General features: G+C 65.5%; 55 protein-coding genes (2 of these 55 running past the window's edge). 14 read left to right on the top strand and 41 right to left on the bottom strand.

What is annotated here, in order from left to right:
* The 12 genes from AC1RUR_RS06600 to hydA (AC1RUR_RS06545) form a co-directional block, all read right to left on the bottom strand.
* Nucleotides 1–279 carry the 5' portion of an ABC transporter ATP-binding protein gene (locus tag AC1RUR_RS06600; RefSeq protein ID WP_492842282.1) on the bottom strand. The gene continues 711 nt to the left of window position 1, outside the view, so the window shows 279 of its 990 coding nt (coding positions 1–279); it begins with the start codon at nucleotides 277–279; its stop codon lies beyond the left edge, outside the window.
* A 19-nt stretch (nucleotides 280–298) separates the two neighbouring features.
* Nucleotides 299–1,222: an ABC transporter permease gene (locus tag AC1RUR_RS06595; RefSeq protein WP_492842281.1), complete on the bottom strand. Its 924-nt coding sequence runs from the start codon at nucleotides 1,220–1,222 to the stop codon at nucleotides 299–301.
* Nucleotides 1,219–2,160, bottom strand: a complete 942-nt coding sequence (locus AC1RUR_RS06590; protein WP_492842280.1) for an ABC transporter permease — start codon at nucleotides 2,158–2,160, stop codon at nucleotides 1,219–1,221. The genes AC1RUR_RS06595 and AC1RUR_RS06590 overlap by 4 nt, the downstream gene beginning before the upstream one ends.
* 17 nt (nucleotides 2,161–2,177) lie before the next feature.
* Nucleotides 2,178–3,782 carry an ABC transporter substrate-binding protein gene (locus tag AC1RUR_RS06585; RefSeq protein WP_492842279.1) on the bottom strand — a complete coding sequence of 535 codons (1,605 nt, stop codon included), beginning with the start codon at nucleotides 3,780–3,782 and terminating at the stop codon, nucleotides 2,178–2,180.
* 142 nt (nucleotides 3,783–3,924) lie between these two features.
* Complete coding sequence (gene nikE / locus AC1RUR_RS06580; protein ID WP_492842278.1) at nucleotides 3,925–5,595, bottom strand: nickel ABC transporter ATP-binding protein NikE; 1,671 nt, start codon at nucleotides 5,593–5,595, stop codon at nucleotides 3,925–3,927.
* Nucleotides 5,592–6,440: an ABC transporter permease gene (locus AC1RUR_RS06575; RefSeq protein ID WP_492842277.1), complete on the bottom strand. Its 849-nt coding sequence runs from the start codon at nucleotides 6,438–6,440 to the stop codon at nucleotides 5,592–5,594. The genes nikE and AC1RUR_RS06575 overlap by 4 nt, the downstream gene beginning before the upstream one ends.
* Nucleotides 6,437–7,471 (bottom strand): ABC transporter permease, encoded by a 1,035-nt coding sequence (locus AC1RUR_RS06570; RefSeq protein WP_492842276.1) that lies wholly within the window; start codon nucleotides 7,469–7,471, stop codon nucleotides 6,437–6,439. The genes AC1RUR_RS06575 and AC1RUR_RS06570 overlap by 4 nt, the downstream gene beginning before the upstream one ends.
* A 28-nt stretch (nucleotides 7,472–7,499) precedes the next feature.
* Nucleotides 7,500–9,119 carry an ABC transporter substrate-binding protein gene (locus tag AC1RUR_RS06565; protein ID WP_492842275.1) on the bottom strand — a complete coding sequence of 540 codons (1,620 nt, stop codon included), beginning with the start codon at nucleotides 9,117–9,119 and terminating at the stop codon, nucleotides 7,500–7,502.
* A 119-nt stretch (nucleotides 9,120–9,238) separates the two neighbouring features.
* A complete protein-coding gene (locus tag AC1RUR_RS06560; RefSeq protein ID WP_492842274.1) occupies nucleotides 9,239–10,675 on the bottom strand; it encodes an NAD(P)-binding domain-containing protein in 1,437 nt (478 codons plus the stop codon).
* Nucleotides 10,672–11,421 (bottom strand): SDR family oxidoreductase, encoded by a 750-nt coding sequence (locus AC1RUR_RS06555; protein ID WP_492842273.1) that lies wholly within the window; start codon nucleotides 11,419–11,421, stop codon nucleotides 10,672–10,674. Before AC1RUR_RS06555 ends, AC1RUR_RS06560 begins: the two co-directional genes overlap by 4 nt.
* 1 nt (nucleotide 11,422) lies before the next feature.
* Nucleotides 11,423–12,397: an NAD-dependent epimerase/dehydratase family protein gene (locus AC1RUR_RS06550; RefSeq protein WP_492842272.1), complete on the bottom strand. Its 975-nt coding sequence runs from the start codon at nucleotides 12,395–12,397 to the stop codon at nucleotides 11,423–11,425.
* 16 nt (nucleotides 12,398–12,413) lie between these two features.
* Nucleotides 12,414–13,883, bottom strand: coding sequence for a dihydropyrimidinase (hydA, locus tag AC1RUR_RS06545; protein WP_492842271.1), 1,470 nt, complete (start codon nucleotides 13,881–13,883; stop codon nucleotides 12,414–12,416).
* A 56-nt stretch (nucleotides 13,884–13,939) separates the two neighbouring features.
* Here hydA (AC1RUR_RS06545) and AC1RUR_RS06540 point away from each other — a divergent pair, with 56 nt between their 5' ends.
* Complete coding sequence (locus tag AC1RUR_RS06540; protein WP_492842270.1) at nucleotides 13,940–14,602, top strand: aspartate/glutamate racemase family protein; 663 nt, start codon at nucleotides 13,940–13,942, stop codon at nucleotides 14,600–14,602.
* Here AC1RUR_RS06540 and AC1RUR_RS06535 read toward each other — a convergent pair.
* From AC1RUR_RS06535 to AC1RUR_RS06475, 13 genes are all read right to left on the bottom strand, one after another.
* Complete coding sequence (locus AC1RUR_RS06535; protein ID WP_492842269.1) at nucleotides 14,599–15,267, bottom strand: flavin reductase family protein; 669 nt, start codon at nucleotides 15,265–15,267, stop codon at nucleotides 14,599–14,601. The genes AC1RUR_RS06540 and AC1RUR_RS06535 overlap by 4 nt on opposite strands.
* A gap of 5 nt (nucleotides 15,268–15,272) precedes the next feature.
* On the bottom strand, nucleotides 15,273–16,205 hold the full coding sequence (locus tag AC1RUR_RS06530; RefSeq protein ID WP_492842268.1) for an N-carbamoyl-D-amino-acid hydrolase: 933 nt from the start codon (nucleotides 16,203–16,205) through the stop codon (nucleotides 15,273–15,275).
* 106 nt (nucleotides 16,206–16,311) lie between these two features.
* A complete protein-coding gene (locus AC1RUR_RS06525) occupies nucleotides 16,312–17,994 on the bottom strand; it encodes a long-chain-fatty-acid--CoA ligase (protein ID WP_492842267.1) in 1,683 nt (560 codons plus the stop codon).
* A complete protein-coding gene (locus AC1RUR_RS06520) occupies nucleotides 17,991–19,286 on the bottom strand; it encodes an aminotransferase class III-fold pyridoxal phosphate-dependent enzyme (RefSeq protein ID WP_492842266.1) in 1,296 nt (431 codons plus the stop codon). Before AC1RUR_RS06520 ends, AC1RUR_RS06525 begins: the two co-directional genes overlap by 4 nt.
* A gap of 11 nt (nucleotides 19,287–19,297) precedes the next feature.
* Entirely contained in the window at nucleotides 19,298–20,878 is a 1,581-nt protein-coding gene (locus AC1RUR_RS06515) for a hydantoinase B/oxoprolinase family protein (RefSeq protein ID WP_492842265.1), read from the bottom strand.
* Nucleotides 20,875–22,884: a hydantoinase/oxoprolinase family protein gene (locus AC1RUR_RS06510; protein ID WP_492842264.1), complete on the bottom strand. Its 2,010-nt coding sequence runs from the start codon at nucleotides 22,882–22,884 to the stop codon at nucleotides 20,875–20,877. Before AC1RUR_RS06510 ends, AC1RUR_RS06515 begins: the two co-directional genes overlap by 4 nt.
* A gap of 424 nt (nucleotides 22,885–23,308) precedes the next feature.
* Entirely contained in the window at nucleotides 23,309–24,919 is a 1,611-nt protein-coding gene (gene pdxR / locus AC1RUR_RS06505) for a MocR-like pyridoxine biosynthesis transcription factor PdxR (RefSeq protein ID WP_492842263.1), read from the bottom strand.
* Nucleotides 24,906–25,436, bottom strand: coding sequence for a flavin reductase (locus tag AC1RUR_RS06500; protein ID WP_492842262.1), 531 nt, complete (start codon nucleotides 25,434–25,436; stop codon nucleotides 24,906–24,908). Before AC1RUR_RS06500 ends, pdxR begins: the two co-directional genes overlap by 14 nt.
* 8 nt (nucleotides 25,437–25,444) lie before the next feature.
* Nucleotides 25,445–26,698, bottom strand: coding sequence for a Zn-dependent hydrolase (locus tag AC1RUR_RS06495; RefSeq protein WP_492842261.1), 1,254 nt, complete (start codon nucleotides 26,696–26,698; stop codon nucleotides 25,445–25,447).
* A gap of 4 nt (nucleotides 26,699–26,702) precedes the next feature.
* The gene (locus AC1RUR_RS06490; protein ID WP_492842260.1) at nucleotides 26,703–27,584 is read right to left on the bottom strand and encodes an alpha/beta fold hydrolase; all 882 of its coding nucleotides are present in this window, start codon (nucleotides 27,582–27,584) and stop codon (nucleotides 26,703–26,705) included.
* A gap of 11 nt (nucleotides 27,585–27,595) precedes the next feature.
* On the bottom strand, nucleotides 27,596–28,741 hold the full coding sequence (locus AC1RUR_RS06485; RefSeq protein WP_492842259.1) for a pyridoxal phosphate-dependent aminotransferase: 1,146 nt from the start codon (nucleotides 28,739–28,741) through the stop codon (nucleotides 27,596–27,598).
* Nucleotides 28,742–28,748: 7 nt separating this feature from the next.
* The gene (locus AC1RUR_RS06480; protein ID WP_492842258.1) at nucleotides 28,749–29,528 is read right to left on the bottom strand and encodes an SDR family oxidoreductase; all 780 of its coding nucleotides are present in this window, start codon (nucleotides 29,526–29,528) and stop codon (nucleotides 28,749–28,751) included.
* Nucleotides 29,529–29,594: 66 nt separating this feature from the next.
* The gene (locus AC1RUR_RS06475) at nucleotides 29,595–30,518 is read right to left on the bottom strand and encodes a GntR family transcriptional regulator (RefSeq protein ID WP_492842257.1); all 924 of its coding nucleotides are present in this window, start codon (nucleotides 30,516–30,518) and stop codon (nucleotides 29,595–29,597) included.
* A 17-nt stretch (nucleotides 30,519–30,535) separates the two neighbouring features.
* Between AC1RUR_RS06475 and AC1RUR_RS06470 the strand changes: the two genes are divergently transcribed.
* From AC1RUR_RS06470 to AC1RUR_RS06445, 6 genes are read left to right on the top strand one after another with little or no spacing between them, the layout of a single operon-like run.
* Nucleotides 30,536–31,399, top strand: a complete 864-nt coding sequence (locus tag AC1RUR_RS06470) for an ABC transporter ATP-binding protein (RefSeq protein WP_492842256.1) — start codon at nucleotides 30,536–30,538, stop codon at nucleotides 31,397–31,399.
* On the top strand, nucleotides 31,396–32,187 hold the full coding sequence (locus AC1RUR_RS06465) for a class II aldolase/adducin family protein (protein ID WP_210337778.1): 792 nt from the start codon (nucleotides 31,396–31,398) through the stop codon (nucleotides 32,185–32,187). The genes AC1RUR_RS06470 and AC1RUR_RS06465 overlap by 4 nt, the downstream gene beginning before the upstream one ends.
* Before the next feature lie 23 nt (nucleotides 32,188–32,210).
* Nucleotides 32,211–33,227, top strand: a complete 1,017-nt coding sequence (locus tag AC1RUR_RS06460; RefSeq protein WP_492842255.1) for an ABC transporter substrate-binding protein — start codon at nucleotides 32,211–32,213, stop codon at nucleotides 33,225–33,227.
* Entirely contained in the window at nucleotides 33,224–34,039 is an 816-nt protein-coding gene (locus AC1RUR_RS06455) for an ABC transporter permease (protein WP_492842254.1), read from the top strand. Before AC1RUR_RS06460 ends, AC1RUR_RS06455 begins: the two co-directional genes overlap by 4 nt.
* Nucleotides 34,036–34,794, top strand: coding sequence for an ABC transporter permease (locus AC1RUR_RS06450; RefSeq protein WP_492842253.1), 759 nt, complete (start codon nucleotides 34,036–34,038; stop codon nucleotides 34,792–34,794). The genes AC1RUR_RS06455 and AC1RUR_RS06450 overlap by 4 nt, the downstream gene beginning before the upstream one ends.
* A 16-nt stretch (nucleotides 34,795–34,810) precedes the next feature.
* Nucleotides 34,811–36,115 (top strand): LLM class flavin-dependent oxidoreductase, encoded by a 1,305-nt coding sequence (locus tag AC1RUR_RS06445; protein ID WP_492842252.1) that lies wholly within the window; start codon nucleotides 34,811–34,813, stop codon nucleotides 36,113–36,115.
* Nucleotides 36,116–36,325: 210 nt separating this feature from the next.
* Here the strand turns inward: AC1RUR_RS06445 and AC1RUR_RS06440 are convergent, their stop codons facing one another.
* The 11 genes from AC1RUR_RS06440 to dapA all read right to left on the bottom strand — a co-directional run bounded on the left by AC1RUR_RS06440 (nucleotide 36,326) and on the right by dapA (nucleotide 45,168).
* Complete coding sequence (locus AC1RUR_RS06440) at nucleotides 36,326–37,264, bottom strand: dihydrodipicolinate synthase family protein (RefSeq protein ID WP_492842251.1); 939 nt, start codon at nucleotides 37,262–37,264, stop codon at nucleotides 36,326–36,328.
* Between the two features lie 6 nt (nucleotides 37,265–37,270).
* Entirely contained in the window at nucleotides 37,271–38,071 is an 801-nt protein-coding gene (locus tag AC1RUR_RS06435; protein WP_492842250.1) for an amino acid ABC transporter ATP-binding protein, read from the bottom strand.
* Entirely contained in the window at nucleotides 38,068–38,799 is a 732-nt protein-coding gene (locus tag AC1RUR_RS06430; RefSeq protein WP_492842249.1) for an amino acid ABC transporter permease, read from the bottom strand. Before AC1RUR_RS06430 ends, AC1RUR_RS06435 begins: the two co-directional genes overlap by 4 nt.
* Before the next feature lie 17 nt (nucleotides 38,800–38,816).
* Nucleotides 38,817–39,653, bottom strand: coding sequence for an ABC transporter substrate-binding protein (locus AC1RUR_RS06425; RefSeq protein WP_492842248.1), 837 nt, complete (start codon nucleotides 39,651–39,653; stop codon nucleotides 38,817–38,819).
* 124 nt (nucleotides 39,654–39,777) lie between these two features.
* On the bottom strand, nucleotides 39,778–40,080 hold the full coding sequence (locus tag AC1RUR_RS06420) for a hypothetical protein (protein WP_492842247.1): 303 nt from the start codon (nucleotides 40,078–40,080) through the stop codon (nucleotides 39,778–39,780).
* An 11-nt stretch (nucleotides 40,081–40,091) separates the two neighbouring features.
* The gene (locus tag AC1RUR_RS06415; RefSeq protein WP_492842246.1) at nucleotides 40,092–41,033 is read right to left on the bottom strand and encodes a dihydrodipicolinate synthase family protein; all 942 of its coding nucleotides are present in this window, start codon (nucleotides 41,031–41,033) and stop codon (nucleotides 40,092–40,094) included.
* An 8-nt stretch (nucleotides 41,034–41,041) separates the two neighbouring features.
* Nucleotides 41,042–41,473 carry a MaoC family dehydratase gene (locus AC1RUR_RS06410; protein WP_011086090.1) on the bottom strand — a complete coding sequence of 144 codons (432 nt, stop codon included), beginning with the start codon at nucleotides 41,471–41,473 and terminating at the stop codon, nucleotides 41,042–41,044.
* Nucleotides 41,474–41,476: 3 nt separating this feature from the next.
* Nucleotides 41,477–41,884, bottom strand: a complete 408-nt coding sequence (locus tag AC1RUR_RS06405) for a MaoC/PaaZ C-terminal domain-containing protein (protein ID WP_492842245.1) — start codon at nucleotides 41,882–41,884, stop codon at nucleotides 41,477–41,479.
* A gap of 10 nt (nucleotides 41,885–41,894) precedes the next feature.
* Nucleotides 41,895–43,058 (bottom strand): acyl-CoA dehydrogenase family protein, encoded by a 1,164-nt coding sequence (locus tag AC1RUR_RS06400; RefSeq protein WP_492842244.1) that lies wholly within the window; start codon nucleotides 43,056–43,058, stop codon nucleotides 41,895–41,897.
* On the bottom strand, nucleotides 43,055–44,245 hold the full coding sequence (locus AC1RUR_RS06395) for a CaiB/BaiF CoA transferase family protein (RefSeq protein ID WP_492842243.1): 1,191 nt from the start codon (nucleotides 44,243–44,245) through the stop codon (nucleotides 43,055–43,057). The genes AC1RUR_RS06400 and AC1RUR_RS06395 overlap by 4 nt, the downstream gene beginning before the upstream one ends.
* Nucleotides 44,246–44,259: 14 nt before the next feature.
* Complete coding sequence (dapA, locus tag AC1RUR_RS06390; RefSeq protein WP_492842402.1) at nucleotides 44,260–45,168, bottom strand: 4-hydroxy-tetrahydrodipicolinate synthase; 909 nt, start codon at nucleotides 45,166–45,168, stop codon at nucleotides 44,260–44,262.
* Between the two features lie 183 nt (nucleotides 45,169–45,351).
* Between dapA and AC1RUR_RS06385 the strand changes: the two genes are divergently transcribed.
* The 6 genes from AC1RUR_RS06385 to AC1RUR_RS06360 all read left to right on the top strand — a co-directional run bounded on the left by AC1RUR_RS06385 (nucleotide 45,352) and on the right by AC1RUR_RS06360 (nucleotide 51,010).
* Nucleotides 45,352–46,473, top strand: coding sequence for a LacI family DNA-binding transcriptional regulator (locus tag AC1RUR_RS06385; RefSeq protein WP_492842242.1), 1,122 nt, complete (start codon nucleotides 45,352–45,354; stop codon nucleotides 46,471–46,473).
* 3 nt (nucleotides 46,474–46,476) lie between these two features.
* Nucleotides 46,477–46,845: a tautomerase family protein gene (locus AC1RUR_RS06380; protein WP_492842241.1), complete on the top strand. Its 369-nt coding sequence runs from the start codon at nucleotides 46,477–46,479 to the stop codon at nucleotides 46,843–46,845.
* 15 nt (nucleotides 46,846–46,860) lie between these two features.
* Nucleotides 46,861–48,003, top strand: coding sequence for an acyl-CoA dehydrogenase family protein (locus tag AC1RUR_RS06375; protein ID WP_492842240.1), 1,143 nt, complete (start codon nucleotides 46,861–46,863; stop codon nucleotides 48,001–48,003).
* A 16-nt stretch (nucleotides 48,004–48,019) separates the two neighbouring features.
* Nucleotides 48,020–49,603 carry an acyl CoA:acetate/3-ketoacid CoA transferase gene (locus tag AC1RUR_RS06370; RefSeq protein WP_492842239.1) on the top strand — a complete coding sequence of 528 codons (1,584 nt, stop codon included), beginning with the start codon at nucleotides 48,020–48,022 and terminating at the stop codon, nucleotides 49,601–49,603.
* 10 nt (nucleotides 49,604–49,613) lie between these two features.
* Nucleotides 49,614–50,102 (top strand): MaoC family dehydratase, encoded by a 489-nt coding sequence (locus AC1RUR_RS06365; protein WP_492842238.1) that lies wholly within the window; start codon nucleotides 49,614–49,616, stop codon nucleotides 50,100–50,102.
* 71 nt (nucleotides 50,103–50,173) lie between these two features.
* A complete protein-coding gene (locus AC1RUR_RS06360) occupies nucleotides 50,174–51,010 on the top strand; it encodes an ABC transporter substrate-binding protein (protein ID WP_492842237.1) in 837 nt (278 codons plus the stop codon).
* 241 nt (nucleotides 51,011–51,251) lie between these two features.
* Here the strand turns inward: AC1RUR_RS06360 and hydA (AC1RUR_RS06355) are convergent, their stop codons facing one another.
* The 5 genes from hydA (AC1RUR_RS06355) to AC1RUR_RS06335 are packed head-to-tail and all read right to left on the bottom strand — an operon-like array spanning nucleotide 51,252 to nucleotide 56,029.
* Complete coding sequence (gene hydA, locus AC1RUR_RS06355; RefSeq protein ID WP_492842236.1) at nucleotides 51,252–52,661, bottom strand: dihydropyrimidinase; 1,410 nt, start codon at nucleotides 52,659–52,661, stop codon at nucleotides 51,252–51,254.
* A gap of 11 nt (nucleotides 52,662–52,672) precedes the next feature.
* Complete coding sequence (locus AC1RUR_RS06350) at nucleotides 52,673–53,404, bottom strand: maleate cis-trans isomerase family protein (RefSeq protein ID WP_492842235.1); 732 nt, start codon at nucleotides 53,402–53,404, stop codon at nucleotides 52,673–52,675.
* A 9-nt stretch (nucleotides 53,405–53,413) separates the two neighbouring features.
* A complete protein-coding gene (locus tag AC1RUR_RS06345; RefSeq protein WP_492842234.1) occupies nucleotides 53,414–54,190 on the bottom strand; it encodes an ABC transporter ATP-binding protein in 777 nt (258 codons plus the stop codon).
* On the bottom strand, nucleotides 54,190–55,041 hold the full coding sequence (locus AC1RUR_RS06340) for an ABC transporter permease (protein WP_492842233.1): 852 nt from the start codon (nucleotides 55,039–55,041) through the stop codon (nucleotides 54,190–54,192). The genes AC1RUR_RS06345 and AC1RUR_RS06340 overlap by 1 nt, the downstream gene beginning before the upstream one ends.
* A complete protein-coding gene (locus tag AC1RUR_RS06335; protein ID WP_492842232.1) occupies nucleotides 55,025–56,029 on the bottom strand; it encodes an ABC transporter substrate-binding protein in 1,005 nt (334 codons plus the stop codon). The genes AC1RUR_RS06340 and AC1RUR_RS06335 overlap by 17 nt, the downstream gene beginning before the upstream one ends.
* Nucleotides 56,030–56,226: 197 nt before the next feature.
* Here AC1RUR_RS06335 and AC1RUR_RS06330 point away from each other — a divergent pair, with 197 nt between their 5' ends.
* Nucleotides 56,227–56,423, top strand: partial view of a GntR family transcriptional regulator gene (locus tag AC1RUR_RS06330; protein WP_492842231.1) — the start only. 511 nt of this gene lie beyond the right edge of the window; the window shows 197 of its 708 coding nt (coding positions 1–197); it begins with the start codon at nucleotides 56,227–56,229; its stop codon lies off the right edge, out of view.

Here is a 56,423-nt window from a genome sequence, read left to right as displayed (position 1 = left end):
CATGGAGATGTCGTTGCCGCGGATGGCGCGCATCTCGCGGTCGGACAGCTTGAGGAGGTCCCGTCCCGCAAAGCGGATGGCGCCGGCGATCCTGCCGGGCGGCTCGGGGATCAGCCGCATCAGCGACATCGAGGTCACCGACTTGCCGCAGCCGGACTCGCCGACGATCGCGAGCGTCTCGCCCTCGTTGACATGGAAGGACACGCCGTCGACCGCGCGGTTGATGCCGCTGGGCGTCCGGAAGTGGGTCTGAAGATTCTCGACTTCGAGCAGCGCCATCGTGATCAGCCCCTTGACATCAGAGGCTCTTGGCCATGCGCGGATCGAGCGCATCGCGAAGGCCGTCGCCGAGCAGATTCACGGCAAGCACGGTGACGGACAGGAACGCCGCCGGAAAGAACACGATATAGGGCTTGACCTGCCACAGCGCGCGGCCCTCGGCCATGATGTTGCCCCAGGACGGAATGGTGGGCGGCGTACCCGCACCGATGAAGGACAGGATCGCCTCCGTGATCATGGCGCTGGCGCAGATATAGGTCGCCTGGACCAGCATCGGCGCGAGCGTGTTGGGCAGGATGTGTCGGATGATGATCATCGGCGTGCGCGTCCCGCAGGCGACCGCCGCGTCCACATAGGGCTGCTCACGCAGCGACAGCACCACACTGCGGACGAGACGGGAAACGCGCGGGATCTCGGCGATGGTGATGGCCAGGATGACGTTGCCGACGCTGCCGCGCGTCAAGGCCATCAGCGCGATCGCCAGCAGGATCGGCGGGATCGACATCAAGCCGTCCATGAAGCGCATCAGGATGCCGTCGGCCCAGCGGATGAAGCCGGAGACGATGCCGATGGCAAGGCCCACGGCGGACGCAAACAACGCAACCGACAGGCCGACCGTGAGCGACACCCGCGCGCCGAAGAGCACGCGCGAATAGATGTCGCGGCCGAGCACGTCGGTGCCGAACCAGTAGGCCGCCGACGGCGCCCGCGTGCGCTTGGCCGGCGCGAGCGCGGTCGGATCGACCGTTCCGAGATAAGGTGCGAAGATCGCGATCAGCACCAGCATCAGCAGCAGCGCGCCGCCGATGGCGACCGTCGGATGGCCGCGCAGGAAACCGATGAAGCCGCGCCGGATCTTGACCGGCCGAAGGATCTCCGGCAGTTGCGGCGCGAGGACGAAGCCGGCCGGGAGCGATTGCGGGTTGACGGTGGTGTCGGTCAATAGCGGATCCTCGGGTCAACGAGCGTATAGATGACGTCGATCATCAGATTGACGAGGACGTAGACGAAGCTGAACAGCAGCACGATGCCCTGGATGACCGGATAGTCGCGGCGCAGGATCGCGTCGATCGTGAGCCGGCCGAGGCCGGGAATCGCGAACACGCTTTCCGTGACGACGGCACCGCCGATCAGGAGCGCGATGCCGATCCCGATCACGGTGACGATCGGCACCGCCGCATTCTTCAGCGCGTGAACGAACAGGATGCCGCCCTGCCCGAGGCCCTTGGCCCGCGCGGTGCGGATATAGTCCTGCTGCAGCACTTCGAGCATGGTGGCGCGGGTGATGCGCGCGATCAGCGCGATGTAGACGCAGCCGAGCGCGACCGCCGGCAGGATCAGGTTCTCCAGCCAGGGCCAAAAGCCCTGGGCAAGCGGCGTGTAGCCCTGCACCGGGAGCCATTCCAGCTCGAGCGCGAAGATGTAGGCAAGCATGTAGCCGACCACGAAGACGGGCAGCGAGAAGCCGAACACGGCAAAGCCCATGATGACGCGGTCGATCAGGCTGCCGGCCTTCCACGCCGCCACCACGCCGAGCGGCACCGCGATCACGATCGTGAGCAGCAGCGTGACGATCATCAGCGACAGCGTCGGTCCGAGACGCTGCCCGATCATCGTCGAGACCGGCAGATTGGTGAAGATCGAGGTACCGAGATCGCCGTGCAGGATGCGCCAGACCCAGCTTCCGAACTGGACCAGGAAGGGCCGGTCGAGACCGAGGCTCTGGCGGATGCGCTCCACATCCTCCGGGCTCGCCTGATCGCCCGCGATCACCACGGCCGGGTCGCCCGGCGCGATGTAAAGCAGGCTGAACACGAACAGCGCGACGATTGCCATCACCGGCAAGGTCGCGACGATGCGACGGAGGATGTAGGAGAGCATCTGGCTTCAGTGCACGATCATGCTGACTTCGATACGCCCCAGAAGAACGGCAACGGCCCCTTGGTGATGCCGGAGACGTTCTTGCGCCACGCCGTGTAGCTCAGGAAGAAGCCGGTCGGCGCATAGACGACGTCATCCATCGCCGCCTTGTTGAGGCGGTTGATGGTGGCCTTTTCCTCGTCGAGATTCTTGGCCTCGAACCAGGATGTGACCTCCTTTTCGGTGCCGGCGCTGGTGGGCCAGCCGAACCAGGCCTTGTCGCCATTGGCGCGAATGGCGGTGTACGGCGCCGGGTTGATGCAGTCCGAGCCCGCATGCCAGGTGTGGAACATGTTCCACCCGCCCTGTCCCGGCGGCGTCTTCTGCGCACGGCGGGAGCCGACCGTGCCCCAGTCGGTCGCGACGAAATCGACGTTCATGCCGAGCCTCTTCAGGAGGTCCGCGGTCACGTCGCCCATCGCCTTGGTGATCGGCTGGTCCTGCGCCACCAGGCACGTCACCGGCTGGCCGGAATAGCCGCTCTCGGCAAGCAGCTTCTTGGCCGCGTCGAGATCGCGCTTGCCCTTCAGGATCTCACCGCCCACTTCCGTGTAGAGCGGCGTATCCGGCGTGAAGAAGCCCGGCAGCGGTTTCCAGAGCGCGGTGTCGTCGCCGACGATCGCGCGCATGTAGTCTTCCTGGCTCATCGCCATCAACACCGCACGCCGCGCCCGCACGTCGTTGAAGGGCGGATACAGGAAATTCATGCGGAACGAGCCAATATTGCCGAGGGGATCGCCAATATCGACACTGATGTTCTTGTTCTTCTTCAGAACCGGCACGAGGTCCGCGATCGGATTCTCCCACCAGTCGATCTCGCCATTCTGCAGCGCCGCAGCCGCGGTCGCCGGATCCGGCATCACCACCCACTCGATGCGGTCGACCAGCATTTGCTTGCCGCCGGCAAGCCACGAGGCCTTTTCCTGACGCGGCACGTAGTCGGCGAACTTCTCGAACACCGCTTTGGCGCCGGGCACCCATTCGCCCTTGGCGAACTTCATCGGCCCGGAGCCGACATACTCGGCGATCTGCTTGAACGGATCGGTCTGCGCGATGCGCTCCGGCATGATGAAGGCGCACGGCGAGTTGTTCTTGGCGAGCGCATAGAGCAGCTTCGGGAAGGGCTGCTTGAGCACCAACTTGAAGGTGCGGTCATCGACGGCGGTGAGCTCCTGCTGGATCGCCTTGATCATGAGCCCCATCGGATCGCGCGCCGACCAGCGCGCAAGGCTCGCGACGACGTCCTTGCTCCGCACCGGCTCGCCGTCATGGAATTTGAGCCCTGATCGGAGCTTGAACGTCCAGGTCGTACCGTCGTCGGTGACTTCCTCGGATTCGACCATCTGACGTTGCGGCTGGAGCGAGGAATCGACGCCGTAAAGCGTGTCCCAGACCATCGCCGCGGCGTTGCGCACGACATATTGCGTGCCCCAGATCGGGTCGAAATTGGCGAGATTGGCCTGCGGTACGAAGCGCAGCGTACGCGCCGCCGCGCCCTGCGCGATCGCCGGGGCCGAGAGGCCGCCCGTCAATGCCAGACCGCCCGCGCCAGCCAGTCCCTTCAATACGCTCCTGCGATCCATGAAGTCCTCCCAGTAATGCCGTGATGCCGGCCAATCATTGGCCAAGAGCAGGTGAAACCGAAGCCCATTGGCGTGCAAATGGTATGCCAGTAACCAGGCCTTCGCCAGCGGGATCTCGACGCCATTTTGACCGATCCAGGCCTCAAAGCGCGGCTGCCAGCACAGGCCCGGTCTCGATATGCGGGATCGCCTCGACCAGCTTGCGCGTGTAGTCGGTTTTCGGATTATCGAACAGCGCGCGGCTTTCGCCCTGCTCCACGATGCCGCCATTGCGCAGCACGATGGTGCGGTTGCAGAGCATGCGCACCACGTTGAGATCGTGGCTGACGAACAGCAGCGCGATGTCGTTCTCGCGGCGCAGGCGGTCGAGCAGTTGCAGCACCACCGCCTGCACGGAAACGTCGAGCGCGGCGGTCGGCTCGTCCAGCACCAGAAGCCGCGGCCGGCAGGCGATGGCGCGGGCAATGCCGACGCGGGCCTTCTGGCCGCCCGAAAGCTGGTGCGGAAACCGCGGCAAGAGATCGAGCGGCAGTCCCACGCGCTCGGCACATTCCTCGACCCGCGCGCGCAGCGCATCGCCCGCACGCATGCCGTCGAGCCGCATCAGGGGATGGGCGATGCAGTCGAAGGCGGTGAAGCGCGGGTTGAGGCTCTCGTTCGGGTCCTGGAAGACCATCTGGATGTCTTTGCGCAGCGGCGAGCGGTGAAAATCGCGCGACGCGACGTGACCGATCGACTGCCCGTCGAACACGATGTCGCCTTCGCTGGGATCGATCAGGCGGCAGATCATCCGCGACGTCGTGCTCTTGCCCGATCCGGACTCGCCGACGAGGCCGACGCTCTCGCCGCCGGCCATCGTCATCGAGAAGTCAGCGACAGCCGCGGCGCCCTGGTCGAAGCGTTTTGCAAGTTTGCGCACCTCCAGAAGGGGCGGCGTACCATGCGCGGGCTCCAGCCTTGGCTTGCTGACCATCGCCGCGTTGCGCTCCCGCTCCTCCTCCGTCACGAGATCCTCGATCCGGGAGGTCGCGGTCGGCGATGCCGCAACCAGGCGCTTCGTATAGGCGTACTGCGGCGCGCTGAAGAGAGTCTTGGGGCTCGCCTCCTCGACGATGCGGCCGCGCTCCATCACCGCGATGCGGCGGCAATAGCGTGCCGCGAGCCCGAGATCGTGCGTGATCAGGATCGTCGCCATGCCGCGCGCGGCGGCGATATCCGCGAGCAGATCCATCACCACCTTCTGCGTGGTGACGTCGAGGCCGGTCGTCGGCTCGTCCGCGATCAGGAGCGCGGGATTGCAGGAGATCGCGATCGCGATCATGACGCGCTGGCACATGCCGCCGGAGAGCTCGTGCGGATAGGCATTCATCCGCGCCTCGGGGTCGCGGATCTGGACGGCGCGCAGCAGCTCCAGCGCCTCGGCGCGCGCGGCGTCCTTCGATATCTTCTTGTGCGTGCGGATCGCGTCCGCGATCTGGAGGCCGATCGCCCGGATCGGATTGAGCGCCGCCCGCGGGTTCTGGAAGATCATGGACATCGCGGCACCCTGCAGCTGACGGAGGTCGTCGCCCCGGAGCTTCGTCACGTCCTGCCCGCGAAACAGGATCCTGCCGCCGGTGACGCGGCCGGCCGTATCGAGCAGCCTTGTCGTCGCAAAGCCCGTAACCGATTTGCCCGAGCCGCTCTCGCCGACGAGGCCGAGCATCTCGCCGGCTTGCACCGTGAGCGTCACGCCGCGCACGGCTTCGACCATGCCGCGCCGCGTCGAGAACGAGACGTGGAGGTCGTCGATCCTGAGGAGCGTCTCGTTCATGTGCGCATGCGGGGATCGAGAATGTCCCGCATCCCGTCACCGAGCAGGTTGAAGCACAGCACGGCCATCATCAGCGCGAGGCCCGGAAAGGCCACCAGCCACCACCGCCCCGTCGAGATGAAGCGTGCGCCCTCCGCGACCATGATGCCCCATTCCGGCGTCGGCGGCTTGACGCCGAGGCCGATGAAGGACAGGCCGGCGGCATTGAGAATGGCCCAGCCGAGGTTGAGCGAGATCTGCACCGCCATCGCCGGCAGGATGTTCGGCAGCAGGAAGCGCAGCACCACCGAAAAGTGGCTCTCGCCGCAGGCGCGCGCGGCCTCGACCCAGCCGACATTGCGCCGGACGTTGACCTCGGCCCGCGCGAAACGGATGTAGAAGGGAAGATTGATGATCGCGGTCGCGATCACGATGTTCTCGATCCGGTTGCCGAGCGCTGCGACCATCGCCATCGCCAGCACGAACAGCGGAAAGGCCATCATGACGTCGACGAAGCGGCCGACGCCGCGGTCGAGCCTGCCGCCGGCATAACCGCAGAACGAGCCGACGACGGCGCCGATCACGAAGGAGATGCCGACCGCGGACACCGCAATCGCAAGATCGAGCCGCGCGGCGATGATGAGGCGGCTGAACACGTCGCGTCCGAGCTGGTCCGTGCCGGCGAGATGGGCTGCGCTCGGCGGCTGCAGCGCCTCCGAGACATTGGAGACCACGGGATCGTAGGGCACGATCCAGGGGCCGAAGATCGCAACCAGGACGAACAACAGAACGCCAGTCGCGGCGACCGCGGTGAGCGGATTGCCGCGCAAAATCCAGACCGAATGCCGAAGGGTTGCGCTGGTCATCCGATCGACACCCTGGGATCGGCGATGCCGTAGCAGATATCGACCACGAGATTGACCAGCACGAACAGGCTGGCCATCAGCAGCACGAAGCCCTGCACCGGCGCATAGTCGGAGGACAGCAGCGCATCGAGCGCATAGGAGGCAACGCCCGGCCACGAGAACACCTTCTCCACCAGCACATTGGCGCCGAGCATGGTCGAGAACACGATGCCGGCGATGGTGATGACGGGCAGGATCGCGTTGCGCAGCGCGTAGGTCACGACGACCTTGCGCCAGGACAATCCGACCGAGCGCGCGGTGCGCACGAAATCACTGCCGAGCGAGACCAGCATCGAGGCGCGCGTGATCCGCGCCAGCGGCGCGATCACGAACAGCGCCATGCTCACCGCCGGCAGGATCAATTGCTTGCAGGCCGCCCACCAGCCGTCAAAGTCTCCGGCCAGCAGGAAATCGATCGACAGGAAGCCGGTGCGCTGCGGCGGCAGCGAGGTGAAGACGTCGATCCGCCCGGTTGGATCAGGCGCAAGCCCGAGCAGATAGTAGAACACGTAGATCAGCAGCAGGCCGGAGACGAAGGTCGGCACGCAGACGCCGAGCGCGCAGAACAGCCGCACGCCGTGATCGACGATCGATCCCGGCCGCAGCGCCGCCATCACGCCGAGCGGCACGGCGGCGATCAGCGCGATCAGGAGCGCCGTGAAGGTGAGCTCGAGCGAGGCCGGCAGCCGCTCGCGCAGATCCTTCAGCACCGGCTGCCCCGTCATCATGGAGCGGCCGAGATTGCCGTGGCCGATGTCGGAGAGATAGAACACGAGTTGCTCCGGCACCGATTTGTTGAGCCCCATCTGCTTGCGGATCTGCTCGATCTCTTCCTTGCCGGCATTGGGCCCCGAGGCGAAGAACACCGCGGGGTCCCCGGGCAGGACGCGCATCAGGAGAAAGGTGAAGACCAGCACACCGAACAGCGCCGGCAGCGACGACAACAGCCGCCTGCCCGCCCGCACCAATGTTGCGCCAAGACCGGTCGTCACCTTTCAAGACTCCTTTCGTTTGACGCTATCACTTGCGGCTGACGTCGCGATAGTCGACCTGACGGTGGAACTCGTAGGTGTAGCCTTCGATCGACGAGGCCATGACGGCGTCCTGGTTCGGCTGCCACAGCATGACCTGCGGCATCAGATCGAAATGCATCGCATTGAGCTTGCGGCCGGCTTCCTCGTACTTGGCCTTATCCGGCTCGAAGCGGGCTTCCTGCGCGATCGCGGCAAGATCCGGATTGTTGATCGAGCTGTAGTTCCAGCGCTGATTGCCGGTGTAGAAGTTGCGGTAGAAATAGTCGGTCGAAGGCAGCCAGGCGACGATGCCTTCGGTGTAGAACGGCAGCTTCTTCTCGTTGATCTGCGTCGACATCTGCGCGTCCGGCAGCTTCTGGATGTCAACCTTGATCCCGATCTTGCCGAGCGATTCCTTGACCAGCGCCGCCATCGGCTCCGCGGTCGAGGATTGCCCGACGTTGAAGCTGAAGGTGGTCGAGAAGCCCTCCGGTAGGCCGGCGGCCTTGAGATATTCGCGAGCCTTGTCCAGATCGAGCTTCACCGGCTGCTGGAACGGATAGGTGCCGTTCGCCGGCTTGCCGTCCGCCCAGGTCGCCCCGAACAGCGGCGAGCCGCGGCCGAACAGAGCGGCCTTGAACATGTCGTCATAGGGCAGCGCGTAAGCGATGGCGCGGCGGACATTGACGTTGTCGAAGGGCGGCATCTGGTTGTTCATCGAGACGAAGGTGATCGCATTGTATTGCGGCGTCGAGATCACCTTGAGCTTGCCCTTGGCCTCCAGCGACTGCACGTCGCTGGCCTGGAGATCGACGACGATATCGGCATCGCCGCGCTCGACGAGATTGGCGCGCGTTGCCGGCTCCGGCACCGACTGAATGATCACGCGCTTGAAGAAGGCAGGCTTGTTGGCCGAGCCGCGGTTCCAGGCCTCGTCGCGCTTGAGCGTCACCTGCTCGCCCGGCTTGAAGGTCTCGACCACATAGGCGCCGCTACCGGCGGTGTGCTCCTTCAGCCACGCGGTCGCCCAGGGATCGTCCGCGGTCGCGTGCTCCTTGGCCACTTTCGAGTTGATGATCATGGGATAGACGGTCGCCAAGTTCGGCAGCGCGAGCTTGTCGGGCTTCGGCAGCGTCACCTCGATCGTCAGCGGATCGATCACCTTGAACTGGTCAGCCGAGGTGAGCGAGCCCGTCAGCAGCTGCGCCTTTCCGAGGATCGGCGCGGTGACGCAGCGATCGAGCGACCACTTCACGTCCTCGGCGGTGACAGGCGAGCCGTCCTGGAATTTTGCGTCCTTGCGCAGGCGGAAGGTGAGCTTCAGACCGTCGGGGCTGACGTCATAGGATTCGGCGAGCTCGCCGGTGATCTTGTCGAGATCGAACACCCATTTGCCGTTGAGCTGCTTGCGGCCGAACGCCACCAGCCGGTCATACGTGCTCATGCTCAGCGCGAAGGACTCGCGCGTCGAGCCGGGGATGTTGGGATCGAGCGTGTTGACGGATGCGCCCGTCACATAGCGCAGTGTTTCCGTCCTGGTTTGGGCCTGCGAAGGCGCGTTCGCGATGAGCAGAAGCGCGACGGTGGCCAGGACGCAGGACGCCGGCCTGAAAGACACAAAACGCATTCGTTTTTCCCTGAATTTCGAAAGAGAACGCCAGCAAGGCAGGTTAAGAAAGAAGCAAGTTGCGCGCCAGTCTCATGGGGCGTTTTTGGGGACGCTTGGCCGCGGCGGCGCATGGATGATCATCGAAAATCCCCCGTTTTTCGCGCCGGCCGCGTGACCACGGCCTGCGGCACGTCATAGGCGCTGAGCGAAGCCCAGTGCCGCGCGATATCGGCGCGAAACAGGCTGCGCGTCAGGCCGTGGACCAGCTTCGGCACGGCGGTCGTCATCGCGTTGATCGACGATCCCGACGGACCAAAACTCATGGTGGAGGCAATGGCGAACAGATGGACGTCCGAGATCCAGGGCGTCTTGCCTGCCACGCGCTCGGTGAAGGCGTAATCGTCGGCGAGATAGGGGAAGCGGCCGAGCCGTTCGTTGCGCTCGCCCTCCGGCGGCTGATAGCGGTCGGCCCAGGTCGCGATATTGCCGGCGAATCCGGCGAGCTCGCCGCGCCCGGCAAAGTTCATATCGATTCCGGTGCCGCAGATGACGAAATCCGCCGCAATGGTGCCCCCGGGCGTCTGCAATTCGATGCCGTTGCCGGTCTCACGCGCGGCCTCAAGCGGCGCGCCCTCGTGCAATGTGAAATTGGCATGACGGGCGCAGCGGTCATAGGTCGGTTGCGGAAATCCCTCGCGCATTTCGAGGATCTTGCGCATGAAGCGCCAGCGCCAGGCATCGTCGAGATCGCTGAGATGACGCAGGAAGCCGCGAAAGGTCAGCCAGCGATAGGGCTGGACCACCTGGATCTGCGCGCGGCGGCACAGCAGATGCACCTCGGCGGCACCCGCCTCGAGCGCGGTCGCCGCATTGTCGAAGGCGGAGGCGCCGGCGCCGATCACGGCGACGCGCCTGCCGCGCAGGCCTTCGAAGTCGATGTTTTCGGCGACGGTCGCGACAGAGCCGGCGGGCAGATCGCGGAGCGGCTCCGGAATCATCCAGTCGCCCATCCCCTCCTGCCCCGTGGCCAGCACGATCTTGCGGGCGTAGAGCGTCTCGACGCCGCCGGCACTCTTCACGCGGGCCGCGAGCAGCCCGCCGGGCGCCTGCGCAATCTCCAGCAGCTCACAGCCATTGCACACCGGCAAACCGACCGTGCGACGCAGCCAGAGCAGATACTCGGCCCAATGGCCTCGCGGGATCAGGTCGAGCTTTTGCCAGCTCTCCCTGCCGAAGCGGGCTTCGTGCCAGGACTGGTAGGTCAGGCTGGGAATGTCGAGGTCGGGACCGGTGTAGTCCTTCGGGCTGCGCAGCGTCGGCATCCGGGCATAGGTGAGCCACGGGCCCTCCTTGCCCTCCTCGGCCTTGTCGAGCAACAGGATGTTGCTGACGCGGGAGCGCATCAAACCAAAACCGATGGCGATGCCGGACTGGCCGGCACCGACGACGAGAACATCGAGCGCCGGCTTGCTATCAGGCCCGATCTTCGGTTCGAGCCACACTGCACCGGGATGCGCGATCATGGCGAGATCGGCGCGAATATCGGCTTCGAGCTCTGTCAGCGCGTCACTCATGCCGCGAGCCAGCCTCCGTCAACCACCATGACGGTGCCAGTCGTGAACGAGGACGCATCGCTGGCAAGATGCAGCGCGGTCTGCGCGATCTCCTCGGCCTCTCCGAACCGCTTCATGGCATGGCGGTTGCGGGAGGCTTCACGCACCTCGTCCGAATTGGAATGGCGGGCAAAGCTGCGGCGAAGCATCGGCGTGTCGATCGCGCCCGGCGCAATCGCGTTGACGCGGATGCCGTCGGTCGCGAAATCCACCGCCATGGTCCGCGTCAGGCTGACGATCGCGCCCTTGGCGGCGATATAGGCGCTGTTGCCCTTGCCGCCGGCCATCGCAAGCTGCGAGGCCAGCGTGATGATCGAGCCGCTGTTCTGTCGTTGCATCTGCGGCACGGCCGCTCGCGCCCATAGCCAGGTGCCGCCGACATTGGCGCGGAACACGGCGTCCCAGTCTTCCACGCTCGTCGTCAGCACCGTGCCGCCGCAGGAAAAGCCGGCGGCGGTCATGAGGATATCGAGGCGGCCATGTCGTGCCACGACGTCGCCGACGACGCTCTCTGCGAAAGCGGCGTCACCGACGTCGCCGACATGTGTCGTTGCTTCGCCAACGAGGCTCAGCGTTTCCTCAAGGCCCGCAGCATCGCGATCGACCAGAGCAAGGCGCGCGCCCTCCTCCGCGAACAGCTTTGCGCTGGCGCGGCCGATGCCGGAGGCTGCTCCCGTGATGATGGCCGTGCGCCCCTGCAGCCGCATGTCAGATCCAATCCTTGTGCCGGGTCAGCCAGGCGCTCATCGCGGCCGCGGACTCGGCGCAGCCGAACCCCGCGCGCCAGCCGAACTCTTCCGCCATTCGCGTCACCGACAGCGGCGCGCGATAGGGTCCGTGCAGTTTGATGACGGTCTTCTCGCCGGGCACCGCGAGCCGGCATTGCAGGCCGGGATTTAGGGCCGCAAAGGCCTCGCCCCATTGCAGCGCCGGCCACAGGCTGCCGCTGGAGATGTTGTAGAGCCGATGGCGCGGCCTCTCGGCTTCGATGAGGAGCGCCACCGCTTCGGCCGCATCCGGCGCGTAGATCCAGTCCCGCATGCCGGGTTCCGGCATCACCGCCGGCTCGCCGCGCGCGAACGCGGCCAGGATCTGGAACTGGAGGCTTGGCGTATCGCGCACGGAGCTGGGTTTTTCCCACGGACCAAACAACGCGCTCAGGCGCACGCTCAGGAAGTCGCCACCGAAGAGTTCAGCATGGCGCGCGACGGATCGCTCCGAGGTGAACTTGCTGATGGCGTAGAACGAGACCGGATCGCAGGGCGTGTCCTCGTCCAGGACTTCGACCCGCGCGCCAGCGGCGCCATAGGCCGAGGCCGACGAGAGATTGACGACGCGGCGAACGCCATGGCGGATCGCCGAGAGCAGGATCGGGATCTGCGCCATCACGTTGATTTCGAGAACGCGCGCGGTCGAGGCCCGCTCGAGGTCATCGCCCGCGGTGACCGCGGCGCCCAGCACGATCGCATCAACGCCTTCGGCGATGAGCGCGTCGATGGTCTCTACGTCCGTGATATCGCCCTGCACGGCTTTGAGCCGTACGCCGTAGTCTGCGAGAGATCGCCGTGCGGATGGCGGCAACTCTGCGCGATCATACAGCGTGACGTCGTGACCGCGCGCGAGCAGCGCCTCCGCAACATTGAGGCCGACAAAGCCCGTGCCGCCGAAGATGACGATCTTCATCGCGCGCAATCCGCCGTCACAGCAGCCTTGCTCCGAAATTCCGCTCGGGATCCATGTCGGCGACGAGCCGCCCCGTCGGCTTGGCCGCCTCGCCGCCGCTGCGCGCCAGGAACTTGCCGCTGCCGGCGGACGCGAGACACTGGTTGCCGTCGACGATCACGCGGCCGCGCGACAGCACCGATACCGGCCAGCCCTTCAGCTTGCGGCCAGCAAACGGCGTATAGCCGGTGAGGTCATGCATCATCTCGTCGGCGATCACAGTCTCGCGGTTGGGATCCCAGATCGCGATATCGGCATCGGCACCGACCGCGATCGAGCCCTTGCGCGGATGCAGATTGTAGATCTTGGCCGGCGCCGTCGCGGTCAGCTCGACAAATTTCTCAAGGCCCAGCCGTCCCTTCGACACCATCGCGTCGAACAGCAGCGGCAGCCGCAGCTCCAGTCCCGGCAGGCCGTTGGCGACCTGCTTGAAGTTCGGATTGGGGCCGGCGCGCAGCTTGCCGGTCTCGTCAAAGCGATAGGGCGCGTGATCGGACGAGATGGTCTGAAGATCGCCGAGCGACAGCGCCTGCCACAGCGCTTCCTGGTCGGCATGCGTGCGCGGCGGCGGACTGCACATCCACTTGGCGCCTTCCGCACCGGGCTTGTCGAGATCGCCAGCGGTGAGGAACAGATATTGCGGACAGGTCTCGGCAAAGACCTTGAGCCCCTGCCCTCGCGAATCGCGGATCACCTTGGCGCCCTCGGCCGTGGAGACATGGAAGATCATGATCGGCTGGTCGATCAGCGCCGCCATGCCGATCAGCCGGGTGAAGGCTTCCGCCTCCGACACGCGGGCGTGGCTGACGGCGTGATATTTCGGCATCGTGTAGCCGCGCGCGAGCAGCCGCTTCACCATCCAGGCGATGATGCCGTGGTTTTCGGCGTGGGCGCACAGCATCGCACCGGACTGGCGCGCGGCAAGCAGGATGTCGAGCAGCGGCTCGTCGTCGACCTTGAGCCGGTCGTAGGTCATGAAGATCTTGATCGAGGCGTGGCCCTGCTTCACCAGCGCCGGAATATGCTCCTCGACCGTCTCCCTGGTCGCATCCGCGATGATCATGTGAAAGGCGTAGTCGATCACGGCGCCCTTTTTCGCGAGCGCGTGATAATCCTCCACCACCTGCGGCAGCTTCATGCCGACATGCTGGGCCGCGAACGGGATCACCGTCGTGGTGCCGCCGAACGCAGCGGAGACGGTCGCGCTCTCGAACGTGTCGGCGTTCATGATGCCGGCGGCGGACAGCTGCTCGATATGGGCATGGCTGTCGACGCCGCCCGGCAGCACCAGCTTGCCGCGCGCATCGATCTCGCGTTTGGCCGCCGGAAGACCCTTCCCGATGGCTGCGATGGTCTCGCCGGAAATGGCGACATCGGCCTCGAACACATCGGTGGTGATGGCGACGCGTCCGCCGCGAATGATCAGGTCATAGGTGGGTTCAGTCATGAGGCACTCCGTGATATGCCTGAGGCAAGTAGTCGTAATTCAGCAGGAAGACCAGCATGTCCCGGCCGCGCATTCTCGTCATCAATCCGAACTCCAACCCCGCGGTCACGCAAGGGCTGGAGGACGCACTGAAGCCACTCGGCTTCGAGGGCGGTCCGGAAATCGTCTGCCAGTCGCTGGCCGAGGGTCCGTTCGGCATTGAAAGCCAGGCCGACGTCGACGGCGTCGCGATGCCGCTGCGAAAGCTGGTCGAGGGCGACAACAGTTTTGCCGCCTTCGTCATCGCCTGTTACAGCGATCCCGGGCTTCAGGTCTGCCGCGAAGGCACCGACCGGCCTGTGTTCGGCATCGCCGAATGCGGTGTGCTGACGGCGCTCGCCCGCGCCGAAACCTTTGGCGTCATCGCGATCGCCCAGCGCTCGATCCCGCGCCACATGCGTTATCTCAGGCAGATGGGATTGACGGAGCGCCTCGCCGGCGAGCGGCCGCTCAACATGAGCGTTGCCGAAACGGCGTCGGGCGAAGGCACGCTGGCGAAGATGATCGAGGTCGGCCGCGCGCTGCGCGACGAGGACGGCGCCCGCGCCATCGTGATGGGCTGCGCCGGCATGGCGCGGCACCGCCGTCCGCTGGAAGACGCGCTGGCTGTTGCCGTGATCGACCCGACACAGGCGGCCGTCACCATGGCACTGGGTACGGTGCAGTTCTCGGCTCACTAGGCGTCCTTCAGCTCTTTGGCGTCCTGCCGCGCGAGCCATTGCGCATGGCTCTCACGGACCAGCGCGAACGTATCCCGCTGCGTCGTGTAGAGATTGCCGAACATGCGGCCGATCGGCCGGTAGGCGTCGAGGTCGACATACATGTTGGCCTCGTCGACCAGGCCTTCGCGGGCGTGAACCCGGAGCACCTCGCCGACCAGCAACTCGCGATCCGGCGAAAACGTCATCACCACGTGGCGGCGGCATTCGAGCGCGAAGGGCGCGGCCGCAAGGCGCGGCACCTTCACGTCGACCGAAGGCAGCGTGGCGAGCCCCGTCGCCGCGACCTCGCTGTCACCGGAGGGAAAATCAACCGCGCAATCGTTCATTGCGCCCGACAGCGCCTCATCCACCATGTGCACCACGAATTCGCCGTCGCGATGGATATTGCGGGTCGTGTCCTTGGGGCTGTGATCCGGCTTGTGCTGGAGCCCGAGCACGATCAGCGCCGGGCTTTCCGAGAAGACGTTGAAGAAGCTGAACGGCGCGGCGTTGACCGCCCCGTTCTCGTCCAGCGTCGTCACCAGCGCGATCGGCCGCGGCACCACCACGCCGCAGAGCAGCTTGTAGCGATCGCGCGGGTCGAGCTCGCGAAGAGGAATGCCCGATGTGCCCTTGCCCGCCATCGGCGTCACATCTCCGGCGGCGGTACCGCGCCGGTCTGGCTGGTGATCAGGCCGTAATGCTCGATGCGGCGATGCCGCGCGAAATCGAAGATCGTGGTCTTGCCGAAAGTGGTGGCATCGAGGTCGCAGGCGTGAACCAGAACCTCGTCGTCCTCGGTCTTCGCCTCGGCGACGATCTCGCCGTTGGGATCGACGATCAGGCTGCCGCCGAACAGCGGGTGGCCATCCTCATTGCCGGCCTTGCCGACCGCGACCACCCAGGTCGCGTTCTGATAGGCGCCGGCCTGCACCGAGAGACGATTATGGAACAGGCGCTTCTCGACGCCCTCCTCGCTCTTCTCCGCATTCACCGACGGCGTGTTGTAGCCAATCAGCACCATCTCGACGCCCTGCAGGCCCATGACGCGATAGGTCTCGGGCCAGCGGCGGTCGTTGCAGATCGCCATGCCGATGATGCCGCCGAGCTCACGCCAGACCTTGAAGCCGAGATCACCCGGCTCGAAATAGCGCTTCTCCAGATGCTGGTGCGAGCGTTTGGTGTCGTACTCCACGTGCCCCGGCAGATGGACCTTGCGATATTTGCCGACGATCTTGCCGGACTTGTCGGTGAGGATGGCCGTGTTGAAGTGATGCCCGTCCGCCGTCAGCTCAGCATAGCCAAAGTTCATCGCCATCTGGTGCTGCGCCGCGCGCTCGAACAGCGGCTTGGTTGCCGCGCTCGGCATCTCCCGCTCGAACCAATTGTCGAACTCGGCCCGGTCCTCCACGTACCAGCGCGGGAAGAACGTCGTCAGCGCGAGCTCCGGATAGACAATCAGGTCGGCGCCCTTCGCCTTGGCCTCATCCATCAGCGCGATCATGCGCTTGACCACGACCTCGCGGCTGTCGGCTTTCTGGATCGGGCCCATCTGGGCGGCGGCGACATTGACGATGCGCATCAGAGAATTCCTGATTGATTGGCGAGGCTGAAGATAGCAGCTTCAAGGGGGTGTCGGCGCGCGCAGCATACCGCGGTCTTGCGCCGATTTTCCAGACAAGCAGTTTTCATGCCGTCCGCCCCCATTCGGCATCCTGCAAAAGCCGCCAGTTGATCTTGTTGCTCGCGGTGCGCGGCAGTTCTTCGACGAAGACCACGGCGCGCGGCGCCTTGTAGCTGGCCATCACGCCCCGCGCCCAGCCGATGATGTCGTCCGGCGACGTCGTGGGGCGCATCGCTTCGTCCAGCACCACCAGCGCCTTGACGGTCTCGCCGCGATAGCCGTCCGGCGCCGAAACGATGCAGCACTCGCGGATGGCGCGGTTCTGGTACATCGCGGCCTCCACCTCGGCGGGCCACACCTTGAAGCCGCTGACATTGATCATGCGTTTCAGGCGGTCGACGGCGAAGAAATAGCCTCCGGCATCGCGATAGCCGAGATCGCCCGTGCGCAGGAACCGCTTGCCTGAGAGTTCGATGAAGGCCTCGGCATTGGCCTGCGGCCGGTTCCAGTAGCCTTGCAGCACCTGCGGCCCGTGCACGACAATTTCGCCGGTGACGTTGTCGTCGAGCTCGATCAGGCTCTCGGGATCGACGATCCTTGCGTCGGTCTCCTGCACGGCGATGCCGAGGCATTGCCGCTTCGGCGCCGCCATCGGATTGAGATGGGTCGGCGACATCGTCTCGGTCATGCCGTAGCCCTCGACGAAGTCGAGGCCGAAGCGGCCTTTGAGGCGCTCGGCCACCGCCGTCGGCATCGCCGCGCCGCCGCCGGTCAGCACCTTCAGCTTGGCAAAACACCGGTCGCGGAACCGTGCGCTGGCGAGCACGTCGACGATCATGGTCGGCGCCGCGTTCCAGAACGTGACGCCGTAGGTCTCGAACAGGTCCGGCAGCAGATCCTTGTCCCAGCGCGCCATCAGCAACAGCGTGGCGCCGGTAACGATGGCAGCATTCATCGAGCCCTGCATGCCCGCAACGTGGAACAGTGGCATGAATCCGGTCATCACGTCGCCGCCATCGAGCCCGTACCAGCGCGCCTGCAGCACAGCCGTGAACAGCGCGCTGCGATGGGTGTGCATGCAGGCCTTGGGCTTGCCCGTGGTCCCTGATGTGTAGGGCAGGATCATGAGATCGTCCGGCCCAGCGATCATTGCCCCGGGGCGCAAGCCTTGCGCGATCGCTGATGACCACGAATGCCAGCCGGGCGACGACGGTACCTCCACCGGCGCCTCGGTCACGCATGAGGGGAGCGTATAAGGCGTGGCTGCCGGCACCTCATCGCGATACTGGGCGACGGTTGCATGCGCGATGGCGTTACCCACCAACGGCGCAAAGACATCGCTCAGCTCGCTTCCGATGATCGCAACCTTGGCGCCGCTGTCGGCGGCGAGATAATCGATCTCGACGGTCTTGTTCATCGGGTTGACCGGCACGATCACGGCGTCCGCCCGCATCACCGCATAATAGGCGATGACATATTGCGGCGAGTTCTGGAGCGCGATCATGATGCGGTCGCCACGCTTCACCCCGCACACGCCTTGCAGGAAACCGGCCAAGGCATCCACGCGGTCGCGCAGCTCGGCGTAGCTCAGCCTCGCACCGTAGAACACCGTCGCCGGATGCGACGGCCGATCACGCGCCGCGCGTACCAGCGCGTCGTAAAGCGTTCCCTCCGGCATCGCGAGATGCCAGGGTTCATCCGCCGGCCAAGCCGGCGATCGATGCGGCGCTGCGTGGTCTGCGCTCACCCGTGCTCCTCGTCGGCAATGTCGAGGCCGTGATCGAGCGCATCCAGAAGCAGCGTCGCTTCGCGCTCGGAGATCACCAGCGGCGGCGCCAGGAACAGCGAGGTCTGCTCGCCGCTGGTTCCGATCACCGCACCCGCCTCCAGCGCCCGCTCCGCGACACGCGAGGCGATCGGCACCTCCGTAGTGTCGGCATGCCAGGTGCGCCAATCCGGGCCGTGCAGCTCCACCGTCCAGTGCAGCCCCTGCCCCGCTACGCGCTGCACGCTTGGATGTTTTTGCGCGATCGCAAGCAGGCGGCGGGTGAACAGTTTTTCGAGGTTTTGCACGTGCTCCAGAATCTTGTCGTCGCTGACGACTTTCAGATAAGCGCTGACGGCCGCCATGCTGATGGGATGGCCGCGCAGTGTGCCGTAATTCTGCCAGCTCTTGCCCCTCAGCCGCTCGACGATGTCTTTCGACACTACGACCGCAGCGACCGCTGCCGCACCGCCACCGAGCGATTTACCAAGCGTCACGATGTCAGGTCGGCTCTTCGCGCCCTGAAATGCGAACCAGCGTCCCGCGCGGCCTGCGCCGGTCACGACCTCGTCCGCGATCCAGTACGAACCGGCCTGGCGCGCACATCGTGCCACCTCGTCCTGATAGGCGCCGTCGTAATAGATGCCGCCCTGGGTGTAATCGATGATTGTCGCCGCGGTGTCCGACAGCAACCGCGTGGCATCCGCCAGATATTCGCTGGGCGGCGCATTGTTGGCCGGCGCGCCATAGATCGCGCCATCCGGCGCAGGAAGAATCCGCACCGGCGCCATCGGTGCCGGCAGTTGCGAGCCGCCTGCGTGCACCGCGAGCCCGCCGTGCCATTGCGGCTGCACCGTCATGCTGCGGGACAGGCCGGTGATGCCGTGATAGGCGCGCTCGCGCGTCGCCAGCGCGGAGCGCTGCGTCAGCGCCTGGCAGAGCGACAGCGCCATGTCGTTGGCCTCGCTGCCGCTGATGCAGAAGCGCACCGCGCCGACCCAGTCCTCTTCGCCTTTGAACGCGGTGGCCATCAGATCGTCGGCGGCCTGCTCGCGGCCGACCCAGGTCCAGCCTTCGTTGACGACGGGCGTGTCGGCGGCGCGGCGGATCGCCTCCACCATCGCGGGATGGCGATGGCCGAGCCCGCCGCCGGTGTTGCTGCCGTCGATCAGCTTGCGGCCATCCGAAAGATGAAAGTAAACGCCCTCGCCGCCGACGACCGCCATCGGCGCGGCCTCGCCCGCATTCAGTCCGGTTCGCAACAATCTGCTCATCGCTGATCCCCTCACTCTGCGGCCACGGCGCCATAGCCGCCGCCGCCGCACATCTCGATCGTGACGAGATCGTCTTGCTGCAACACCAGGTTCGATTTGCCGTCGATCGCGACGTTGGCGCCCCGCCTGATCAACGAGATGCGGCAGGCCTTGCCGGCTTCGCCGCCCTGTATGCCCCAGGGCGCAATCACCATGCGCTCGATGCAGGTGGTCAGGTGCATCGAAGGCGCGAGGATGCGATAGGTGCGAACGGAGCCGTCACCGCCGCGACGAGCCCCCGTGCCGCCGGAGTTCCGGCGAATGGCCTGCTGCTCCAAGCGGATCGCGTAGCTTGCCTCGATCACCTCGACCGGCGTGTTCGAGGTATTGGAGAGATGCACCCGGGTCGCCGACATGCCGGCGCGATCATGCCGCGCGCCCTCGCCGCCGCCATGGACCTCGTACAGCATCTTCCATGACCCATTCGGTCGCGGTTCGGCAAAGAACAGCACACCCGCCGTGGTCGCGCCGCCCGCCGACAAGCGTTCCGGGATCGTGTCCTGCATCGCGCGAAAGATCGCATCGACGATGCGCATCGATGTCTCGTGGTTGCCGGCGGCAACGGACGCCATCCAGCCCGGCTCCAGGATCGAGCCCGGGCGCGTGATGATGGTCAAAGGCCGCAGCGCACCCGCGTTCTGGTTCATGTCGCGTCCGCTCATGATCCGCGCGGCATAGGCCACCGCCGAGCGCGCCATGAACGGCGTCGTGTTGCAGAAATTGGAGACTCGATCGCAGCTGCCTGAAAGGTCGAAGGTCGCCTCGTCGCCCGCGATAGTGATCTTGACGTGGATGCGCGCGGGCGCGTTGTTGACGCTGCCGTCGTCGAGATAATCCTCGCCCTCGTAGACACCGTCAGGCAGCGCGCGGAGCGCCTCCCGCATCTCGATTTCGGAGAGATCGTGCAGGCGCGACTGCGTCGCCATGAAGACGGCCTTGCCGTGCTCGCGGCAGAGTTCGACGATGCGCTTCTCACCGGCCTTGGTCGCCGCGATCTGCGCCAGAAGATCGCCCTCGCAGGATTCGGGGTCGCGGACGTTGGCCTTGAGCAGTTGCACGATCGGCGTGACGACGCCGGCCGATGTTGCGATCAGCACCGGCGGAATCCGCATCGCCTCCTGGAACGTGTCGATCGCCTTGGCAAAATAGCTGCCGGGCCAGGTACCGCCGATATCGGGCCAGTGCGCGAGGCTCACCGCGAACGCCACGATCTCGCCCTCGAAGAAGACGGGCCGTACGACCTTGACGTCGTTGAGATGATTGCCGCCGAGCGCGCCGACATTGTAGATCACCACGTCGCCGTCGTTCAGGTTTTCGCGCGGCATCACCTTCAGCAGCTCGGGGATGGTGTAGGCCATCGCGCCGAGATGGATCGGGATGTCGCGGCCCTGCCCGACCAGGCCGCCGTGGCCGTCGGTGATCGCCGACGACAGATCGCCGGCCTCGCGCAGCAGCGGCGAGCGCGCCGAGCGCGTCATCACCAGGCTCATTTCCTCGGCCGCGGCCGAGAGGCCGTGCCTGATGACCTCGACGACGAACGGATCGAGCTTCATGCCGCCCTCCGCGTCAGGAACAGATTGCCTGATGCATCAGGTTTGGCCTGCCAGCCGGGCGGCACAACCACGGTCGACCATGCGTCTTCGATGATGGCCGGGCCGCTGACGATGTCGGTCAGCGAGGCGCGGTCGATGATCGCGGTTGCCGTCTCGTGGAGACCATCAAACGAGCAGATGCGCGTGCCCGTGGACACTGCCCTCACCGCGGTCGCCGGCCGACTCACGATGGTCGTCGACGGACGGCGCGCCTGCACGCGCACGGATTCGATGACGCAGGGCTCGCCCGTCGCATAGCCGAACAGCTCGTGATGCCGTGCCAGAAAATCCTTCTTGAGCCTGACCACATCGAGCGGCAGTGCAAACGGCACCGGGATGGCGTCGTTCTGCGCCGCGTAGCGCATCAACGCGACGAGCTCGACCTGGATCTCCGCCTGCGCAACGCCGTTGGCGATCAATGGCGCCGAGGCATCGTCGACCAGTATCCCAATGCGCTCCGAGACGCGCGGAAGGTCGATCCCATCGAGGGCGGCCCGAAGCGTCTGTTGCTGGAGGAAGCTGAAATCGGCTGTCAAGCAGCCCAGCGCCGAAAACGCGCTCGATGCACTGGGCACGACGACCTCCGCGATCCCGTAGAGATCGGCCAGGCCTGCGGCGTGCATCGGGCCGCCGCCGCCGAAGGCGAGCAGCGTGCAGTCACGCCCGTCGATGCCGCGCTCGACCGTGACGCGGCGGAGCGCGCGGGCCATCGTCGCGTTGGCGACCTTGATGATGCCGAGCGCTGTCTCGGTCAGGCTGAGGCCAAGTGCGCTCGCGATCGGTGCGATGACGCGCCTGGCGCTTTCGATGTCGATCCCGATCCGGTCGCCGAGCTTCGTTTCGGGATTGAGATAGCCGAGCACCGCATTGGCGTCGGTGATGGTGGGCTCCGTGCCGCCGCGGCCGTAGCAGGCCGGCCCCGGCTCGGAGCCGGCGCTCTCCGGCCCGACCGTCAGGCCGCCGGGACCATTGCGCACGATCGATCCGCCGCCGGCGCCGATGGAATGAACCGCGAGCATCGGCTGGCGCAGCGGCTTGTCGCCGAGCATGCGGCCGTCGGTCATCTCGGCCTGGCCGTCCACGATCAGGCAGACATCGGTCGTGGTGCCGCCCATGTCGAAGGTCAGCATGCGCGATGTGCCGAGCTGGCGCGCGATGCTGACGGAGGCCGAAACCCCGGCCGCCGGACCGGACATCGCCATCACCAGCGGCCGCCGCTTCACGGCCGAAATCGGAATCATGGCGCCGGCCGAATGAAACACCTGCAAGCCGGGGCCGATCGGCAGCCGTTGCTCCAGCTCGCTGAGATATTCCACCGCGATCGGCATCGCGGCCGCGTTGAACACGGTCGCAGAGGTCCGCTCATATTCGCGTGCCTCGGGATTGACCTCGTGCGAGAGCGAGACGTGGGCGACGACGTCCTTGAGACGTTCGCCGAGCATTTTTTCATGCACCGGATTGGCGTAGGCGTGCAGCAGGGCGACCGCGACGCTCTGCACGCCGGTCCCTTTCAGCCACGCCACCAGACGCTCGATCTCGGCGTCATCCAGCGCCTTCAGCACCCGGCCCTCGTGATCGAGGCGCTCGGCAAGCCCAAAACATCGTTCGGGCGGCACCAAAGGCGGTGATTTCGGCGGGATGTCCAGACGGTAGAGATCGCGGCGGCGATAGCGCGCGATCTCCAGCACGTCGGCAAAGCCTTCGGTGGCGACCAGCGCCACCTTCGGCAGCCGGCCCTCGACGATGGCGTTGGTCACGCGCGTGGTGCCGTGGACGAAGCGCCTGACCTCGCTCTTGCGCAGGCCCACCGCCTCGATGGCTTCCAGCATCGCCTGCACCGGCGCGTCGGGGCGCGACGGCACTTTTGCGATCCGCGCCTCCGCGGAGTCGCGCCGGATGGCGATGATGTCGGTGAAGGTGCCACCGATATCGGTGCCGACCTCCCAGTGATGATCGGAAGAGCTCATGTGCAATCAGCTATGCGTGACGCCCGAACTGGACGCCGGGTCCTTGCCGTTCCGCGCAACGTCCAATGCCAAACCGAGACCGCTCATCATGCATCCCCTGTCATGCCACCATGGGCGAGCGTGCGACAGAGCGATGAGCTCGTGACAGGGCCAGAATTGTCGCAAATCGCTAGACCAGCGCGCGAGCCAAGCCGCGCACCGCGCCACAGGCTGCACGTTTTGGTGCAACAGTGCCCACGCAGAGAGCACGCACGCGACGACTGTTCCACGCGAGGAAAGTGCAGCGCACCACGGATTTCTCCGCGCAAATCGCAACACCCGCTGCACCGCAATCGGCGCGCTCGAAATCGTCTGTCTAATTTGCAGGCGATCGAACGGCGCTGCGGGAGAGTCACCTGCCTATGAGCTATGCACAGCGGTCGGCTCAGCTTCTCTTTATTGTAAGAACAGTAAGAGAGGATATCGCGGGGTCGGATGCTGCGTTGCGGGAGCCCCTGCCGATGCAAGCCGCGATTCTCGCCAGCAGCGGAGATGCATCCTCGACGCGCAGCCGCCCGTATCCGAACACCAGACCTTGCAATGTCGGCTGCTCCAGAAAATTCTGCGACAGCGGCTGCACGTGGATGCCGGCCTGCTTCAGGCTTGCAGCCGCCTCGCGGTCACTGATCCGCGCCCGCATCGCATCGGTGAACAGCGCCACCAGATGCAGTCCGGTGACGGCGGAGGACACGGTCAGATCATCCCGCATCAGCGCAGCGATCGCCTCGATCAGCGCCTTCCGTCGCTCCGCATAGACCCGGCGCATCCCGCGCAAATGCCGCAGCAGATGCCCCTCCCGCATGAAATCCGCCAGCGCGAGCTGTCCGACGCCGGAGGTGTGAACGTCGATCCGCGCACGTCCCTTCGAGAAACCGTCGATGAAATGCCTGTTCGCGACCATATAGCCGAGCCGCAAATTCGGCATCATGATCTTCGAGAAGGTCCCGAAATAGATCACCCGCCCCTCGCGATCCAGCGAGCGCAAGGACGCGATCATGCTGTCCTGATGCCTGAACTCGGAATTGTAGTCGTCCTCGATTACCCAGATGTCGTTCCTGTTGGCCCAGTCGAGCAGCTCGAGGCGCCGCTCCAGGCCCATGCTGACGCCCAGCGGATATTGGTGAGACGGGGTAACGACGATCAGCTTCGCACGCGGTGCGCGCCGGATTCCCTCGGAGACGACCAGACCCTTGTCGTCGACCGGAACAGGAACGAGCTTTGCGCCGGCTGCCGTGAGCGCCCACCGGGCCTCGACGAAGCCGGGCTCCTCGACCCAGACCTCGTCGCCGGGATCGAGGATCATCCGGCTGCAGAAATCCAGCGCCCCCGACGTGCCTGACGTGACGACAACCTCCTCCGGCGAGCAGACCAGCCCGCGCACGGAGCCGAGAAAATTTGCGATCTCGCTGCGCAGCCGCGGATGACCTTCCGAGGGAAGATCGAGGCACTCCTGCTCGCGCGGATTCTGCCAGCTCTGGCGCAGCAGGCGCGACCAGTCCTTGAAGGGAAAGGTTGAAATATCGGGCGCGCCGGGGGCGAACTCGGACGGCCAGTTGGTCTCGTAGTCGAAGGCGAGCAGCGATTGCCAGCGCTTCGACATGTGGGCGGGCGCGGCCGCAGGCGGCGTGGCGGAAAGCGGCTTCGCATGCGGGGCCGTAACGGATGCCACCATCACGCTGCCGCGCGGCGTCGATTCCAGATAGCCCTCGGCGTAGAGCAGGTCCCACGCGGTCAGCACCACCGTGCGCGAGCAGCCCAATTCCCGCGCGATCTCGCGTGATCCCAGGAATTGCGTGCCGGCCGGAAACACACCGCGCAAAATGCCGTCGCGAATGTGCGCCGCGATCTGCAAATGCAGCGGCACGGCAGAGGTCCGGTCGATATGCATCCCCGCGAGGGAGACGCGCGGGTGCGGCTGACGGTCTCGGTCCATCACATGGAGGCGGCTGTTGGAATGGCCGGCGATATCAGCCAGCGTCGCCTCAGGATGCGTCAAGAGCGGATGCGGGTCCAGTCTCCACTGGATCGCTCACCCCGACCGTGTGATAGGCGCGGCCGAAATAGATCAGATTGTCGGTGCAGCCGGATCTTTGCAGGGCGACGACCCGGCAGAACAGCACGTCATGCGTGCCGACATTGACGATATCGGCAATCTGGCAGTCGAACGCGGCGGCGCCGTCGGCCAGCACCGGCGCACCGGTTGCGAGCGTGGACCACGTGGCGGCGGCAAACCGTTCCTCGGCGGGCACCTTGCCGCCGAACAGCCGGGACAGTTGCTCGTGCCGGGCCGAGAGCACGTTGACGCACACCACCTCGTTGCGCGTCACGCTGGCATAGGCGGAGGAGCCGCGGTTGATGCAGACCAGCAGCGTCGGTGGATCGTCGGTGACGCTGCAAATCGCGGATGCGGTAAATCCGGCGCGGCCCGCGCTGCCGTCGGTCGTGACGATACTGACCGCGGCGCCGAGGCAGGCCATCCCGTCGCGGTAGTCCTGAGGGGTCACGTCCTGCATCGGCGTCCTCACCCCTCGATGGCAGGCGCAAGCGCGAGCCCGCGCAGCACCTGTGCGAGCACGGACGCGCCGGCGGCAACATGATCTGGCTCGGCCCATTCGTGCTCGACATGGCTCGCGCCATCGCGGCACGGAATGAAGATCATCGCGCTCGGGCAAACCTTGGCGAGATGGCGGGCATCGTGACCGGCGGCGGAGAGGATCTCCATGGCCGAATGCCCCTGCACATTTGCGGCTTCCGCGATGCTTGCCCGCAGGCGCGGATCAAAGGCGTTCGACGGCGCATCGACGAGCGGCGTCACCGTGACCGTGCACGGTGATGCGCTTTTCTGGCAAAAAACCGCGATGCGCGCGCCCGCGGCATCGAGCACGGCATTATCAGGATGACGCAGATCGATGCTGAAGCTGACGCGCGAGGGCACCACCGACGGTGCATTCGGCGAGACCGTAACCCGGCCGATGGTGAACTTGATGTCGGCATCGATTCCGCCGATCTCGGCATGCAGCGCAGCCGCCATCCGCGCAAAGGCCGCGAGTGCGTCCCGCCTCTCCTGCTGCGCCAGTGTGCCGGCGTGTCCCTCGGCGCCCTCGACCACGACCTGAAAGGTCTTCTTTCCCTGGATGCCGGTGACGACACCGATGGTGCAGCCGGCCGCCTCCAGCAGCGGTCCCTGCTCGATGTGCAATTCGAGATAGGCTCCGACCGCAAAGCCGAGCGGCCGGTGCGGCACATCGGGGAAAGCCTGGTGGAGACGATCGAGCGCTTCGCCGACGCTGATGCCGTCCGCATCACGCGCGGCGCGGATCGCGTCCATACTGCGTTCCGCGGTAAAGGCCTCCGAGCCCATCATGCCCGGAGCGAAGCGCGAGCCTTCCTCGTTCATCCAGGCGACGACGATGATGTCGCGCGCGGGCTTCTCGCCTTGCTCGGCGGCTGAAACGACCGCTTCGAGCGCCGCCATCACGCCGGCCGCCCCGTCGAATTTGCCGCCGGTCGGCTGGCTGTCGAGATGACTGCCGAGCAGGAGCGGCGGCGCGGCACGGTCGCGGCCGGCCAGCGTCAGGAACAGGTTTCCCGCGGCATCCGTCGACGGCGTCAATCCCGTCTCGCGCGCCCAGCCGATCACACGTCGCCATGCGGCGATCTCGCCGTCGCTCAGCGCCTGGCGGTTGACCCCGCCGGCGGGAGTCGCGCCGATCTCGGCGAGCGCCATCAGGCGGGTCCAGAGCCGATTGGCGTTGATCAAAGGCAGGCCCGTCATCGACCTATTTCGTGCGCATGATCTGGCCCGGCAGCGCGCGCGGATCGCGCGGCAGCCAGTGTCCGGCCTCGACCTGGGCGATGAACTCGGCGAGCAGCGCGTTGAACGCCGCAGGTTCTTCGAGATTGAGCGTGTGGCCGGTCTTGGGAAAGACCGAGAGGCCGCAAGCCGGAATCGTCTTCTTCAGGAAGATGCCGGGCTGGAGGCAATGATCGTCCTCGTCACCGACGACGACCAGCGTCGGCACCATCATCTTTTTCAGACCGTCTTCGAGATCGTAGAAGGATGGCCGCCGCGCCTGGACTCCGCGCATGGTGTTGGCGGCGCCGCGATCGGAATGGGTGGCGAGGCGGTCGGCGAATTCCTGCCAGCCGCGCGGATCCTTGTTCTGGAACTGCACCCGGCTCGCGCCGAGCGCATAGATCTTCGAGAATTCCTTGGCGCCCTGCTTTTCGAAATTGTCGGCGACTTCGAGCGAGACGCCGCGAAAATAGTCCTCGAACTCCTTCTCGCAGCCATAGCCGGCGCCGGCGACCGTGAGCGACAGCGCGCGCTCGGGGGTGCGCAGGCCGAAATGCACCGTGCAGAAGCCGCCCATGGAAAGGCCGACGATGTGCGCCTTGTCGATTCCGAGTGCGTCGAGCACGGCCACCGCATCGTCAGCGGCGATCGCTTGCGAATAGGCTTCCATGCTGTCAGGCACATCCGAAGGCGGATAGCCACGCGCGGCGTAGCTGATGCAGCGATGGCGGCGGCTGAAATAGCGCAGCTGCGGCTCCCAGCTTTCGTGATTGCCGCCGAATTCATGGATGAAGAGGATCGGCGTGCCCTCGCCCGTTTCTTCCACGTAGAGCTTCACGCCGTCCTTCGCTGTGATCATCGTCATCGGCATCGTCCCTAGAATTGCGGCGGCAGGTCGTTGAGCGTGCGCGCCTGCGCGACCATCTCCGGCAACAGCGAGCAGAGCTTTTCGGCCCAGGCCTGCGGCACGGAGGTGCTGATCTTCACAAAACGGTCGCCGAAGCGCTGGGTGTGATAGGTGCCCTGCCGGATCATGATGCCCTGCCGGCGATAGCACTCGACCAGCGCCTCGGGGCGGATGCCCGCCGCAATGGTCTCCAGCACCAGAAAGTTGCCGTGCGAGGGCATGATCGGCAGCGCCAGCCCTTCGATTCCAGCCGCCGCCTCCTGGATCATCGCCTTGTTGGCCCGGTCGGTGCTGCGCACCTTCTTCATCCACTCGGCCTTGACGGACAAGCCCGCCTGCGCCGCGCGCTGGGCGATGACGCTGGCACCGAGCACGCTGGTGGAGGTCTGCGCCAGCTCCTCGAACAGATCGGGTGCGGCAACCAGCGCACCGATCCGCAGGCCCGCGAGCCCGAGCCATTTCGAAAAACTGGTCGAGACCACCGAGCCCTGCGGCGCCACATGAAGCGCCGGCGTGTGACCGTCGGCGAAGTCGCGATAGGTGCAGTCGTGTACCAGCAGCGCGCCGCAATCGCGCGCGATCGCGGCAAAGCTCTCGATCTCCTCGCGGGTGTAGCGGATGCCGAGCGGATTGTTGGGATCGACGAGATAGATGATCGCGGTGCGCTCATCGACATTCGCCTTCAACGCCTCGGGCGTCAGGCGGTAGTTGCAGGCGGGATCGTAGATCGGAATCTCGATCACTTCGGCGCCCTGCTGGCGCGCAAACAGGCACGGCCATTTCCAGGTCGGATCGGTCGTCACCAGCGTGGTGCCCGGCTTGCAGCGCGCCCGGCAGATCATCGCCAGCGCATTGACGCCGCCCTCGGTCACCAGCGCCTCAGCGCCTGATACACCGAGATCGGCGACGATCGCTTCGCGCAGCGCCTCGAAGCCGAGCGGCGGGGCATAGGCATTGAACTCGCCGGCCTCGATCGAGCGCAGCATCGCCTCGCGCACGGCGGGATGGCTCTCGATATGGTTGGTGTTCTGGCCGAGCCAGTAGAGTCCCGGCGTCGCCGAGAGTTCGTCGAAATAGCGGTTGCGGACCAGCGCCGCGGATTGAGGCTTTGACATCGGCGCCTCAGATCACCGAGCCGCGCGCAGCGATGCCGCCGTCGATCGTCACCACGGTGCCGGTGATGTAGCCGGACCGCGGCGAGGACAGGAAGGCGACGAGATCGGCGACCTCCTCCGAGGTCGCGGGGCGCTTGCCCGGATATTTGTCGAACAGTTCCTCCCAGCGGCTCTCGTCGCCGAGCATGTCGATCGACTTGCGCTTCATGATCTTGAGCATGCGGTCGGTGGCAACCGGTCCCGGATTGACGGCCACGACGCGCACGCCGTGATCGAGGCTGCGGCCGCCGAGCGCCTTGGTGAAGGACATCAGCGCCGCGTTTCCGGTCGAGCCCGCGATGTAGCTCGCATCCCAGTTCTCGCCGGAATTGCCGATGATGTTGATGATGACGCCGTCCTTGCCCTTCATTCGGGGATAGTAAAGACGCGACAGCGTGATGTAGCCGAACACCTTGAGATCGAAGCCGCGCCGCCATGCGGCGTCGTCGAGGATCTCAAGCGAGCCGGCCGGGATGTCGCCGGCATTGTTGATGAGGATGTCGATGTCGCCGACCTCGGCCGCGAGCTTCTCCATCGCGGCCGTGCTCGACAGGTCGAGCGCGTGGATGGTGATCTTCACGCCGTGGCGGGCTTCGAGCTGCTTCTTGGCCTCGAGCATCGCCTCGCCGTTGCGGGCGGCGAGATGCAGATGACACCCCTCCGCGGCGAAGAGCTCGGCCACCGCAAGTCCAATTCCTTTCGACGCGCCGGTGATCAGGGCGGTCTTGTTCGTCAGCTTCAGGTCCACAGGGGTCTCCAGGATGCAAGCTAGATATACAAGGTCTAGCAATTTGCATACCAAGAGGCTGGACGGTCATTCGAAGGCGGCGAGGAAGTCCAGCAGGTTGTCGCCGAGCAGGTTGACGTGGTCGCGCATGGCGCTGTGCGCCCGCTCCGGATCATGGGCGAGGATCGCCTGCATGATCGCCTCGTGCTCGCGGACGGTGTCGGCGATCCGGTTCGGCATGCGCGTCACCCGGCGGCGATACGCCGCCACCTGGTTGCGCAGCTTGCGGGTCTGGTCGGCGAGGAAAATGTTGCGCGAGGCTTCGTAGATCGCCTCGTGGAACTCCTGGTTGATATCGTAGAAAACGTCGATGTCGCCGGTGTCGCCCGCCGCCACAAGCCTCTGGTGAATCTCGCCAATTTCGGCTCCCCAGGCTTGCGAGACGCGCCGGGCGGCAAGCCGCGCGCAGAGCCCTTCCAGCTCCGCCATGACCTGAAACATCTCGATCAGCGCCTGCGCCTTGATGCTGCGGACGGTCGCGCCCTGCCGGCCACGCAGCTCGACCAGATTGTTGGCGGCCATCAAGCGGAACGCTTCCCGCACCGGCGTGCGCGAGACACCGAAGCGCTGGGCGATCTCCTGCTCGTCGAGCCGGCTGCCCGGCTCGAGATGGCCAGCCGCGATCGCCCCTTCCAGCTTCTGGCGCAGGCTCTCGGCGAGGGTCATGCCGGGGCTCGCGGCGAGGGTTTCGTGCCCATTTTTGACGCGCTTGCCTCCGCTATGTGCACCAATATCCGCCATCATGTTTCTCCGATGCCAAAATAGGTATACATAATGGCCCTCATATCCCAGCGAAATGGCCTGTTCTCTCGCGGAGATACGCGTCTCTCCGACCTTTTCGCCGCTGGTCTCGCAAGTCTTATGCCTGATTTGCCCGGAAATGGCACTGGCACACGAGTTGCTAAGAGATTTTAACGCGGTCCGCTTTGGTATGCGAATGGCCGCCGCCATTATACAAGGACATGCCGGTGCAGGCCGCCCGCCTCCCCGATCCCGGACAGACCATCGAAGCCCCGCAGGCTCACCCGAAGCCCGAGCCGCTGCTCGAGCTGCGCGCGATCAACAAGACTTTTGGCTCCGTCGCGGCGCTGTCGGGACTTGAGGCGAGCGTCGCTCCCGGCGAATTCGTCACCGTCGTCGGGCCCAGCGGCTGCGGCAAGAGCACCCTCTTCAACATCGTCGCCGGCCTTGAAGAGCCCGATGCCGGCGGCATTCTGCGCTTCGAGGGCAAGAGCTGCCATGCCGCCGACCTGCTCGGCCGCGTCTCCTTCATGCCGCAGCGCGATTTGCTGTTTCCCTGGCGCAACGTCGTGGACAACGCCATCCTCGCGCTCGAGGTCGAGGGCATGCCGCGGGAGCAGGCGCGCGCCAAGGCGCTGAAGATGCTGCCCGAGTTCGGCCTCGCCGGCTTCGAGAAGCAGTATCCCAACCAATTGTCCGGCGGCATGCGCCAGCGCGTCGCCCTGATGCGCACCTTCCTGTTCGAGCGCGACCTGATGCTGCTGGACGAGCCGTTCGGCGCGCTCGATGCGCTGACGCGGGCGATGATGCAGCGCTGGCTGCTCGATGTCTGGCAGAAATACCGCCGCACCATTCTCTTCATCACCCATGACGTCGACGAGGCGATCTTCCTCGGCGACCGCGTGCTGGTCATGACGGCGCGTCCCGGCTCGGTGAAGCTCGAACAGGTCGTTGACCTCCCCCGTCCGCGCCGGCCCGAGATCGTCACCTCCCCCGAATTCGTGCGCCTCAAGCGCACGCTGCTCGACGCGATCGAGGAGGAAAGCATGAAATCGTTCCAATCCGCCATCGCGCAGGAGAAGCCGCAGTGAATGCGATGCCAGCGAGAGAACCGCAAGCCGCACCGCGCGGGATTGATCCGGCGGAGTGGGACGCCCGCATCAAGCTTGCAGCCTGCTATCGCATGGTTGCCAGGCTGGGCATGGACGATTTGATCTACAATCACATCTCCATGCGCGTGCCCGGTCACGACGACCAGTTCCTGATCAATCCCTATGGGCTGCTGTTCGACGAGATCACGGCGTCGAGCCTCGTCAAGATCGACACCAAAGGCAACAAGCTCGACGACACGCCGCAAGCCGTCAACGTCGCCGCCTTCGTCATCCATGCCGCGATCCATACCTCGAACCACGACGCGGCCTGCGTGCTGCACACCCATTCCGACGCGAGCGTCGCGGTCTCAGGACAAGAGAAGGGCCTGCTGCCGCTCAGCCAGTTCGCGATGCGCTTCTACGATCGCCAGGCCTTCCACGATTACGAGGGCGTCGCCATCGACCTCGACGAGCAGGTCCGCCTGGTGCGCGATCTCGGCCCGCACAAGGTGATGCTGATGCGCAACCACGGCATCCTGACCGTCGGCCGCACGCCGGGCGAGGCCTTCATGCTGCTGTATTATTTCGAGCGCGCCGCGCGAATCCAGCTCCAGATGCAGGCCGCCGCCGCAGCCGGCGCCAAGCTGGTAATGCCGCCACACGAGGTCTGCGAGAAGGCCGCCCGCCAGTTCTGGGAATTGCAGGGCGACATCCTCGTGCCCGGCGAACGCGAATGGCCGGCGCTGATGCGCCAGCTCGACCGTACCGATCCGTCCTATCGCAATTGATTTTCATCCTCTGGAGTATGACCATGTTGAGCCGACGCCACGCCTTCTCCGTCCTCTCCGCCATCGCACTGGCGACCGGCTCGCTTGTCACGGCTGCGCCCGCCGCTGAGTTGCAGAAGGCAAGCCTGCGGCTGAAATGGCTGCCGCAGGCGCAGTTCGCCGGCTTCTACGTCGCGGCCGCCAAGGGCTACTTCAAGGCCGAAGGCATCGACCTCACCATCAATCCCGGCGGGCCCAACCTGCTCACCGAAAATCTGGTTGCGACCGGTGCCGACACGTTCGGCCTCTCCGGCGGCACCGATAGCGTGTTCGCGGCCCGCGACAAGGGCCTGCCGATCGTCTGCATCGGCATCTCGCACCAGATCACGCCCTTCATCTTCGTCACCCGCAAGGACGGGCCGGTGAAGACGATCCAGGACTTCAAGGGCAAGACCGTCACCACCTGGTTCACCGGCGCCAATCATGTGCTCAACGGCATGCTGGCCAAGGAAGGCATCAAGCCGGATGAACTGAAGATCCAGCCGCAGCAGGTCTCGGTGACGCCCTTCGTCGACGGCAATGTCGACGTGATCACGGCGACCTATTACAACGAGTTCTACACCATCCAGTCGCGCATGCCGAAGGACAGTCTGAAGACCTTCGTCGCCGAGGATTACGGTATCACCTTCCCGCGCGACACGCTGATCGTGGCCGAAGCGACCGCCAAGGAGAAGCCGGAGCTGGTCAAGGCGTTCCTGCGGGCCTCGCTGAAGGGCTGGAAGGACGCGTTCTCCGATCCCAAGGGCGCCGTTGACACCGTGATGGCCGCAGCGCCCACGCTCGACCGCGCGCAGCAGGAATTCATGCTCACTGAAGTGAAGCGCCTGATGACGGCAGGCGCAGCGGCGAAGAACGGCATGTTCTGGATCGACGCCGATGCGGTGAAGACCGCCCACGACTTCTTCCTGAAATACGGCGTCATCTCCAAGCCGGTCGACCTCGCTGCCGCCTATGACGCCAGCTTCATCCAGAGCATCCCGGCGGCGGACCGGCTGCCGTGAGCAGCCCTGCTGCGACATCGCTCGGTGACGGCCGCGCGGCTGCGCGGTCGCTTGCGATGCCGGATTCGCTGCGCAAGCTGATCCGGCTCCTGCTCGGTCTCGCCATTGCGGCGGTGGTCTGGGAAGGCGCGGTGCTGCTGTTCGGCATCCGGCCCTATTACCTGCCGCGCCTCAGCACGATTCTGATGGCGATGGCGGCGACGCCGCGCGCCTATGTCGACGGCTTCCTGCGCACGCTGGCGGAGACGCTGATCGGCTTTGCCTCCGGCGGCGCGTTCGGCGTGCTGATGGGCGTCGTGTTCTTCCGAATCCGCGCGCTGCGCGAGATGATCTTTCCGATCTTCGTGGTGTCGCAGACCATTCCGGTCATCGCCTTCGGCGCGCTGGTGGTGCTGTGGTTCGGCAACACGCTGCTCGCCAAGGCGATCATCGCCTTCTACCTGACCTTCTTTCCGGTGACGGTGAACACGCTGCTGGGCCTGGAGACCGTCGACCCCAGGCAGGTCGATCTGATGCGCAGCTTCGGCGCCTCCAACCGCCAGCTCCTGCTGCGCTTGCAGCTGCCGACGGCGCTGCCGCAGATCTTCGTGGCGCTACGCCTTGCCGCATCGCTGAGCCTCGTCGGTGCCATCGTCGGCGAATGGTTCGGCGACACCACCGGGCTCGGCGTGCTGCTGCTCCAGGCCATGTTCACCGAGAACGTCGTCGCGATCTGGGGGGCCCTGCTCGCCGCCGCGCTGCTCGGCACCGGCTTCTATGCTGTCGTCGCCGCAGTCGAGCGCAGGCTCGTGTTCTGGAATGCCGAGCAATGAGCCGCGCGCTTGCCTCCCCTTCGCTCGCCGTCCAGCGCGGCATTCTGGGCGCCGTCCTCCTGGTCGCGTGCTGGGAAGGCGCGGCGCGCGGACTGCATCTGCCGGCCTATGTTCTCCCGGCCGTCAGCGACATCCTCGCCGGCCTCTGGTCCAAGCGCGCAATCCTCATTGATGCCGCCGGCTACACTCTGCTCGAAGCACTGGTCGGCTACGGACTCGGTTGCCTGATCGGCATCGGCCTTGCCGTCGCCATCGCCCTGGTGCCGGCGTTGCGGAGCGCGATCCTGCCGCTTGCCACCGCGATCAATTCGGTGCCCGTGGTCGGCTATTCGCCGCTGATCCTGCTGTGGTTCGGCATCGGCGTCAGCTCGAAGATCGTGATGGTGGCGATGGCAGTGAGCTTCACCATCCTGCTGTCGATGCTGGCCGGGCTCGACCGTGTCGATCGCCGCGCCGTCGATCTCATGAAGAGTTTTGGCGCAAGCCGCTTCGGCGTGCTGTGGCGCCTGCGCCTGCCGACCGCGCTGCCGCTGCTGCTGGCCGGCATGCGCGTCTCGACCGTGCGCAGCGTCATCGTGGCGATCGTCACTGAAATGCTCGGTGCCCATGGCGGGCTCGGCTGGGTGATCTACCAGGCCGTGCTCCAGATCGATTTCGTCCAGGTCTGGGCGGCGATCTTCGTGGCGTCCGCCGCGAGCCTCGCCTTCTTCGGCCTGATCGGTTTCCTCGAACGCAAGATCCTGTTCTGGACGTGACGCCAGGAAAAGCACCATGAAACGACAGATGCATCTCGGCCTGTTCATCCTGGGCACCGGCAGCCATGTCGCGGGCTGGCGCTATCCCGGCGCGGTCGACAACTTTCAGGATTTTGCGGCGATCCAGCAGATCGGCCGCACCGCCGAGCGCGGCAAGTTCGATCTGATCTTCATGGGCGACAATCTCTATGCCGATGCCGCGGCCCATCCCTCCTACACGCTGCGGCTGGAGCCGCTGACGATGCTGGCGGCGCTCGCGACCTCGACCAGCCACATCGGGCTCGGCGCGACCGTCTCCACCACCTACAGCGATCCGTTCTCGGTCGCGCGCGTGTTCGCCTCGCTGGACCACATCTCCAAAGGCCGCGCGGCGTGGAATGCGGTGACGACCGCCAATCCGGCAACGGCTGCGAATTTCGGTACCACTCATCCCGACCACGCCCGCCGCTACGAGATGGCCGGCGAGTTCCTCGACGTGGTCAAGGGCCTGTGGGACGGCTGGGCGGACGATGCCATCGTCGCCGACCGCAAGAGCGGCCTCTACATCGATCCGGCAAAGCTGCGCCCGATCGACCATGACGGTGCGTTCTTCAAGGTGAAGGGCCCGCTCAATATCGGCCGCAGCCCGCAAGGCCGCCCCGTCGTGCTGCAAGCCGGCGGCTCCGAGGCTGGTCAAGCGCTCGCCGCCCGCACCGCCGATATCGTATTCTCCGTGGTGCAGGACATCGACGAGGCCAAGGCCGGCTACACCTCGCTCAAGACGCGGCTGCCGTCGTTCGGCCGCAAGGCCGAGGACGTCACGGTGCTGCCGGGCGTGATGCCCGTGGTCGGCCGCACCGACAAGGAGGCGTTCGAAAAACTCAACGTGCTCCAGAGCTTCGTCAGCGGCAGCAACGCGCTTGCGATCCTGTCCGATCGCTTCGGCCGGGACATGTCGGCCTATGATCTGGACGGGCCGATCCCTGACATCGCGCCGTCCGACAGCTATCACAGCTTCGCCAGCGTCATGCTCGCCAAGGGCCGGCGCGAGAACATGACCTTGCGCGATCTCTACAATCTCACCGCAGCCGCCCGCGGCCATTGGGTGCTGTGCGGCTCCGCCGAGCGCATCGCCGACACGCTCCAGCTCTGGTTCGAGCAGCACGCCGCCGACGGCTTCAACGTCATGCCGCCGTATTTTCACGAGGGGTTCGAGGATTTCGTTGAGCTCGTCGTGCCCATTTTGCAAGAGCGCGGGCTGTTCCGCGCCGAGTACGAGGGCACGACATTGCGCGATCACCTCGGCCTCGCGCGGCCGCCCAATCCGTTCTTCGCGGTTTAGAGCATTGGCGGGCAGGTGCGCTCCCTCTCCCGCTTGCGGGAGAGGGTTGGGGAGAGGGTGTCTCCGCGGTAAGATTCCCCAAGAGGATAGAACCCTCACCCGGCGCGCGGGACGATGCTTCGCATCGCCCGGGACGCGCCGACCTCTCCCGCAAGCGGGAGAGGTGACCGATCCCGCCGCGAGATCGAGCCAACCAAAAGCCATCAGGCTTCAGAGCGCGCCCGCAATCCGCAGCGCCTGTTCGAGCGCCTGCAACTCGTTTGGTGTGGCCCGCGGCTGCGGCGGTCGCGCCGCGTCGCATGAGAGACGCCCGAGCAGCTTCAGGCAGGCCTTGAGCCGCACCGTCGCGCGTCCTCCCGGCGCATCGCGATAGATCGCGACCGCAAGCGGATAGAGCTTCTCGTGCGCGGCACGCGCCTGCTCCCAATCGCCGGCTTCCGCCGCAGCCCAGAGGCTGACCACGAGCTCGGGCACGACACAGGCAAGGCTGACCTGGCTGCCGGCGGAGCCAACGAGATAGCTCGTCAGCAGATGCTCGTCGCCGGAACCGAGCACGACGAACTCCGGCCGCAGCTTATGGATCAGCCGCAGGTTCTGCTCGTACGTTGCGACCTCCCAGCTGCCTTCCTTGATCGCAACGAAGCGAGGGTCGGCGAGGAGCCGCTCCAGCAGCAGCGGCGCATAGGCCATAGCACCCGCGCCGACCGGTGCAGCGTAGAGCATCAAGGGGACGGTCGTCGCATCGCGGATGTGGCGATGATGTTCGATCACGCAGTCGTCGGCGTGGCCAAGTGCCCAGCTGTTGGGAGGAAACACCAGGAGCCCGTCCGCACCGGCCTGCTCCAGTGTGGCCGCCTCACGCGCTGCCTCCAGGCTCGATTCATGATTGACCCCGGCGACGATCAGGCAGCTCTTCGGCGCGTGCTCACGCGCCAGCTCCACCACGCGCCGTTTCTCGGCCAGCGATAGCACAAAATTCTCGCCGGCATGGCCGTTGACCAGGAGCCCATTGATGCCCGGCGTGGACGCGACCGAAGCCAGATGCGCCGCCAGCTGCGCCTCGTCAACCTCGAAGTCGGGCGTCATCGGCACGATCGTGGCGGCATGGATGCCGCGCAGGCGATCACCGAATGTCTGCAACCCCGACATCGCCACCTAATGAATGATCTGGTCGAGGAATGTCCTGGCACGCTCGGACTTCGGATTCTTGAAGAACTCCTCCGGCGCGGCCTGCTCGACGACCTTCCCTTCGTTCATGAACACGATGCGGTCGGCGACCTCGCGGGCAAAGCCCATCTCATGGGTCACGCACAGCATGGTCATGCCCTCTTCCGCGAGCTTCTTCATGGTCTCCAGCACTTCCTTGACCATCTCGGGGTCGAGCGCGGAGGTCGGCTCGTCGAACAGCATGATCTTCGGCCGCATGCAAAGCGCGCGTGCGATGGCGACGCGCTGCTGCTGGCCGCCCGAGAGCTGCCCGGGGAATTTCTCGGCCTGGTCGGGAATCCGGACCTTGGTGAGGAAATGCATGGCGAGGTCCTTTGCCTCCGCCTCGCTCATCCCACTCACGGTCATCGGCGCCAGGATGCAGTTCTCCAGCACCGTCATGTGCGGAAACAGATTGAAGCTCTGGAACACCATGCCGGTGTCGCGCCTGACCGCGTCGATGTTCTTGCGCTGATGATCGAGCTCGATGCCGTTGACGTAGATCAGGCCCTCGTCGTGCTTCTCGATGTGGTTGATGCAGCGAATGAGCGTCGACTTCCCCGAGCCGGAGGGCCCGCACACCACGATCTTCTCGCCCTTGGCGACCTTCAGATCGACCTGGTTCAACGCGGTGAAGTCGCCATAATGCTTGTAGACGGCCTCCATGCGAACCGCAAGCACCTCGCGAAGCTGCGGCTGCGCCATTGCGCCTTCGGCACCACCGGTCGTGTTCATCGACATCTCGCTCATGCGCGGACCTCCACGCTTGCTTGCGCAACCGGCGCGCTCGCCGCGACCCGCCTCGTCTTCGCCGCGCTCGACCGACCAAAATGCTTCTCCAGCCGGCGTTGAACCGCATCCCAGACCGAGGTGAGGATCAGGTAATACGCCGTGGCCGCCGCATAGACTTCGAGGATCTGGAAATGCTCCTGCATCAGCATGTCGCTGCGGCGCATCAGCTCCTCGACCGAGATCACCGAGGCGAGCGACGTCGCCTTCAGCAGCGAATTGATGGAGTTGCCGAGCGGTGGGATCATCAAGCGGAACGCCTGCGGCAGGGTCACGCGGCGGAACGTCACCCAGGGCGACAGGCTGAGCGCCCAGGCGGCTTCGCGCTGCCCCGCCGAGACCGCCATGAAGCCGCTGCGCACGATCTCGGCGAGATAGGCGGCCTCGTTGAGAATGAGCCCGACCAGCGCGCAGGTGATCACCGAGAACTTGATCCCGAGCTGCGGCAGGCCGCTGTAGATCACCACGAGCTGGATCAGAAGCGGCGTGCCGCGGAAGAACCAGATGTAGAAGCGCGAGAAGCCTGAGAGTACCGGATTGGACGACATGCGCATCAACGCGATGCCCATGCCGAGGATCAATCCGCCGATGACAGCCGCCACCGTCAGGCCGATGGTGACCAGCACACCCTTCATCAGGAAGTAGTTGAAGAAGTAGTTGACGGCAGCCGTCGGACTGAAATGGCTCATCGGCTCGTCTCCGTATCTCAGGCCGGACCGGGGCCGGCGATCGCAAGCGGCTGATCGGCCGGCATGGCGGTCAGGCCGAATTTGTCGAACAGTGCCTGATAGAAGCCGTCGGCGCGCATCGCGTTGAGCGCCTTGACGACGGTATCGGCCACCGTCTTGTTACGGAAGCCGAGCGTGGTGCGCGCCGTGCCGAGCCCGCCCAAGACTTCCTTCACGCGACCACGGCCGACGAGATCACGCGCCACGCTATCGACCAGCAGCGCGTTGTCCACCTGCCCGGCAAGCAGCGCGCTGATGACGTTGGTCGCGGTCGGGAACGTGCGCATCTCGACGGCTGCGCCACCCTTCGCCACGCTCGCATCGCTGAGTTTCTTGAGCCAGTTCATCTGGTAGCTGCTGACTTCGACCGCGGATGATTTTCCGATCAGATCGTTTTCGGTAGCAATTTTTGTGCCGCTGTCGGGCGCAACCACGACCGAGATCGCCTGAATGGCGTACGGCACCATGTACATCAGCTTCGAGCGTTCCTCGGTCCAGAACATGCCAGTATTGACGCCGTCGATGCGCGCTGCGCCCAAGGCGGGAATCATGGCCGGAAAATCCATCCGGATGAGCTCGACCGGAAGACACAACCGCTTGCCGAGCTCGGCGGCGAGTTCCACGTTGAGGCCCTGCAACTGGCCGTCCTTGTCGACGAACTGCTGCGGCGGATTGGTCGGATTGATCGAGAGCTGCAATTTTCCGGGTGCGATCAGATCGCTGTCGGCAATCGCGGGCGTGCAAGCGGCGTGCGCCGCATTCGACGCGAGAAGGAGTGCGGCGGCCGCACCCAAACGAAGCAGTGTCGAGACCATGTATTACCTCCAGTAAGACGCCAATGATCGATGCAGTCCCTTGCCCGGGATTCCCCCTCGACGTTTCTTGGATGCGGCCGACCGGATCTTGCGACACGACAAGCAGCATCGTCCTTGATCCCGCTCAGGCCGGTCCCGACATCGGCTTGAGCTGGATCCGCATGAAATTCTTCACCAGGGATTCGAACGGGCCGAATCCCTTCACTTTCAAAAACTCCGGCGTCTCGAACGCCCAGCGTCCGGCGACCTCGTACATGGCGGCGTATTTCGGCCCGTCGCCGATCGAGACGAAGCGCTTTGCCGACAGCCAGCCGGGACAGGCGAGCAGATCAGGAAAATGCCGCTGCTCGTACCAGGCGCTGAATGCAGCCTCGTGCTCGGGGTCGATGTCGACCCGCACGATGTGGATGAAGGCTTCGTCCGGCATGAGCTCGTTCCTCATGCCACGCGAATATTGCCGGCCGCGCGCGCCGCGCCGACTGTCGTTGCGATGGCGTCGCACAGCGCAGGAAGCACCGGCAGCAACGGCGGCCGTGGATCGGCGTTGCGGATCAGGCCGAGCGCCTTCAGTCCGACCTTCATGCGCGTATGCATGTCCATGATGGGCGCAGGCCCGTAGATCGTGCGGACGATCGGGTAGAGCCGCTCGTTGACGGCGCGCATCGCCTTGAGGTCGTCCGCAAGCGAAGCCTGCCAGAGTGCGGCGAACAGATGTGGCGCGAGGCTGACGAGACCCGAGAGAATGCCGTCGCCGCCGATGGCGAGCTGCGGCAGGAACCAGTTGAAGTTCGACGGCAGGATCGCGACGGAGGGATCGGCCTGCTTCACCGCCCGCCGGTTCTCGTCATAGGCAAAGATGGTGTCGCTGCCTTCCTTGATGGCGATCACGCTGTCGAGCGCTGCGATCTTCGCCAGAATCTCCGGCGAATAACCGAAACCGGACGCGAGCGGATACTGGAAGATCGACACGGGAATGCCGATGGCGGAACTGACCGCCTGCACGAAGGCCACCGGAGCGCGCGAGGTCGCCGATGCACCGCCGCCGAGCGGCGCCGGCGGAAACAACACGGCGCAATCGGCGCCGGCAGCTTCGGCGAGCTGCGCCTGGTGGATCGCCTCCGCGGTGGAATGCGCGATGATGCCTGAAAGCAGCGGCTTGGCCCCGATCTGCCGGCGTGTCCGCTCGATCACCGCCTGCCGCTCGTCATCCGAGAGCGACCCGCCCTCTCCGGCATGTCCGTTGACGAACACGGCCGCAATTCCGTCCGGACAGGCGCAATAGTCGAGCACGCGGGCATAGCCGTCCCAGTCGATCGAACTGTCGTCCTTGAAGGGCAGCACGGTCGCGACGGTGACGCCGCGCAAGTCAGGTTTCTTCATCGGCTCGCTCATGACGGTTTGCGCCGGGGAAATTTCAGGCTCGCGCGGGCCTTCAGCACCTCGAGCCCACCCTCGTTGCGGGCGCTCGCTTCCCAGATGATGGTGCGGGTCTCGTCGTGCTGTTCGGCGATCCAGACATCGAAGGTGAGCGTGTCGCCATAGAACACCGGCCCGGTGAACCAGAAGCGGTCTTCCACCGACACGCCGATCGTGCCGACCAGCTCGCTGGTGAGGATGCTGGTGCAGAGGCCCGCGACCATGATGCCCGGCGCCAGCCTGCGGCCGAAGCGCGTCGCGCCCGCATAGACCTCGTCGACATGGACAGGACCAAAGTCACCGGTGGCGGCAATGTAGAGCGCGCCATCCGCCTCGGTGATGGTCTTGCTCAGGCTGACCCTGTCGTTCACCTTCAGATCGTCGAAGGACTTTGGCTCGTACATGGCTCAGCCCACCGCGAAGGGAACCAGCGTCGCGGTGCCGTCCACCACGGTCGCCCCTGAGGGCGACAATGTGCAGGTGACGCGGCAGGTCGCCTCGTCCCCCGCAACCGAGACGATCTCGGCCCTGGCCTCGACCGACTCGCCGACAATGACGGGCGCAGCAAAATTCAGCGCGATGCTGCCGATCCGCCGCGTCGGCCCGCCGAGCTGGCTGAGGCAGGTCGTGGCAAGGCCGCCGACCGCGAGCTCGAACGCGACCATGTTGGACGCGCCGGCCTTTCTGGCGCGGACGGCATCGACATAGAGACCGCCGAGATTGCCGCTGATGCCGGTGAACATCGCCTGTTCGGCGACCGTCATGGTCTTGCGGAAGGAGAAGGCCGCTCCGGGCTTGAGAGGTGCGTGAGACATGGAACGTTCCCTAGAGCTGCAAGCCGTTCTTGATGGTGCTGCGCGCAACCAGCATGCGGTGGATTTCGGAGGTGCCGTCATAGATGCGGGTGACGCGGGCATCGCGATACATGCGCTCCAGCGGCAGGTCCTTGCTGAACCCCATGCCGCCGAACACCTGGATGGCGCGGTCGACGACGCGGCCCTGCATCTCGGACGCCGCGACCTTGATCATCGAAACCTTGTCGCGCGCATCCCGGCCCTGATCGATGTCCCAGGCGGCGTTCATCACCATCATCTTGACGCCGAAGATCTCGGTGGCGGAATCGGCGATCAGCTTCTGCACCATCTGGAAGTCGCCGATCAGCTGGCCGAACTGGCGCCGCTCGCCCGCATGCTTGCGCATCATCTCCAGCGCGCGTTGCGCCATGCCGACGGCACGCGCACCGATATGGGCAAGGCGGATCTGGAGCACGCTCTGCATGATCAGCTTGAATCCGCCGCCAACCTCGCCGAGCACGGCGGCCTTGGGAATGCGGCAGTCTTCGAAGCTCAGCTCGGCATGGCCGTAGCCGCGGTGGCCCATCATCGGCTGGGTGCGTGCGACCTTGAAGCCGGCCGTAGCCCGATCGACCAGGAACAGCGTGATGCCGCCGCGCGCCCGCTTCTCCCTGTCGGTCAGCGCCATCAGGATCACGTAATCCGCGATATCGCCGTCGCTGATGAAATGCTTGGTGCCGTTGAGCACCCATTCATCGCCGTCAAGATGCGCCGTCGTGCTGATCGACGCCGCATCGGAGCCGGCTCCCGGCTCGGTGATCGCCATGGCGCAGATCTTGTCGCCCTTCACCGTCGGCAGGAGATAACGCTCGACCTGATCGCCCTTGCAGGCCATCAGCATCGGATAGACCTGGCCGAACACGCGGCGGATCAGCGCATCGGAGGTCTTGCCAAACTCCTCTTCGACGAGGCAATGCTCGATGCAGGACAGGCCGCCCCCGCCGACATCCGCCGGCATGTTCATCGCGTAAAGGCCGAGTTTTTGCGCCTTGGCCTTGGTGACCGCCAGCGCGTCGGCCGGCACCGTGGCCGTCTGCTCCACAATGTCTTCGAGCGGCTGCACCTCCGTCTCGACGAAGCGGCGGACGGTGTCGACCAGCAGCCGGGTGTCCTCAGGGATTGAGAAGTCGATCATTTTGCGACTCCCACAGCCTTGCCTGCGACCATCGCGTCGACCTCGGCGGCGCCGTAGCCGATCTCGCCGAGCACCTCGCGCGTCTGCGCGCCCAACCGCTGCGGCACCAGCCGCACCTCCGGCGACTGGCCGTCATAGCGCGCGGGATGGGCGACCATCCGGATCGGTGCACCGCCTGTGCTCTCAGCCGACTTGAACACGCCGAGATGGTTGAGCTGGGGATCGGAGACGAGGTCGCCATAGTCCTGCACCGGCGCGTGCCAGATCTTTGCGGCTTCCAGCGAGGGCAACCAATCGGCCGTCGATCTTTGTTTCAGCTTGCCAGCAACGATCCGCGTGATCTCCTCACGCTTCGAAAAACTGTCGGTCTCGCCGAACTGCTTCAGCTCCTCGCTGTCGAGCGCGGCCGCCAGCGCCTTGGGCGCGGCCATCGAGATCGCCATATGGCCATCGGCCGTGGCGTGAACGCCGTAGGGACCGGGGCTGAACCAGGCGGCGATACCGGCCGGCCCGCGCGGCGTTGGCGACGGCGCGCCGTTCAGCCACGCCGTCAGCGGCTCGACCTGGAGATCGAGCGCGGCCTGATAGAGGTTGACCTCGACGAGCTGTCCCTTGCCGGTCTTGGTCCGCGCAAACAACGCGGCGAGAATGCTCATGGCATAGAGCGAAGCCGCATGCTGATCGACAATGACAGCGCCGACCGCCGTCGGCTCGCCATCGGCACGCCCGGTTCGCATCGCAAGGCCCGACATCGCCTGAAGCAGCAGATCCTGACCGGGACGATCCTTGTAGGGCCCATCCGATCCGAAGCCGGTTGCGACCGCGTAGATCAGGCCGGGGTTGATCGCCTTGAGCACGTCGTAGCCGAGGCCGAGCTTGGCCATGGTGCCCGGCCGGAAATTTTCCATCACGACATCGGAGGTCGCAACCAGCTTCTTCACGGCGGCGATGCCATCGGGATGCTTGAGATCGACCGCGATACTGCGCTTGTTGCGCCCGGTCGCCAGATGATTGACGCTGTCGCCGGCGACGAAATGATTGGCGACCGCCCAGTTGCGCTGAAACGCGCCCTCGATCGGCTCGACCGCAATGACGTCGGCACCGAGATCGGCGAGCGTCTGTGCGGCCAGCGGGCCCGCGAGGTAATGGTTGAAGCTGAGGATCTTGACGCCGTCGAGCAGGTTCATCCGTTCACACCCAATTAAGCAGCAGCACCCGGCGCACCGCGCCACGCCAGATCGAACGTCTTGACCAGGGCGCGGGCGGCAGCATCCTGCGCAGCCGGCAGCGGCAGCCGCGGCGGGCGCGGATTGCCGACCGCAAGGCCCATATGGCCGAGCAGCGCCTTGCTGCCGGCGACATAGGCCTGGCCACCGACGAATTCGATCACAGGCAGATATTTCAGATAGAGTTCGCGCGCCTCTTTGATCTTCCCCTCGTCGGCGACGAGGCTGAAGATCCGCGACATCTGCGACGGCACCACATTGGAGGCGACCGCGACCCAGCCTTGCGCGCCTTCGACGAAGGATTCGAAGCCGAGGATGCCGCCGAACACGGTCATCCTGTCGCCGCAGAGCCGGATGATGTCGCGCACCCGCGTCACCTCCAGCGTCGACTCCTTGATATAGAGGCAGTTGTCGATCTCGGCGATGCGCGCCACCAGTGGCGGCCTAAGATCGACATTGGCGGTTGCCGGATTGTTGTAGACCATGATCGGCAACGCGATCGCATCCGCCACCGTCTTGTAGTGATGGACGAGCTCGTCGTCGGTCGGCGTCGAATAGAACGGCGGAATGATCATGACGCCGTCCGCGCCCAGTTTTTCGGCACGGCGGCTGAGGCGCACCACCTCGCGCGTGTCCTCCGCGCCGGTGCCGATCAACACGGGCACGCGCCCCGCAGCCTGCGTGATGACGACCTCGGCAACCAGCGCCTTCTCGTCATCATCCAGCGACAGGAATTCGCCGGTCGAGCCGAGCGGGATCAGCCCATGGATGCCTTCGGCGACCTGCCAATCGACGAAGGCACGCAACGCCGCGACATCGACCTCGCCGGCCGGCGTGAACGGGGTGATCATGACGGTGTAGGTGCCGCGAAACGACTTCATCAGGGAACTGCCGGGTGATCGGGTGGATTCGAGTGACGGCGGCCACCTGCGGAATATCCGCAGTATTTATGCAAACGATTGCGTAACTGGCTCTGCATTGGGCAACACCATCCATTTTTTGAGCTTGATCCGCGCGGAATTAGCTCTTAGCGTTTTGCAATCGTTTGCAGTCTATCGGCAGGTTGAATGAGCGTCACGCTCAAAGATGTGGCACAGGCGGCCCGCGTTTCAGTCAGCACCGCCTCGCGCGCACTGACCGGAACCGGCTTGACCAGCGAGCGCACACAGCAGCGCCTGATGAACATTGCCCGCGAGCTCGGCTATCGGCCGAACCCCATCGCGCGCGGACTGAAGACCGGACAATCGCGGCTGGTCGCGCTTCTCGTCCACAACCTCACCAACGCCTCGTTCCAGGTAATGGCCGAAGTGGTGCAGGCACGGCTGAAGGCGCTGAATTATCAGATGCTTCTGTGCATCGGCGGCGACGATCCGCAGCAGGAGAGCGACACCCTCACCACGCTGGTCGACCATCGCATCGACGGGCTGATCGTGGTTCCCACCGGCAAGAACGGCCCGCAGCTCGAGGCGCTGGCAAAGGACGTTCCGATCGTCTGCCTGGTGCGGCGCGACGACGCAACCGATCTCGAGACCGTGCTCGCCGACGATCCGCAAGGCGCCTATCTCGGCACGCGCCATTTGATCGAGCTCGGCCACAAGCGCATCGGGCTGATCGTCGGCCGCCAGGACACCACGTCGGGCCGCGAGCGGCTGTCCGGCTATGTCCGTGCACTGCGCGAGGCCGGTCTCGCCAAGGACGACACATTGATTCATGCCGGCCACTTCGTGCCCGAGACCGGCGCAACCGGCGCGCGCAAACTGCTCGACCTCCCCCGCCCGCCCAGCGCGATCTTCGTCGCCAACCATGAGGCGACGCTCGGCGTGCTCCGTGTCACGGCGGAGCGGAGCATCGCGATCCCCGGCGATCTCTCGCTGCTCTGCTATGAAGACATGCCCTGGTTCGAATGGCACCGTCCTGCGATCAGCATCGTCGACAACGGCGCGCGCGATCTCGCCAATCTCGCCGTCGACCGGCTGCTGCATCGCATGGATGCCAATGGCAAGGGTAACGGCAATGACGGCGTGCGCGAATATCGCGTCGGCGCCCGGCTGATCAAGCGCGACTCCTGCCGCCAGATCGATGACCCGATGCCGGCCAGATCCGGCAAGTCCAAATCATCTCCATCCAAATCATCTCCATCCAAATCGTCCGCGGCCAGATCGTCTGCCGCAAAGTCCGCGAAGGTCTGATCGATGCCCTATGTCGAAGTGCTCGCCCCGCAAGTTCCAAACCAGCGCAAGGCTGCGCTGGCGAGGTCGGTGACCGACGGCCTGATGTCGGCGTTCGGCGTGACCGCTGATACGGTTACGCTCTATTTCCTGCCCATTGCGGCGGACGATTACGCCCATGCCGGCACGTTCGGCGCCCAGGCCACCGGCCAGCGCATCCTGCTCAAGGTGCACGCCTTCCGCCGCAGCGAAGCCGAGCGCCGCGCCGCCGCGATCGCCCTGACCCGCAGCGTGTGCACCGCCTATGGCGTGCCCGGCGACGACGTCGCGGTCTATTTCTGCGATCGCGACCGCAGCGAGGTCTCTCACGATTCCAAGCTCGCCAGCGACTGACGGGAGCCGCACGCCATGGACCGCTTCTACTCCCAAGACCAGAAGGCCCTGCGCGAGACTGCGCGCCGTTTCGCGGAAGCCGAGATCCTGCCGCGCGCGGCCGCGATCGACCGCGAAGACCGCTTCGACCGCACGCTCTACAAGGGCATGGCCGATCTCGGCCTGTTCGGCATCTGCCTGCGCGAAGGCGCCGGTGGCGCCGGCCTCGATGCAGTGGCCGCCTGCATCGCGATGGAGGAGCTGGCGCGCTGCTCCGGCGCGGTCGCCAACGCCTTCGCCATTCCCGTCGAGGCCGTGCTGTTCTTCGACCATCACGGCACCGACGCGCACAAGGCGCTGATCCCCAAAATTCTCAGCGGGGACATCATTCCCGCGACCGCCGTCTCCGAGCCCGACCACGGCTCGGACGTCGCAGGCATCCGCACCAACGCGGTGCGCGAAGGCAATGGCTGGCGGCTGAATGGGACAAAAGCCTGGGTGACGCTCGGCGGCGTCGCCGACCGCATCATGGTGTTTGCGCGCACCGGCAGCGAGGCGGGCCATCGTTCCATCTCCTGCCTCCTCGTCGACGGCGCCCTGCCCGGCATCGCCCGCGGCAAGAACGAGGAGCTGCTCGGCATGCATGGCCTCGACGACTGCCAGATCACCTTCTCCGACGTGCAGCTGCCGGCCGACAGCGTGATGGGGCCGGAGAACCAGGCCTTCAAGATGGCCATGAGCAATTTCAACTTCAGCCGGCTGATGATGGCCTCCATGGCGCTCGGCATGGCGCAGGCCGCGTTCGAGGACGCCACGACTTACGCAAAGGATCGCAAGCAGTTCGGCCAGGCCATCATCGGATTCCAGGCGGTGCAGTTCATGCTCGCGGACATGTCGACCGACATCGCCGCCGCGCGCCTGCTGATCCATCACGCCGCACGCCTGCACGATGCCGGCGAGCCGATCGCCAAGGAGGCGGCGCAAGCCAAGCTGTTCACCACCGACATGGCGATGAAGCACGTCTCCAACGCGCTGCAGATCCACGGCGGCAACGGCTATTCGCGCGAATACCGCATCGAGCGGCTGTTCCGCGACGTGCGCCTCGCCCAGATCTACGAAGGCACCAACCAGATCCAGCGGTTGATCATCGCCCGCCAGGTCGAGAAGGAGGCCGCGTAATGCGGAGCGCGCGCTCATGCTGAGCATCATCACCGCGGCGGAAGCCGCAGGCCTGATCCGCGACGCCGACACGCTGATCGTCGGCGGCAATGGCGGCACGGGTGCAGCCGAAGCCATCCTCGACGCGCTGGAGCAGCGCTTCCTCGGCGGCCAGGGCCCGCACAATCTGACGCTGATCAACATCACCGGCGTTGGCGCGGTGACCGAGAAGGGCCTTTGCCATCTCGCCCATGAAGGTCTGATCGCGCGCGTGATCGGTGGCAATTTCGGGCTTCAGGTGCCGTTCATGCGGCTCGTCCGCGACGAGCTGATCGACGCCTATAACTTCCCGCAGGGCGTGATGAGCCAGCTCTGCCGCGCCATGGCGGCGAAACATCCCGGCGTGCTCACCCATGTCGGCCTCAATACCTACATGGATCCGCGCCAGGACGGCGGCCGCATGAACAAGCGCACCACTGCGCCGCTGGTCGATCTGCTCGAGCTGCACGGCCAGTCATACCTGCTCTACCGCGTGCCCACCCCGCCCGATGTCGCCATCATCCGCGGCACCTCCGCCGACGAAGACGGCTATATCAGCATGGAGCACGAGGGCACCACGCGCGAGGATCTCTCGATTGCGCAGGCCGTGCACAATGCCGGCGGCACCGTGATTTGCCAGGTCAAGCGGATCGTGAAGCGCGGCTCGATCCATCCGCAGATGGTGAAAATCCCCGGCTTCCTGATCGACCACATCGTGCTCGAGCCCGATCAGATGCAGACTTACGGCACGGTCTACGATCCGGCGCGCTGCGGCGAGACGCGTGTGCCCGAGGCGATGATCACGCCCGATCCGCTCACCGAGCGTCGCGTGATCGCCCGCCGTGCCGCCTTCGAGCTGCGCCCGCGCGACGTCGTCAATCTCGGCGTCGGCATCTCCGCGATGATCCCCAATGTCGCGGCCGAGGAAGGCATCTCCGAGCTGATCACGTTGACGGTGGAATCCGGCGTGGTCGGCGGCGTGCCCGGCCATGCCCGCGAATTCGGCACCGCGATCAATCCGCGCGTCATCCTCGACCAGGCCTATCAGTTCGACTTCTACGACGGCGGCGGATTGTCCTGCGCCTTCCTGTCCTTCGCTGAGGTGGATGAAACCGGCAACGTCAACGTCACCCGCTTCGGCGAGCGCCGCGACGGCTCCGGCGGCTTCATCGACATCACCCAGAACGCCAAGCGGCTGATCTTCAGCGGCACCATGACCGGCGGCAAGTTCGACATCGGCGTCGAGAACGGACGCCTCGCGATCCGGCGCGACGGCGCCTTCCGCAAATTCGTTCCTGAGGTCGGCCAGATCAGTTTCAGTGCGTCGCTCGCCGCGCAGCGCGGCCAGCACGTCAGTTACGTCACCGAACGCGCCGTGTTCGAGCTTGAGAACGACAGCGTGACGCTGACCGAGATCGCGCCGGGCGTCCGTCTGGAGGAGGACATCCTCGCCCATATGGGCTTCCGGCCGCGCATCAGCCCGCAACTAAAGGACATGGATCCGCGCATCTTCCGCTCCGGGCCGATGGGCATCGCGCAGAGCTTCAGGGCGTTGCCGGCGCGGCCGCGCAAGGTCGCCTGAGGGATCACGCATGGACGCAAGCGCTCCCATCAATCTTCGCTATGAGGACATCGCGCTCGGCGCGGAGTTCGAGACCGCCGTTCACACCGTGACGGAGGCCGACATCGCAGTCTTCGCCGATGTCACGCGCGACCATCATCCGCTCCATGTCGATTCAACTTACGCGAAGTCACGCGGCTTTCCCGCCGTGATCGGCCACGGGCTGTTCGGCCTGTCGCTGATGGAAGGACTGAAGTCGGAGCTGAAGCTGTACGAGGAGACCTCGGTTGCCTCGCTCGGCTGGGACGAAGTGAAGTTCAAGGGCCCCATCGTCGCCGGCGATACCTTGCGTGTCCGCTTCCGTTTCGTCGAGAAGCGACCGACCAGGAATCCCGCGCGCGGCATCGTCATCGAGACGCTCGACCTTCTCAACCAGCGCGACGAGGTCGTGACCGCGGCGCGCCACACCTCGCTGATTCTGACCCGGCAAGCCGATCGCGACGCGACGGCGGCCATGTGACGAGACAATGAAGAAGACGTCGGACCGGAGAACGGCTCCTCTGCCACCCACGAATTGATTGGAGTATTCAGATGCGATTTCCCAAGACCTTCTCCGCCCTCGCTTTGCTGGTCGGCCTGTCCCAGGCAGCCGGCGCCCAGACCTGCACACCGAAAGTGCCGGCGTCGAGCCTGATCGAAGCGCCGAAATGGCAGATGTCGATCAACCCGACGCTGCCGCCGCAGCAATTCGTCGACGACAAGGGCGAGTTGCAGGGCCTCAATGTCGAGCTCGCTCGCGAGATCGCCAAGCGCATCTGCGTCGAGCCGGTGTTCCTGCGCATGGACTTCCCGCCGATGATCCCGGCGCTGCGCTCGGGCCGCTTCGATGCCATCAACACCGGCCTGTTCTGGACCGAGGAGCGCTCGAAGATGCTCTACCTCGTGCCTTACGCGCAGCAGGCGATCAGCATCTACACCGATCCCTCCTCCAGCCTGAAGCTCGAGAAGTTCGAGGATCTCGCCGGCCGCGTCGTCGGCGTGGAATCGGCGACCTATACCGAACGCAAGGCGCGCGAATTCAGCACCGAGATGGTCGCCAAGGGCCTCAAGCCAGTCGAGCTGCGCACTTTCACCACCGTCACCGCCACCTCGGCGGCGCTACGCGCCGGCCAGCTCGAAGCCGCGCTCAACATCAACGAGACGGCGAACTCGCTCGAACAGAAGGGCATCGCAAAAATCTGGGTCCGCGACATCGCCGGCACCGACATCACCTTCGCCTTCCGCGACAAGCTGCTGGCCCAGGCCGTCGCCGACGCACTCACCGCGATCCGCGCCGACGGCACTTATGACAAGCTGTTCGACAAGTTCGGCATGACCAAGCTGAAGGCGACGACGTTCGTCATCCGTGGCGAGGGGCCGACGAACTGAGCAAGTGGATTGCTTCGCTTCAAGCCGGTCGCAACAGCGACAGTAGCAGTCCCGTCATCCTGAGGCGCGAGTGATGGGGCGCAGCGCGCCCCATTGGGAGCCTCGAAGGATGCACGGCCAAGCTGGTGCAGCGCGGCCGTCGCCCTTCGAGGGCCGCTGAAGAAGCGGCCGCCTCAGGGTGACGGTGATGGATGGGAGCTTGTAGCCTGGATGGCGCAGCGCAATCCGGGCTACGCGGCCATCATACCAGGCTCGACTTGCCGCGGCTCAGCACCTCGCCCGCGCCCTTGTCGCCGACGATCTTGCCCTGCTCGTACACCACCCGGCCCCGCGCGATGGTGGTGACGGGCCAGCCGGTGACGTCAAAGCCCTCCCACGGCGTATAGTCCGCGCCGTGATGCAGGTCGGCCTGTTGAATCGGCTTCTTCAGCTTCGGGTCCCACAGCACGATATCGGCGTCGAAGCCGACGCCGATCGAGCCCTTGCGCGGATAGAGGCCGTAGATCCGCGCATGGTTGGTCGCGGTCAGCTCGACGAACTTCTGCAAGCTGATGCGCCCCTTCGACACGCCCTCCGAGAACAGGATCGGCAGCCGCGTCTCGACGCCGGGAATGCCGTTCGGCACCCAGCGGAACGAGGTCCGTGCATTCGGCGTCAGCTTGCCCTTGGGATCGTCGTAGCGGAACGGGCAGTGGTCGGACGAGAAGGTCTGGAACACGCCCGTGGTGATGCCCTCCCAGATCGCCTGCTGGCTCTCGGCATCGCGCGGCGGCGGCGAGCAGACATATTTGGCGCCCGTGATGTCCATGTTCAGGCCCTTCATGTCGTCGGCCGTCAGCGTGATGTATTGCGGACAGGTCTCGGCATGAACAGGCAATCCGCGCTGCTGGGCCCAGCGCACCTGCTCCATCGCCTCGCGGCCTGAGACATGCACGATCATGATGGGAACGCCGATCACCTCGGCATGGCTGATGGCGCGGTGCGTCGCCTCGCGCTCGACCGCCTGGGGCCGCGAGGTGCCGTGATAATAGGGTGCGATGTGGCCTTCGCGCTCCAGCTTGCTGGTGAGGAAGCGGATGGCGTCGTAGCCCTCGCAATGGACCATCACCAGCGCCTCCTCGCGGCGCGCGACGTCGAAGACCTCGAGCAGCTGCTTGTCGCTGAGCACGAGGTCGTCATAGGTCATGAACACCTTGAACGAGGTGTAGCCGTCCTTGACGAGGGCCGGCAGCTCCTGCCCGAGCACGACCGCGGTCGGATCGGAGATGATGAGGTGGAAGGCGGTGTCGATATAGCACTCGCCCTCGGCAAGCTTGCGGTAGTTCTCGACACAAGTGCGCAGCGAGGTGCCCTTCTCCTGAAGCGCAAAGGGCAGCAGCATGGTGTTGCCGCCGGCCGCGGCCGAACGCGTCGCCGACGCAAAGTCGTCGGCCATCACCACGTCGGGGCCGGAAGCTTGCGAGATGTGAACATGGCTGTCGATGCCGCCCGGCAGCGCCAGCAGGCCCGTCGCGTCGATCTCGCGCGCCGCGCCCTCGATGCTGTCAGCGATACTGACGATACGCCCGTCGCGAATGCCGATATCGGCGCGAAACTCGTCGCTGGCCGTCACGATGGTGCCGCCGCGAATGGCGAGATCGAGTTGGGTCACTGATGTCTCCGTCACTTGATGACCGCTGATGTCTGGAATATCCGGCCCCACTGCGCAAGAGCCCTGATGTCCCCGCCGGCGAGCTCCAGCGTCCGCCACAGCGTGACCGCGACCGAGTCGAGCACGGCGATGTCCAGTTCCCGTTCTAGCGCGGCGGCCAGCGCGGCCCCGTCGAGATTGGTGCAGAGGATGACGATCGCATCAGCGCCCTCCACCGCCACCGCGCGGATCATGTCCGCAATGGTTGCAGGCGTGACCTCGCCAAAGGAAAAGTTGTCGCGGAGGCCGAGATGCCGCTCGGCATGCGGGGCGATCCCCTCCTCGGCCCACATCTCTGCGATCCGCCGCTGCACGTCATCCGTATAGGGCGAGACCAGGCCGACACGCTTGGCGCCGAGCGCGCGGGCGGCATCGATACAGGCCAGCGTCGACGTCGTCGCCGGCACGCTCGCGCGCGCCGTAATCGCCTCGCACAGGCTCCGGTCACGGCCGATGCCGAGCCAGCTTGCGGACGTGCCGTTCCAGGCGATGGCATCGACTTTTGCGTCGGCCAACAGGTCCGCCGCCGGCAGCATCACCGAGGCGTCGAACTGATTCAGCGCGGCGGCGTCGAGCGCGATCTCGGTGACGCGGAAGCGCGAGAAATGCGCGGTGACATCGGCCACGCCGGCCAGCATGGCGCTGGTGACGGGCTCCAGCACCGAATTGGAGGACGGCGTGATCATGCCGAGACGCTTGCGCATGGCTCTACCTTACGACGCCTGCGCAAGCCGCGTCGACTCCTCCCGGATCAGGGACAGGATGCGGCGCTTGGCGTCGTTGAATTCGGGACCGGTGATATCGCGCGGCCGCGGCAGATCGAAATTGACGGCCTCGCGGATCCGGCCCGGCCGCTTGGTCATCACCACGATCTTGTTGCCGAGCACCAGCGCCTCGTCGACGCTGTGGGTGACGAACACGATGGTGCAGCGGCGCTTCTGCCAGATCGCCACCAGCTCCTCCTGCATTTCGAGCTTGGTCTGGGCGTCCAGCGCCGCGAACGGCTCGTCCATCAGGATGACGCTCGGGTTCATCAGCAGCGCCCGGGCGATGCCGACGCGCTGATTCATGCCGCCGGACATTTCGGAGGGATGATGGTGCTCGAAACCGCGCAAGCCCACGAGATCGATGAACTCCATGGCGCGATCGTAGCGCTCGGCCTTGGCGACGCCCTTGAGCTTGAGGTGGAAGGCGATGTTGTCGATCGCGGTCAGCCACGGCATCAGCGTCGGCTGCTGGAACACGACGCCGCGGTCCGAGCCGGGCCGCTCCACCTGCTTGCCGCCCACCAGCGTGCGCCCGGAGGTCGCCTGCTCGAAGCCGGCGATGATGTTCAGGAGTGTCGACTTGCCGCAGCCGGACGGGCCGAGCAGGCAGACGAAGTCGTTGGCCTCGATGTCGAGACTGATGTTGTCCAGCGTCAGCAGGTCGCGGCCGCGCCGCTTGTCGGAAAACACCTTGACGATGTTGCGAAGCTCGATGGCCGCCATCAGCCTGCCCTGCCCTGCACGGTGGTGGTCTGCTGCCAGCGCAGCGTGCGCGCCATGATCGCCTTGAGGCCGAGATCGGAGAGATAGCCGAGCAGCCCGATCGATATCATCGCAGCCAGCACGATGTCGTAGCGCAGGAAGTAATAGGAATCCCACAAGACGTAGCCGAGGCCGCTCTTCACCGCGACCATCTCGGCCGTGACCGTCAGCATCCAGGCCGATCCGACCGCGATGCGCAGGCCCGCAAAGATCGAGGGCAACGCCGCCGGCAGCACGATGTCGGTCAGCATCTGCCGCTGGCTTGCGCCCATCATCGCACCGGCACGCACGAGATTATGGTCCACGGTCTTGACGCCGTGAATGCTGTTCATCAGCACGGGGAAGAAGGCGCCGAGAAAGACCAGAAAGATCGCCGGCTTGTCGGCGATGCCGAACCAGATGATCGCCAGCGGAATCCAGGACACCGGCGGGATCGGCCGCAGCATCTGCAGCGTCGGCTCCAGCGTCTTCTCGAACAGGCGCGACCAGCCGATCGCAACGCCGGCGAGGATGCCGAGCAGGCTCGCCAGCGCAAAGCCGCCAAACACGCGCAAGGCACTGGCCAGCGCATCGCGCAGCCAGTGTCCGGAATAGGTCTGCGTGGTCTCGTCGAAGCCGAACACCCAGTCGCCGAGCGCATGCAGCACCGCGCTCGGCGCCGGCAACAGCGCCGGCGGCAGCATGCCGCTGCGGGCAAAGGCCTCCCAGCCCGCGATCAGCAGCGCGGGAACGACGACGCGCTCGAGCCCCTGGAGCGCCCGCGTCAACCGGAATGCCGGCTTGGCTGGAGCCGTGTCAGTAACCGAGGTCATTCTTGGGTTTTCCCGTGGCCTTTTCCAGGAACGAATAGTCCATGTTCTTCTCGGCCTCCGCGGAGACGTCCTTCGAGATGTATTTGAGGTCGCGCATCATCGCGGCGATGGCGAGCGTCTGCGATCGGTGGATCGCAGGATCCGGTGCGGCGTTCTTCAGCGCCTCGGTCGCCACAGTCTTGTCCAGACCGGTGAGCTTGTTGATGACCTCGATCCACGGCGCCTTGTCGGCGATCAGCTTGTTGTCGAGCTCGACCACGGCGCTGACGACGCCCTGGACGCCGGCACGCTGGCTCGCGATCACGTCGGAGCGGGTGACGATCAAATTGGTGAGATTCCCTGCGGCCTGGTCATACGGCAGCACAAAATGCTTGCCGGCACCCGCGAGCCGGATCTGCGAGGCGAACGGCTCGACCGAGCAGATCATGTCGACCTCGCCGCGCTGAAGCGCCGCGAGATGGTCCGACGGATTGGGAATGTTGATGAACTGGATGTCCTTGTTGGGATCGACGCCCTGCTTGAGGAACGCGCCGCGCATATGAATGTCCTGCGCGTTGCCGCGGGAGGCCGCGACCTTCAGCGGCTGGCCGTCGCTCTTGCCCTTGGCAACGATCGCCTTGAACGCAGTCCAGTCGTCGGGCGGCAGGTTCAGCTTCGCGGAGGAGAGACATTCCGAGCCGCCGTTGATCTGGCCTGATACGGCGACGACGTCAAAGCCTTTGTCGAGCGCGGTGACGTAGTGGAGGTAGGTGACCTGCGCGACGTCGATGCTCTTCGATATCAGCGCGGTGAGCACGTCGTTGCCCGAGTTGAAGCCGGTGGCCTCGACCTCGACGCCTTTGGCCATGCCTGAGATCAGCGACATCGGCAGGCAGTGCGCGCATTTGGCGTAACCGAGCTTGATCTTCGGGCCTTCCGCAGAGGCCAGATCGCTTCCGCCAAGCATTGCCGCCATCACCACGAGGCCCAACCGCAAACTCGTCCGCATCGCTCACTCCGTTTCGAAGGCGCCAGATCCCGCGCGTTGCGAGGGATCATCAGTCGGCCTTTGCGGCAGCGCAACGGGATTTTGCATGCTGCATACAATTTGCGCTCTATGCCATTGTTTTCAGCTAGATGCGTCGGTATTTTGGGCAGGTCAAAGGGCCGAAAACGGCTAAGATCAACGTGAGAAGCGAGGCACGCGTGCAGCCAAAATCGGAAGCGCCGAAGGGACGAAAGTCGCCCAAACTCAAGCGGATGGGCCTGCATGAGCGCGCGGCTGCGCGGATGCGGACGATGATCATTCGCGGCGAGCTGCCGCCGGGTTCGCAGACCCAGGAGACCAGGCTGTCCAAGGAGCTCGGCGTGTCGCGCACGCCCTTGCGCGAGGCGATGAAGGT

Source organism: Bradyrhizobium sp. GW821-FHT12B03 (assembly GCF_058807535.1).
This window is presented reverse-complemented; position numbering and strand designations above follow the sequence as displayed.

Bases quoted from the DNA above. Each gene is read 5' to 3' on its own strand.
- AC1RUR_RS06590 (WP_492842280.1), bottom strand. From the start codon at position 2,160: ATGCTCTCCTACATCCTCCGTCGCATCGTCGCGACCTTGCCGGTGATG.
- AC1RUR_RS06360 (WP_492842237.1), top strand. From the start codon at position 50,174: ATGCGATTTCCCAAGACCTTCTCCGCCCTCGCTTTGCTGGTCGGCCTG.
- AC1RUR_RS06540 (WP_492842270.1), top strand. From the start codon at position 13,940: ATGTCCCGGCCGCGCATTCTCGTCATCAATCCGAACTCCAACCCCGCG.
- AC1RUR_RS06450 (WP_492842253.1), top strand. From the start codon at position 34,036: ATGAGCCGCGCGCTTGCCTCCCCTTCGCTCGCCGTCCAGCGCGGCATT.
- AC1RUR_RS06485 (WP_492842259.1), bottom strand. From the start codon at position 28,741: ATGTCAAAGCCTCAATCCGCGGCGCTGGTCCGCAACCGCTATTTCGAC.
- AC1RUR_RS06420 (WP_492842247.1), bottom strand. From the start codon at position 40,080: ATGCCGGACGAAGCCTTCATCCACATCGTGCGGGTCGACATCGACCCC.
- AC1RUR_RS06435 (WP_492842250.1), bottom strand. From the start codon at position 38,071: ATGAGCGAGATGTCGATGAACACGACCGGTGGTGCCGAAGGCGCAATG.
- AC1RUR_RS06575 (WP_492842277.1), bottom strand. From the start codon at position 6,440: ATGACCAGCGCAACCCTTCGGCATTCGGTCTGGATTTTGCGCGGCAAT.
- AC1RUR_RS06385 (WP_492842242.1), top strand. From the start codon at position 45,352: ATGAGCGTCACGCTCAAAGATGTGGCACAGGCGGCCCGCGTTTCAGTC.
- nikE (WP_492842278.1), bottom strand. From the start codon at position 5,595: ATGAACGAGACGCTCCTCAGGATCGACGACCTCCACGTCTCGTTCTCG.
- AC1RUR_RS06500 (WP_492842262.1), bottom strand. From the start codon at position 25,436: ATGCAGGACGTGACCCCTCAGGACTACCGCGACGGGATGGCCTGCCTC.
- AC1RUR_RS06395 (WP_492842243.1), bottom strand. From the start codon at position 44,245: ATGAACCTGCTCGACGGCGTCAAGATCCTCAGCTTCAACCATTACCTC.
- AC1RUR_RS06350 (WP_492842235.1), bottom strand. From the start codon at position 53,404: ATGCGCAAGCGTCTCGGCATGATCACGCCGTCCTCCAATTCGGTGCTG.
- AC1RUR_RS06370 (WP_492842239.1), top strand. From the start codon at position 48,020: ATGCTGAGCATCATCACCGCGGCGGAAGCCGCAGGCCTGATCCGCGAC.
- AC1RUR_RS06365 (WP_492842238.1), top strand. From the start codon at position 49,614: ATGGACGCAAGCGCTCCCATCAATCTTCGCTATGAGGACATCGCGCTC.
- AC1RUR_RS06425 (WP_492842248.1), bottom strand. From the start codon at position 39,653: ATGGTCTCGACACTGCTTCGTTTGGGTGCGGCCGCCGCACTCCTTCTC.
- AC1RUR_RS06510 (WP_492842264.1), bottom strand. From the start codon at position 22,884: ATGAGCTCTTCCGATCATCACTGGGAGGTCGGCACCGATATCGGTGGC.
- AC1RUR_RS06410 (WP_011086090.1), bottom strand. From the start codon at position 41,473: ATGTACGAGCCAAAGTCCTTCGACGATCTGAAGGTGAACGACAGGGTC.
- AC1RUR_RS06405 (WP_492842245.1), bottom strand. From the start codon at position 41,884: ATGTCTCACGCACCTCTCAAGCCCGGAGCGGCCTTCTCCTTCCGCAAG.
- AC1RUR_RS06495 (WP_492842261.1), bottom strand. From the start codon at position 26,698: ATGACGGGCCTGCCTTTGATCAACGCCAATCGGCTCTGGACCCGCCTG.
- AC1RUR_RS06585 (WP_492842279.1), bottom strand. From the start codon at position 3,782: ATGGATCGCAGGAGCGTATTGAAGGGACTGGCTGGCGCGGGCGGTCTG.
- AC1RUR_RS06430 (WP_492842249.1), bottom strand. From the start codon at position 38,799: ATGAGCCATTTCAGTCCGACGGCTGCCGTCAACTACTTCTTCAACTAC.
- AC1RUR_RS06375 (WP_492842240.1), top strand. From the start codon at position 46,861: ATGGACCGCTTCTACTCCCAAGACCAGAAGGCCCTGCGCGAGACTGCG.
- AC1RUR_RS06400 (WP_492842244.1), bottom strand. From the start codon at position 43,058: ATGATCGACTTCTCAATCCCTGAGGACACCCGGCTGCTGGTCGACACC.
- AC1RUR_RS06415 (WP_492842246.1), bottom strand. From the start codon at position 41,033: ATGAAGAAACCTGACTTGCGCGGCGTCACCGTCGCGACCGTGCTGCCC.
- AC1RUR_RS06515 (WP_492842265.1), bottom strand. From the start codon at position 20,878: ATGAAGCTCGATCCGTTCGTCGTCGAGGTCATCAGGCACGGCCTCTCG.
- AC1RUR_RS06475 (WP_492842257.1), bottom strand. From the start codon at position 30,518: ATGGCGGCGGCCATTCGCATACCAAAGCGGACCGCGTTAAAATCTCTT.
- AC1RUR_RS06380 (WP_492842241.1), top strand. From the start codon at position 46,477: ATGCCCTATGTCGAAGTGCTCGCCCCGCAAGTTCCAAACCAGCGCAAG.
- AC1RUR_RS06440 (WP_492842251.1), bottom strand. From the start codon at position 37,264: ATGTCGGGGTTGCAGACATTCGGTGATCGCCTGCGCGGCATCCATGCC.
- AC1RUR_RS06530 (WP_492842268.1), bottom strand. From the start codon at position 16,205: ATGCGCATCGTCAATGTCGCCGCCGCCCAGATGGGCCCGATCCAGAAA.
- AC1RUR_RS06520 (WP_492842266.1), bottom strand. From the start codon at position 19,286: ATGAGCAGATTGTTGCGAACCGGACTGAATGCGGGCGAGGCCGCGCCG.
- AC1RUR_RS06535 (WP_492842269.1), bottom strand. From the start codon at position 15,267: ATGGCGGGCAAGGGCACATCGGGCATTCCTCTTCGCGAGCTCGACCCG.
- hydA (WP_492842271.1), bottom strand. From the start codon at position 13,883: ATGACTGAACCCACCTATGACCTGATCATTCGCGGCGGACGCGTCGCC.
- AC1RUR_RS06460 (WP_492842255.1), top strand. From the start codon at position 32,211: ATGTTGAGCCGACGCCACGCCTTCTCCGTCCTCTCCGCCATCGCACTG.
- AC1RUR_RS06445 (WP_492842252.1), top strand. From the start codon at position 34,811: ATGAAACGACAGATGCATCTCGGCCTGTTCATCCTGGGCACCGGCAGC.
- AC1RUR_RS06345 (WP_492842234.1), bottom strand. From the start codon at position 54,190: ATGGCGGCCATCGAGCTTCGCAACATCGTCAAGGTGTTTTCCGACAAG.
- AC1RUR_RS06565 (WP_492842275.1), bottom strand. From the start codon at position 9,119: ATGCGTTTTGTGTCTTTCAGGCCGGCGTCCTGCGTCCTGGCCACCGTC.
- AC1RUR_RS06550 (WP_492842272.1), bottom strand. From the start codon at position 12,397: ATGAAGATCGTCATCTTCGGCGGCACGGGCTTTGTCGGCCTCAATGTT.
- AC1RUR_RS06335 (WP_492842232.1), bottom strand. From the start codon at position 56,029: ATGCGGACGAGTTTGCGGTTGGGCCTCGTGGTGATGGCGGCAATGCTT.
- AC1RUR_RS06555 (WP_492842273.1), bottom strand. From the start codon at position 11,421: ATGCGGCTGCAGGGGCGCACGGCCATCATCACGGGAGCAGCCTCCGGC.
- AC1RUR_RS06340 (WP_492842233.1), bottom strand. From the start codon at position 55,041: ATGACCTCGGTTACTGACACGGCTCCAGCCAAGCCGGCATTCCGGTTG.
- AC1RUR_RS06490 (WP_492842260.1), bottom strand. From the start codon at position 27,584: ATGACGATGATCACAGCGAAGGACGGCGTGAAGCTCTACGTGGAAGAA.
- AC1RUR_RS06560 (WP_492842274.1), bottom strand. From the start codon at position 10,675: ATGAGTGACGCGCTGACAGAGCTCGAAGCCGATATTCGCGCCGATCTC.